Below are 57,671 nucleotides of genomic sequence, written 5' to 3' on the forward strand. Positions count from 1 at the left end.
CCGCGAATCGGAGGCAGTTACAACTGCCACTGACATCCGAAATGGCCGACGTGCTAATGCGCCTTAAGAAACATACGTAATTCCGGGCGACAAGAAAGAGGGCAACTCGTTAACATGGTTATCGGCCCCGCTCAATCCACCATGCTGTTGCAGACCGCTCTTCAGATACTCAAAAACGAAGTGGCAATTACATTACACCGGTTGTCATTCATTAGATTCACTTCGATGCCACCTTCGATGGATGCAGCCAATCTGATCGTGCTCCTACGCAACGCGCCATGGCTGGCGCACGTCCCAAAAAAAACCCGCTTTCGCGGGTTTTTTCACTACGCCATTTGAGGTTGAACGCTCATCGGCTTGAGCGGCAACAACGGTGCATGGGGGTCGGCATTGACCGACTTGCGCCATGCGCCCAGCCACTCAGCATGCCCTTCGCTCCAGACCTGCTCATGCAAGCGAGCCAGCGCCACCGGATCGCTCAGCAGTTGTACACGCTCATTGTTGGTCAGGCCTTCAGGGCCGACCTTCATAGCGTGCCGCACCCGCTCGACCCGCAGCCATTCAATCGGCTCGGCCTGATTGTGACGGGAGGTCGCCAGCGAGCACGCCAGGGCGTTCTGCTGCGGGTCAACCACCGAACGGACGAAGCCGTCGTTCAATGCGTGGTAACGGTTCTCGTGGGTGTACTGGTCGGTGGCCAGCAATGCCTGTGGCGGATTGTATTCCTCAGGAATGAGAAACAGGCTCTCGTCACGGGACTTCAGGCCCAGCCCCACACGGCTGGAGATCACCGAGACCGGGATCGACAGCATCAACGAACCGACGATCGGCACCAGCCACCACAGGAAGCTCGGGTTCAGCCAGATCACCAGCAAGGCCCAGAAGAAGCCCAGCAAGGTCTGCGGACCGTGGCGTTTGACCGCTTCGCTCCACGGCGTGGAGTCGTCGTCACGCTGCGGCGAGTTCCAGGTCGCGGCCCAGCCGAGGAACGCGGCGAGGACGAAACGGGTGTGGAAGATCATCCGCACCGGCGCCAGCAACATGGAGAACAACATCTCCAGCAGCATCGACAGCGTCACCTTGAACTTGCCGCCGAACTCTTTCGCGCCCTTGGCCCAGATCAGGATGATGCTCAACAGCTTCGGCAGGAACAGCAGCACGATCGTCGTCGAGAACAGCGCGATCGCCTTGTCCGGGTGCCATTGTGGCCACAACGGATAGAGCTGGCGCGGTTCGAGGAAGTACTGCGGCTCCATCAGCGTGTTGACCGCCAGCAGCGCCGTCGACAGCACGAGGAAGAAGAACCACAACGGCGCCGACAGGTAGGACATTACACCGGTCAGGAACACCGCGCGGTGTACCGGGTGCATGCCCTTGACCAGGAACAGGCGGAAGTTCATCAGGTTGCCGTGGCACCAGCGACGGTCACGCTTGAGTTCGTCCAGCAGGTTCGGCGGCAGTTCTTCGTAGCTGCCCGGCAAGTCGTAAGCAATCCACACGCCCCAACCGGCACGGCGCATCAGCGCGGCTTCAACGAAGTCGTGGGACAGGATCGCACCGGCGAACGCGCCTTTACCAGGCAGCGGCGCCAGGGCGCAGTGCTCGATGAACGGCTTCATGCGGATGATCGCGTTGTGACCCCAATAGTGCGATTCGCCCAACTGCCAGAAGTGCAGACCGGCGGTGAACAGTGGACCGTACACACGGGTGGCGAACTGCTGCATGCGCGCATACAGGGTGTCCATGCCCGACGCTCGCGGCGCGGTCTGGATGATCCCGGCGTCCGGCGTGGCTTCCATCAAGCGCACCAGACTGGTCAGACACTCGCCACTCATTACGGAGTCCGCGTCGAGTACGACCATGTACTTGTAGTCACCGCCCCAGCGACGGCAGAAGTCGTCGAGGTTGCCGCTTTTACGTTTTACGCGACGACGACGGCGGCGATAGAAGATCTTGCCGAAGCCACCGGCTTCGCGGCAGACGTCCAGCCAGGCCTGTTGCTCGGCAACGCAGATGTCGGCGTCGTTACTGTCACTGAGGACGAAGAAGTCGAAGCGATCCAGATCACCCGTGGCCGCGACCGATTCGAACGTTGCACGCAGACCGGCAAATACACGCGGCACGTCTTCATTGCAGATCGGCATCACCAGCGCCGTGCGCGCGTCTTTCGGAATCGGCTCATTACCGGCGCTTTTACCGGAGATACGGTATTTGTCGTGACCGGTGAGCAACTCAAGGAAGCCCATCAGCGCGGTCCAGAAACCGGCCGAGACCCAGCAAAACAGAATCCCGAACAGGATCAGGATGCTGGTCTGCAAGGCATACGGCAGCACTTGCGTGGCGGTTTGCAGCAACGGCTGGTGCAGGACTTCTTCGAGGTCGACGAAGGACCAGCCTTGGTACGGCATGATGCCTTTCATGTACCAGCCGGCGACGATAGTCTGACCCAGCATCAATACCAGCAAAATGTAGCGACGGATCGAACCGACGGTGCGCCAGCGCGCCGCCGGCAGCACGTTCTCGTCCTTCGGCGGCTTCGGCGGGTTGGTGCGACCGGTCAGGCGACGCCAGCCGCGCACCAGAATGTTGGTGCGCCATGGCTCCGGCACGACTTTGGTCCGACGAATCGGAGGCGTGGCCTTGAGGCAGACCCGACCGCTGGCGTCCAGCGCCAGCATTTCGGCGTCCTGCAATTCTTCGGCGGTGCTCAGGGTCAGGCGCTTGCCGACTGAAGCCTGGGCGGCCTCGGTCGGGGCGTCGAACGTCGAAGACGACAGTCGTTCGTGCAGTTCGCTGAAGGACTGGCAACCCGCGAGTTCCGCGCGCTGCTGGTCGGTCATCGGCAGATGCGCCAGATACTCGGAAAGAGTCTCTGGCTGTACTTGAGAATTACTCATCGGCAGGCAACTGGTAGCTCCAGGTCTCGGTCAGGACTTCTTCAGTCGGCGCCGATTCCGGTGTGGCTGGGGCCGCGTCGGCAGCAGCAGGCTGCTTGGCGTCATTGTTGTTCGCCTTGTCCTTGGCATCTGCAACCGGCTTGGCTTCGGCCTTGTTGGCCTCGGTGGCCTTCGCGTCCTTCTCGACTTTCTCGGCTTGCTTGGCAGCGACTTTGTCGGCCTTGGCAACGGAAGAGGTGGACGCTGGAATCGAAGTTTTCAGGTCGGCAGGCATGATGTTCTGCACCAGGGCCGCACGCATCTCGGTGGACTTGCCGGCGTCCTTGATCTTCATGCGCAGGGTCAGGCGCCAGCCCTTGGTTTCAGGGTTGTAGCGCACGCTGTTCTCGACCAGTTCGGCGTTGTCGCCGACGCTGACCTGGCTGCGCACATCGGTGTCCGGTGGCAATGCCGCCAGGGATGGACCTTCGAAGTCCACCAGGTAGGCAACGCTGCCGTCCGGCTGACGAATCAGGTTGGACTGTTTGACGTCACCGGTGGATTTCAGTGTCTGGCTGACCCAGGCGCTGTCCGGTGCGTGCAACGCGGCTTCGTCCATGGTCCAGTGCATGCGATAGGCGAAGTCCAGCGGCTGGCCTGGCTCAGGCATCGTTTCCGGGCTCCAGAAAGCCACGATATTGTCGTTGGTTTCGTCGGCGGTCGGAATCTCTACCAGATCGACGGAGCCCTTGCCCCAGTCGCCCTTCGGTTCGATCCACGCACTTGGGCGTTTGTCGTAGCGGTCGTCGAGGTCTTCGTAGTGGCTGAAGTCACGGCCACGTTGCAGCAAGCCGAAACCACGCGGGTTCTCGACCGAGAAGTTGCTCACGGCAAGGTGTTTCGGGTTGTTCAGCGGACGCCAGATCCACTCGCCGTTGCCGGCATGGATCGCCAGGCCGCTGGAATCGTGCAGTTCGCGACGGTAGTTCAGGACTTTCGACGGCTGGTTGGCGCCGAACAGGAACATGCTGGTCAGTGGTGCGATGCCCAGTTTGCCGACCTTGTCACGCAGGAACATCTGCGCCTTGACGTCGACAATCGTGTCGCTGCCCGGACGCAGGGTCAGCCGATAGGCGCCGGTCGCACGTGGCGAATCCAGCAGCGCGAAGATCACCAGGTGCTTGTCGCCCGGTTTTGGCTGCTGAATCCAGAACTCGCGAAAACGCGGGAATTCTTCGCCGGACGGTAATGCGGTATCGATCGCCATGCCGCGAGCAGACAAACCGTAGACGTGGCCCTTGCCGACAACGCGGAAGTAACTCGCGCCGAGCATGGTCATGATTTCGTCTTGCTTGTCAGCCTTGTTGACCGGGTACAGCACACGGAAACCGGCGTAGCCCAGTTGTTCCGTGGCTTTAGGATCGAACTTGAGGTCGCCGAAATCGAAACGACTTGGGTCGTACTTGATCTCTTCGACGTTGTTCGCTGTGATTTCGTTGATTTTCACCGGCGTATCGAAGTGCATGCCCTGGTGATAGAACGACAGCTTGAACGGGGTTTTCTGATCAGCCCACTCGGCTTTTTCCGTCAGGAAACGAATTTTCTGATAGTCCGCGAATTTCATCTCGCGGAACTCGGTCGGCAGGTTACTGCGCGGCGCCTCGTACTTCTGACCGGCCAGCTCTTTTGCCTTGACCGACACATCATCCAGATTGAATGCCCAAAGCTGGCCGGCGCTGAGCAGGCAGAGCATTGCCGAGCCCGCTACCAGAGCGCTACGTAACCGTTTGGCAGACAATTTTGGTGCGTTACAGGGACTAACAATCACGAGCAACCCTCGCCGAAAACAGATCAAAAAACCAACGGCCAGTTAAAGGGTCTGCACGGTGCGCGGCATGAAAAAGCCGACCTTGCAGACCACTCTTGCCAAGTTGGCGAGCATTGTTCCGACTCCGCTGGGGCGAAATGATTCCCCAATCGGATCCGTACAAGTCTCTACCTAAGTCAAAATGGACCAACGAACGCTGATCCCCGTAGCGCGCGATTATCTAGTAGGCCGCGTTACAACGCATCAGGGGTAACAAAGTATTTATCGGTAAAAACGCCTGTTTTCAGTCGAAAAGCGCTTAAAAAGATGTTTCAAGCGCTTTCAGGTCTGTAACAGGAAGGTTACCGGGCCATCATTGACCAGGTGCACCTGCATATCCGCGCCGAATCTACCTGATGCCACAGTGCCATGCACCTGTTTCGCTTTGCCTAATAGATAGTCGAACAGCTCCTCACCCAAGGCCGGAGGCGCCGCGGTCGAAAAACTCGGGCGCAACCCGCTTTTGGTGTCGGCGGCCAGGGTGAACTGCGAGACCAGCAGCAACCCGCCGCCTACATCCGCCAGGGACAAATTCATCTTGCCCTCGGCGTCACTGAACACTCGATAGTTAAGCAGCTTATTGAGAAGTTTGTCGGCGCTGGCCCGCGTGTCGTCGGGCTCGACGGCCACCAGCACCAGCAATCCCTGATCGATGGCGCCGACCACCTCCCCCGCTACCTCGACTCGCGCACCGCGCACGCGTTGCAGCAGGCCTTTCATGCTTCGTCGGGAGCCAGGTCGAGCAGACGTCGTGCCATCTGATCAGCGGCGCGCACCAGTGCATCGGTGATGCCCGGTTCGGAAGCGGCATGGCCGGCATCGCGAATGACTTGCAGCTCACTGTTCGGCCAGGCCTGGTGCAGTTCCCAGGCGTTGTCCAGCGGGCAGATCACGTCGTAGCGGCCATGGACGATCACGCCCGGCAAGTGAGCGATCTTGCCCATGTCGCGAATCAACTGGTTCGGTTCCAGGAATGCATTGTTGCTGAAGTAGTGGCATTCGATGCGAGCGATGGACAACGCGCGCTGAGGTTCGGAGAAGCGATCCACCACCAACGGATTCGGGCGCAGGGTCGCCGTGCGACCTTCCCACAGGGACCAGGCCTTGGCCGCGTGCATCTGGGCGATCTGATCGTTGCCCACCAAGCGTTTATGGAACGCTGTCAGCAGGTCGTCGCGCTCTTCCAGCGGAATCGGTGCGATGTAGTCCTGCCAGTAATCCGGGAACAGACGGCTGGCGCCCGCCTGATAGAACCATTCGATTTCCTGCGGACGGCAGAGAAAGATCCCGCGCACAATCAAGCCATGCACACGCTCCGGGTGGGTTTGCGCGTAGGCCAGCGCCAGGGTCGAACCCCACGAGCCGCCGAACAGCACCCACTTGTCGATACCCAGGTGCTGGCGAATCTTCTCGAGGTCGGCGACCAGATCCCAGGTGGTGTTGTTTTCCAGACTGGCGTGAGGGGTCGAACGACCGCAACCGCGCTGATCGAAGGTGACAATCCGGTACAGGTTGGGATCGAAGTAGCAACGACTCTGGGCATCACAACCGGCACCGGGGCCGCCGTGGATGAACACCACCGGCAAACCTTCCGGTGAACCGCTTTCGTCGACATACAGCGTGTGAGTTTCGTCGACGGCCAGATCGTGCCGGGCGTGGGGTTTGATCTGCGGGTACAAAGTCTGCATTGCGCGCTCCGTAAGGGGTCGAGGTCATCCCTGGGGGGACTTCTATTATTCTGCCGTTGGGCATCATAAACCCGATTTACATCAATGAGCATGCCCTTGCAGGGTCAGAGTTTTTCCGCGAGATACCGCAGCAGGGTTTCATACAGCGCATCCACCTCGACGGCCTGCCCCCGCGCCCGCAAACAACCATGGACCAGCCCGTTGCCGTAATACAGCGTCGCGGTCACACCGGCGGCGTTCAACCGTTCGGCGTACAGCACGCCGTCATCGCGCAGCGGGTCGAACTGCGCCACGGCAATCAGTGCCGGGGGCAGTCCGCTGAAATCCGCTGCGAGCAGCGGCATCGCATAGGCGCCCGGTTTTGCCGTGCCGCGCAAATACAACGCGTGATAGCAATCCACATCACTGCTGCTGAGCAATGGCGCATCAACGCATTCACTGCGCGACGCTAACCGTTGATCGCCCCCCAGCCCCGGATAGATCAGCACCTGCGCAGCCGGCAACGGCTCACCCGCGTCGCGCAACGCCAGACATAGCGCCGCAGCAAGATTGCCGCCTGCACTGTCACCGGCCACCAGCGTGCGTTCGGGGTCGATTCGAAACGGACCGGTGCGCAGAGCACGCCAGACGCTGAGACAGTCATCGAACGCCGCCGGAAAAGGATGCTCCGGCGCCAGACGATAATCGACGGCGATCACCAACACGCCCAGTGTCGAGGCCAGCTCGGCGCAAATGAAGTCGTGGGAATCCAGGTCGCCAACCACCCACCCGCCGCCGTGCAGATAAACGATGCACGCAACAGCATCGGTCGACGATGAAGCCGGCGGCTGGTAAGACCGCACCGCCACACCGGCCAACTCGAAATCGACGACATACAGCCCGGCGGGACGTGGCGGGGTGAATGCCCGGCACATCTCGCTGTAAGCCTGGCGCAACCCGTTCAGGCTGATTTCGGTGCTGTTGAAACTCAGGGTTTTGTCGACGAACGCCGACAGCTGTTCTGACAGAGGATAGGTCGTCATCAGTTTTTCAGGCTGGCCTGAACCGTGGCCACGCCGTCCTTGCCATCAAAACTGCTGACACCGGCCAGCCAGCGCTGCAAATCCTCTGGATGGTCACTCAGCCATTTTCTGGCGACGTCCTGGGGCGTCTGGCGCTCCATGATCGGCACCATCAGCTGGCTTTCCTGAGCGGCGGTGAAGGTCAGGTTTTCCAGCAGGCGATTGACGTTCGGGCACCGCTGGGCGTAATCCGGCGCGGTCACGGTGGAGACGGTCGCCGCCCCTTCGTTCGGCCCGTAGACGTCTTCGCTGCCGGTCAGGTAGGCGATCTTCATGTTGATGTTCATCGGGTGCGGGGTCCAGCCGACGAACACCACGAACTCCTTGCGATTCACCGCGCGCTGAACGGCGGCGAGCATGCCGGCCTCACCGGACTCGATCAGCTTGAAGTCCTTGAGGCCGAAGTGATTGGTTTCGATCATGGTCTTGATCGTGGTGTTGGCGCCGCTGCCCGGCTCGATGCCGTAGATCTTGCCGCCGAGCTGGTCTTTGAATTTGGCGATGTCGGCGAAGGTTTTCAAACCCGCAGCCGCCACGTAGTCAGGAACCGCGAGGGTGGCCTGGGCGTCGGCCAGGCTTGGCTTGTCCAGGACCTTCACCTGATTGGCGGCCAGGAACGGCGCGATGTTCTTGTCCATCGCCGGTTTCCAGTAACCGAGGAAGATGTCCAGGCGCTTGTCGCGAATACCGGCGAAGATGATTTGCTGCACGGCGCTGGTCTGCTTGCTTTCGTAGCCGAGGCCATTGAGCAGCACATCGGCCATGCCGCTGGTGGCGATCACATCGGTCCAGTTGACCACACCCATGCGCACGGCTTTACAGGAGGCGTCGTCAGCGGCCATGGCGCCGGCGCTCAACAGAGCGGTGCCGCAGAGGATTGAGAGACAGCGGGTAAACAGTCTTTTCATCGGGATGAGTCTCGTGCGGCAGCGGATTATTGTGAGGCCGGTGTCTTTGTGCACCGTGGCCAGAACATTACGCAGCAGACGAGCGGTAAAAGCGAACTGTGGCGACCGTGTTTTGCACGGAGGCGACAAAAAAGATTGCAGCCTTCGGCAGCTTCTACAGGGAAACGCGAATCCCCCCTGTAGGAGCTGCCGCAGGCTGCGATCTTTTGATCTTCAGCTCTTGTAGTGCTGTTGGCCCCAAGCCAACAACCCTTTCAGCAACTCCTTCAAAACCACCCTCGTCGGCTCCGCCAGATCCGGCCGATAGCGGAACGGCTCAAACTCTTCCATATACGTGCACTGCCCCAACTCCAGTTGCACCGCATGGATGTTCTCGGCCGGATTACCGTAGTGCCGGGTGATGTGCCCGCCCTTGAAGCGCCCGTTCAGCACATGGCTGTAATCCGGATGCCCGGCGCAGATCGCTTCCAGTTGAGTGGCAAGCTGAGGATCACAACTGGCGCCGTTGAAGGTGCCGAGGTTGAAGTCCGGCAGCTTGCCGTCGAACAGATGCGGAATGATCGAGCGGATCGAGTGCGCATCGAACAGCAGCGCATAGCCGAACTCAGCCTTGAGGCGCGCCAGTTCGTTTTGCAGGGTGCTGTGATACGGCGTCCAGACCTTTTCCAGATACGTCGCGCGTTCTTTTTTTGAAGGCTCCAGTCCTTCGCGGAACAATGGAATACCGTCAAACAATGTCGCCGGATACAGGCCGGTGGTGGCGCCCACGTACAAAGGCTTGTCGTCGGACGGCCGGTTCAGGTCGATGACGAACCGCGAGTACTCGGCGGCCAGGGTGCTGGCGCCCAGTTCGGCGGCGAAGTCATAAAGCTGCGGGATGTGCCAGTCGGTGTCCGGCAGGCTTTTCGCGTCGGGGATCAGCCCGGCTTCGACCGCAGGCGTCAGGCGCACACCGGCGTGTGGCATGCTGATCAGCAGCGGCACGCGGCCTTGTTTGAAGTTCAGAACCTTATCCACAACAGATCTCCTACAGACTCGTTTCGACGCCGTGGCGCACGACGCGTTTTTCCAGGTCGCCGCCCAGCCAGTAACACAGGTCGGCCGGTCGATCGATTTGCCAGGCGACGAAGTCCGCAAACTTGCCCGTCTCAAGCGAACCGTGGGTGTCGGCAATGCCCAGAGCAGTGGCGGCATGAATCGTTGCGCCCGCCAGGCTTTCTTCCGGGGTCATGCGGAAACAGGTGCAAGCCATGTTCAGCATCAGGCGCAACGACAGCGCTGGCGAGGTGCCGGGGTTGAGGTCGCTGGCGATGGCGATTTTCACGCCGTGTTTGCGCAGGGCATCCATCGGCGGCAATTGGGTTTCACGCAGGAAGTAGAAAGCACCGGGCAACAGCACGGCGACAGTGCCGGATTCGGCCATGGCAATGGCGTCGTCTTCGGTCATGAATTCCAGGTGATCGGCGGACAATGCGTGGTAACGCGCCGCCAGGCTCGAACCGTGCAACGACGACAATTGCTCGGCGTGCAGCTTCACCGGCAAACCCAGTTCCTGGGCGGTGATGAAGACGCGCTCGACTTGAGCAGGTGAGAACGCCAGGTATTCACAGAATGCATCCACTGCATCCACCAGCCCTTCGGCGGCGAGGGCCGGGAGCATGTCGGTGCAGATGTGATCGATGTAGTCGTCGGCGCGATCCTTGTACTCCGGCGGCAAGGCGTGAGCCGCCAGACAAGTGCTGCGCACGCTGACCGGCAGTTCGGCGCCGAGGCGACGGGCCACGCGCAACATCTTGCGTTCGTTGGCCAGGTCCAGACCGTAGCCGGACTTGATCTCGATGCTGGTGACGCCATCGTGCATCAGGCTTTTCAGGCGCTTGGCGGCGCTGGCGAACAACTCGTCTTCGCTGGCGGCGCGGGTGGCGCGCACGGTGCTGGCGATGCCGCCGCCGGCAGCGGCAATTTCCGCGTAGCTGACGCCTTGCAGACGCTGTTCGAATTCACCGCTACGGTTACCGCCGAACACCGTGTGGGTGTGGCAGTCGATCAGGCCCGGCGTAACCCAGGCCCCGTTCAAATCGTTGACCGCCGGGTACTCGCCCGCCGGCAGTTCAGCGCGCGGGCCGATCCACTCTATGAGCGCACCGGACGTCACGATGGCCGCATCCTCGATGATCGAGTAGACGCCTTGCGCCATGGTTGCGACGTGGCAGTGTTGCCAGAGGGTTTTCATCCCTAGTCTCCACAAAATTCAAAATCTGATCGCGCTCCCACAAGGTATGCATTCCTCTGTAGGAGCTGTCGAGTGCAACGAGGCTGCGATCTTTTAAATGCAAGATCAAAAGATCGCAGCCTACGGCAGCTCCTACAGGGGATCCATTAAAGGCTAGGCAGCAACTTGGCCGGAACCAGTTCAGTCAGGCAACGCGAAGCCAACAGTTCAGTCGCCGCATTGATGTCCGGCGCAAAGAACCGGTCCTTCTCATAAAACGCCACTTCTTTACGCAGGATGGCGCGAGCCTTTTCCAGCTTCGTCGACGTCTTCAGACCGTTGCGCAGGTCCAGCCCCTGCACCGCCGCCAACCATTCCACCGCGAGAATCCCGCGAGTGTTCTCGGCCATTTCCCACAGACGCTTGCCCGCAGCCGGGGCCATCGACACATGGTCTTCCTGGTTGGCGGAGGTCGGCAGGCTGTCCACCGAATGTGGATGGGACAGTGCCTTGTTTTCGCTGGCCAGTGCAGCAGCCGTCACCTGGGCGATCATGAAGCCGGAGTTCACGCCGCCGTTGGCCACCAGGAATGGCGGCAGTTGCGACATGTGCTTGTCCATCATCAGCGAGATGCGGCGCTCGCTCAGGGAGCCGATTTCGGCGATGGCCAACGCCATGTTGTCAGCGGCCATGGCCACCGGCTCGGCGTGGAAGTTGCCGCCGGAAATCACGTCGCCTTCGGCAGCGAAAACCAATGGGTTATCGGAGACCGCGTTGGCCTCGACGGCCAGCACTTCGGCGGCCTGACGGAACTGAGTCAGGCAGGCGCCCATGACTTGCGGCTGGCAGCGCAGGGAATACGGATCTTGTACCTTCTCGCAGTTTTCATGGGAGTCGGACACTTCACTGCGCTCGCCCAGCAGATCGCGGTAAGCGGCAGCAGCGTCGATCTGGCCTTTCTGGCCACGGGCAGCGTGGATGCGTGCGTCGAATGGCGAGCGCGAGCCCAATACCGCTTCAACGGTCAGGCCACCGAGGGCCAAGGCACCGGCGAACAGGTCTTCGCCTTCGAACAGGCCACGCAGGGCAAACGCGGTGGACACTTGCGTGCCGTTGAGCAGCGCCAGGCCTTCTTTCGCGGCCAGGGTCAGCGGCGCCAGACCGGCGACTTTCAGGGCTTCTGTGGCTTCCATCCACTCGCCTTTGTAGCGCGCCTTGCCTTCACCCAGGAGCACCAGCGACATGTGGGCCAGAGGCGCCAGGTCACCCGATGCACCGACCGAACCTTTCAGCGGGATGTGCGGGTATACCTCGGCATTGATCAGGGCGATCAGCGCATCGATCACCACGCGGCGGATGCCGGAGAAACCACGGCTCAGGCTGTTGACCTTGAGCACCATGACCAAGCGCACCAGCTCGTCGCTGATCGGCTGGCCGACACCGGCAGCGTGGGACAGCACCAGCGAACGCTGCAGGTTTTCCAGGTCTTCGCTGGCGATGCGGGTCGAAGCCAGCAGGCCGAAACCGGTGTTGATGCCGTAAGCGGTGCGGTTCTCGGCGAGGATCTGTTCCACGCAGGCGACGCTGGCTTCGATCTGCGCCGAGGCGCTGTTGTCGAGGGTCAGTTTCACCGGTTGCTGATACACCTCACGCAGTTGGGCGAGGGTCAGTTGGCCAGGGATCAAATTAAGCGCAGTCACGTTCATTCTCCTTTTGAGAGTTTTTATTAACTAACCAGACGCTCCGGAGATGTCCGTTGTCCGTCGCTTCCCACCTTTTGGGGGGCTGGCGCCTTGGCACGCTGGCTTATGTAGAAATCAGTTCAGGTTCGGCAGAGTCTTGTGCAGCAAATTCGCTTCTTTCAACACGCCGGCAGCGGCGGCAATGTCCGGCGCCAGCCAACGATCCTGATCGTAAGCCGGAACCCGCTCACGCAGCAGACGCCACGCAGCATCGGTGCCCGCGCCGAAGCGCTGCTCTTTCAAAAATTCAAACGCCTGGGCCGCCAACAGGTACTCGATGGCGAGGATCTGCGTGCAGTTTTCCAGCGCGCGATGCAGCTTGAGTGCGGCGTTGGTGCCCATGCTCAGGTGATCTTCCTGCAGACCCGAAGTCACGAAGTTGTCGAGCACCGCCGGTTGCGCCAATTGGCGGTTTTCCGCACACAGCGAAGCGGCGACGTATTGCACGATCATCATCCCGGAGTTCACCCCCGGATTGGCCACCAAAAATGCCGGCAGGCCGCTGACGTGCGGATTGATCAAGCGGTCCAGACGACGCTCGGCGATGGAGCCGATTTCCGCCATGGCGATCGCCAGCAGGTCCGCCGCCAACGCCACGGATTGACCGTGCGGGTTGGCTTGGGAAACCACGCGGTAATTGTCCGCAGTGCCCAGCACCAGCGGGTTGTCGGTAGCGCCATTGAGCTCGGTTTCGATCTGCTTGATCGCGTGCACCAGTTGATCACGCGCGGCGCCGTGCACCTGCGGGATCGAACGAATGCTCAGCGCGTCCTGGGTACGAATACCTTTGCTCTTCGCAATCACTTCGCTGCCGTCGAGCAAGGCGCGCAGGTTGATCCCGACCTGTTGCATGCCCGGGTGCGGTTTGAGCGCGATGATCTCGGCATCGAACGCGTCAATCTGCCCGCGCTGGGCTTCGAAGCTCATGGCGCCGATCACGTCGGCCCAGTGCAGCAGGCGCGTAGCGTCGGCGATGGCCAGGCAGCTCAGGCCGCTCATGCACGGCGTGCCGTTGACCAGGCACAAACCGTCTTTGGCGCCGAGTTTGACCGGTTGCAGGCCTTCTTCAGCCAGCGCTTGCTGAGCCGATACGATTTGCCCGCGATAGCTGACATTGCCCACGCCCAGCAGCGCGATGCCGATGTGCGCCATGTGGGTCAGGTAACCCACGGAACCCTGGGACGGCACTTGCGGAATGATGCCGCGATTGAGCAGCGCCAGCAGCGCTTCAACCACCTGACGGTGCAGGCCGGATTTGCCGTGGCTGTAGTTGACGACGGCGGCGCACATGATCGCGCGGGTCTGTTCGTCGCTCAGCGGCGCGCCGACGCCACAGGCGTGGCTGAGCAAGGTGTTGCGCGACAACTGGCTGAGTTGTTCGTCCTGCAGCGAGACGTTGCACAAGGCGCCCAGGCCGGTGTTGATGCCGTAGGCGCGTTCGCCGCTGGAGACGATGCGCTGCACGATGGCCTGAGCATTTTCGATGCGCGCCCAGATCGGCGCCGACAGCTCAAGCTGTGCGCCATCGCGGGCCACGGCGACCACGTCTTGCCAAGTGACTTGCGCTTGGGTGATAACGATTTTTTCAGCCTGGGACATCTTCAACCTCATCCAAATATTGATGCAGCTTTACCGGCCCCATCGCTGGCTTGCCAGCGATTGGGCCGAAACAGCCGCCACAAAACCTTTAAACCACCGCCGCCCGACGCTGCACGAACCGGTCGACATACTCATCCGCCGGCGAGTGCAGGATCTCCCGTGGCGTGCCGACCTGGATCAGGCGGCCGTCCTTGAGGATCGCGATGCGGTTGCCGATGCGCACGGCCTCGTCGAGGTCGTGGGTGATGAAGACGATGGTCTTGTGCAGGGTCTTTTGCAGCTCCAGCAACTGGTCCTGCATTTCCGCGCGGATCAGTGGGTCGAGGGCGCTGAACGCTTCGTCCATCAGGATGATGTCAGTGTCCGCCGCCAAGGCGCGAGCCAGGCCCACACGCTGACGCATGCCGCCCGAGAGCTGATGCGGGTATTTGTTTTCGTAGCCCTTGAGGCCCACGGTGTTGATCCAGTGCAGCGCACGTTCGCTGCACATGGCTTTGCTTTCGCCACGCACTTTCAAGCCGTAGGCAACGTTGTCCAGCACGCTCTTGTGCGGCAGCAGGCCGAAGCTCTGGAACACCATGCTGATCTTGCGTCGACGAAATTCGCGCAGGGCTTCCATGTCGTATTGCAGGATGTCCACGCCGTCCACCAGGATCGCGCCGCTGGTCGGGTCGATCAGGCGATTGAAGTGGCGTACCAGCGTCGATTTGCCGGAACCCGACAGGCCCATGATCACAAAGATCTCGCCGCTGCCGATGCTCAGGGACAAATCGTTCACACCGACCACGCAGCCAGTATCGTTCAGCACCTGCTCTTTGGTTTTGCCCTGGCCAACCATGGCCAGCGCTTCCTTGGAACGGTTGCCGAAAATCTTGAAGACGTTTTTGACTTCGATCTTGCTCACGGTTGCGTTGTTCATTTGCTCACCTCATGCCGTGGCCGACCATACGCCTGAGTAATGCGGTCGATCACCACTGCCAGAATCACGATCGCCAGACCGGCTTCGAGGCCGCGTCCGACGTTGAGGGTCTGAATCCCCACCAGCACGTCTTCACCCAGGCCACGGGCACCGATCATCGAGGCAATTACTACCATCGACAGGGCCATCATGGTGGTCTGGTTGATCCCGGCCATGATGCTTGGCAGGGCCAACGGCAGTTGCACGCCGAACAGTTGCTGCCAGCGATTGGCACCAAAGGCGTTGATCGCTTCCATCACTTCACCATCGACCTGGCGAATGCCCAGATCGGTCAGGCGGATCAGCGGCGGTGCGGCGTAGATAACGGTGGCGAAAATCGCCGGAACCTTACCCAGACCGAACAGCATCAGCACCGGGATCAGGTACACGAAACTCGGCATGGTCTGCATGATGTCCAGCAGCGGCATCAGCACCGAACGCAGGCGATTGCTGCGCGCCGAAAGGATGCCCAGCGGAATGCCGATGAGTACCGAAATGACCGTCGCCACCATCATCAGCGCGAGGGTCTGCATCAGCTTGTCCCAGAGGCCGACCGCGCCCACCAGGAATAACAAACCGACGATCACGGCGGTGGTCACGACCTTGCGGGTCGCGTGCCAGGCCACGCCGGCGACGATGGCCAACATCAACCACCACGGTGCCGCACGCAACAGGCTTTCAAGATTGACGATGGCCCACAACAGGGTGTCGGAGATGTGCCGGAACACGTCGCCGTAGTTGGTGACCAGCGAATCGACCCAACCGTTGACCCAGTCGGCGATGGAAAAGGTAAAGCTTTCGGGAAACATAAGAGACTCTCAATCAAGGGGTTGCGATCAAGCATCCGACTGCCGTTGCCGACAGTCGGAGAAGCTCAACCTACAAGGCCGCGTCGATTTTCTTGGCTGCGTCTTCGCTCACCCATGCGTGCCAGACTTCAGGATGTTCCTTCAGGAAGATCTTGGCCAGTTTTGGCGACTCGATCCGCTCCTTGGTCATGCGACCAAGGTTCTGGTTCAGGATGTCGATTGGTACGTTGACCTTTTCCAGCACCGCCACCAGTTCTGGTGCTTCGTCGTGGAACGTCTTGGACAGACCGACCTTGATGGTCACGGTCTTGTTCACGCCTGGCTTCTCTTCGAGTTTCACTACATCGACCTGGCCCATCAGCGGAGTTGGCGACCAGTAGTAGAACAAGATCGGCTCGCCGCGCTTGTAGCTCGACAGCACGGCGGCATCCAGCGCCGGGCCAGTGCCTGGGCGGAAGTTGGTGTAGGTGCTTTCCAGGCCGTAGCTTTTCAGCATTTCGCTGTTGTCGAGCTCACAGGTCCAGCCGGCCGGGCAGTTGTAGAAACGGCCCTTGGATGGCTCTTCGGCGTCCTTGAACACGGCGGAGTATTTGCCCAGGTCAGCAATGTTTTTCAGGTCCGGCGCTTTAGGTTCCAGCTTGCGCTTGGCGTCGCCTTCGATCACGTAACGCGGCACGTACCAGCCTTCGATTGCGCCCACTACCGGTGCGCCAACGCCGACGACTTTGCCGGCCTTCTCAGCCTTGTTCCAGACTTCGCTACGGCCGACCCATTCTTCGGCAAACACTTGAATATCGTTGCTGCCCAGGGCGTTTTCCATGGTGATGGAGTTGCCCGGCAGGCTGTCGGTCTTGCAGTCGTAGCCTTTCTCCAGCACGACTTGCATCACGTCGGTCAGGAGCATGGCGCTTTCCCAGTTCAGGCCGGCGAACTTCACCGGTTTGCCCGACTCGCACCAACCCGCCGCCTGAGTGGCGCCGGCGCTGGCCAGCAGGCCCATGGAAAGCAATGTGGTCAGCAGGGTCTTGTTCGATTTCATTGTATTGACGCTCCTAATCATGAATGGGCTTACGGCAGTCAAGAGGCATCCAGCCCTGTCCACGTCCAGTCAGGCCTGCGCCGCAGCGCGACCGGCCCCGCTTGTTTTTGGTTGTTCAACGCTGTCCTGCTCGACCGGCAGAATCAATTGATCGGGCACGCTGCCGTGCCATTTTTTTGCGCACACGTAATACACGGCGGCAGGCAGTACCAGGCCGATGATCCAGGAAATATCCACATCACCCAGGGCCGCCACCATTGAACCGGTGTAGAACTTGGTGGAAATGAACGGCAACTGCACCAGCACACCGAAAACATAGACGCTGATACCGAGGGCGTTCCAACGGCCGTAGCGACCGTTCGGATCGGCCAGCGCCGGCACGTCATAGCGCTCGCGGGTGATGCAGTAGTAGTCCACCAGATTGATCGCGCTCCAGGGCGTGAAGAACGCCAGCAAGAACAGGATGAAGGACTTGAACGCACCGAGGAACGAGTGCTGACCGAGCAACGCCATCAGGGTCGCGGCACCGACGATGACCAGCACGAAGACCAGACGCTGCAAGCGCGTGACCTTCAGATCACCACGGAAACCGCTGATGATGGTCGCAATGCACATGAAGCTGCCGTAGGAGTTCAGCGTGGAGATGGTGACCTTGCCGAACGCGATGCTGAAGTACAGCAGCGCGGCGGTGGCACCGGTACCGCCCAAACCAACGATATAAGCCACTTCGTGCCCGGCGAACTGCCCATTGGCAGAAGCTGCGGCAAACACGCCGAGGACCATCGCCACCTGTGCGCCAATCACCGAACCTGCGCCAGCGGCGAAAAAGGTTTTCACCGAGGACACCTTGCTCGGCAGGTAACGCGAATAGTCAGCCACGTAAGGGCCGAAGGCGATCTGCCAGGATGCCGCGAGCGACACCGCGAGCAGGAAGCTGCTCCAGCTGAAGTGACGGATTTGCAGGAGTGCGCCAACGTCTGTCTGGCTCATTAGGCGAGCGAACAGGTAAACGAAGGCAATCACACCAATGACACTGGCGATACGGCCGATCCAATGGATCACCCGATAGCCAAGCACCGTGACCAGCACGATGACACTGGCGAAAATAAGGATACCGACGCTGTCGCTGACGCCAAACAACTGGCCCAGTGCCTGGCCGGAAAGTACCGTGCCCGTTGCGGTGAAACCGAGGTACATCAGGCACACCAGCACGATCGGGATGGCCGCGCCATAAACCCCAAACTGCACGCGGCTGGAGATCATCTGTGGCAGGCCAAGCTTTGGCCCTTGCGCGGCATGCAGCGCCATCACGCCACCGCCGAGCAGTTGCCCGATCAGCAGACCGATCAACGACCAGAACACATCACCGCCCAGCACCACGGCCAGGGCCCCGGTGACAATCGCGGTGATTTGCAGGTTGGCACCCATCCACAGGGTGAACTGGCTGAACAGACGACCGTGTCTTTCCGCTTCCGGGATGTAGTCGATCGAGCGCTTCTCGATCAACGGTTTGTTGCCTGCACGCTCGCTGTTAACAGCCATGGTTCAACCTCTGTGGATTGTTATTCTGGGTTGGTGTGATCTTTGTAGGAGCTGTCGAGTGAAACGAGGCTGCGATCTTTTGCCTTCAAAGGATCAAGATCAAAAGATCGCAGCCTTCGGCAGCTCCTACAGGTTTGCATTGGGCCAAGGCCCGCTTTCTTTATTTGCCGGTAATCATCGGCAGGTTCAGCCCTTGTTCCTTGGCGCAGTCGATCGCGATCTGGTAACCGGCATCGGCGTGACGCATGACGCCGGTCGCCGGGTCGTTGTGCAGAACGCGAGCGATACGCTCGGCCGCTTCGTCAGTACCGTCGCAGACGATCACCATGCCCGAGTGCTGGGAGAAGCCCATGCCGACGCCGCCGCCGTGGTGCAGGGAAACCCAGGTCGCGCCGCTTGCAGTGTTCAGCAAGGCGTTGAGCAGTGGCCAGTCGGACACAGCGTCGGAACCGTCCTGCATCGATTCGGTTTCACGGTTCGGGCTGGCGACCGAACCGGAGTCCAGGTGGTCGCGACCGATCACGATTGGCGCCGACAATTCGCCGCTGCGCACCATTTCGTTGAACGCCAGACCGAGCTTGGCGCGCAGACCCAGGCCAACCCAGCAGATACGTGCCGGCAGACCCTGGAAGCTGATGCGCTCGCGAGCCATGTCCAGCCAGTTGTGCAGGTGGGCGTCGTCCGGGATCAGCTCTTTGACTTTGGCGTCGGTCTTGTAGATGTCTTCAGCGTTGCCCGACAGTGCAGCCCAACGGAACGGGCCGATGCCACGGCAGAACAGCGGACGGATGTAAGCCGGTACGAAGCCAGGGAAATCGAATGCGTTTTCCACGCCTTCTTCCTGGGCCATCTGACGGATGTTGTTGCCGTAGTCGAAGGTCGGCACGCCCATTTTCTGGAAGTCCAGCATCGCTTTAACGTGCACGGCCATCGATTGCTTGGCGGCTTTGATTACAGCGGCCGGTTCAGTCTTGGCGCGTTCGCGGTACTGATCCCAGGTCCAGCCGGCCGGCAGGTAGCCGTTGAGCGGGTCGTGGGCGCTGGTCTGGTCGGTGACCATGTCCGGGCGCACCCCGCGCTTGACCAGTTCCGGCAGGATTTCAGCCGCGTTGCCCAGCAGGGCGATGGAGATCGCTTTGCCTTCGGCGGTGTACTTGGCGATGCGGGCCAGCGCGTCGTCGAGGTCAGTGGCTTGCTCGTCGACATAGCGGCTTTTCAGGCGGAAATCGATGCTGACCTGCTGGCATTCGATGTTCAGCGAGCAAGCGCCGGCCAGGGTTGCGGCCAGAGGCTGAGCGCCACCCATGCCGCCCAGGCCAGCAGTCAGCACCCACTTGCCTTTCAGGTCATCGTTGTAGTGTTGGCGGCCGGCTTCGACGAAGGTTTCGTAAGTGCCCTGGACGATGCCCTGGCTGCCGATGTAGATCCAGCTGCCGGCGGTCATCTGGCCGTACATGGCCAGGCCTTTGGCGTCGAGTTCGTTGAAGTGTTCCCAGCTCGCCCAGTGTGGAACCAGGTTGGAGTTGGCGATCAGTACGCGTGGTGCGTTGGTGTGGGTCTTGAACACGCCGACCGGCTTGCCGGATTGCACCAGCAGGGTCTCGTCGTCGTTCAGGTTGGTCAGGCTTTCAACGATCTTGTCGTAGCATTCCCAGTTACGTGCCGCACGACCGATACCACCGTAAACCACCAGTTCTTTAGGGTTCTCGGCGACTTCCGGGTCGAGGTTGTTCATCAGCATGCGCAGCGGCGCTTCGGTCAGCCAGCTCTTGGCGGTCAGCTTGTTACCGCGGGCAGCGCGGATTTCAACGTCACGAAATTTAGTCACGAAAAGAACTCCTCAGCAATCAATCCAAAACCAGCCCAGGCAGTGGGCGAGCAAGCCGATGGGCATCAGTGCACACCGGCGAATCAGTGGACGACGGTTGAGTCTTCGTGACTCATACGCATACGTCTTTACTTGTACATACAAGCATATGCAATCAAGCGGCCAACTTGTTGGATGCGCATTCAAGAAAAATACTGAAACGGCTGGAGAGCGCCTGAAACAAGGGTTCTGACGTAGATGAAATTTTTCGGAGGGATTTTGGGGAGGACGGGAACGTTGTTACTTGAGCGGAGCTTTGCGCCACGCTGGGGCGTTCGGTAACAAAGTGGTGCGCTTTGGGGAACGCTGAAAAGCAAAAGATCGCAGCCTTCGGCAGCTCCTACATTGGAATGCGTACATTCTGTAGGAGCTGCCGAAGGCTGCGATCTTTTAAGGATTTTTGAATCAGCGTGCAGCCAGTTCAATCACACAGCATGCGCCATTGACGGAGACGTCCAGCAGACCGGTGTTACCGCCCAGTTGCAAACAATCATGCCGACCAAGCTGCGAAACACTGTTACCGACTTTCACTTCCAGCGTTTCGCTGACACTAAACACCAACACTGTCCCCGCCGAGCTGAAGAACCGCTGTTCGCCACTCAACCACTGCAACCGCGCGTCATAACGCTGCGGCGCATAAATCAGATTGAAGTCGCGAATCGGACCGCCAAGCAACGCGCAGGAAACCTTGCTCTCACCACTGAAGGCAAATGGGTCCAGCGGTAACAGTGGCCGGGTGCTGTGACCATCCACTGTCAGCGTCATGCCGTCGCCTTGCAACACGGTAATCACCCGCTCGTATCCGGCGAAGGTGGAAAACCCGCCCGACTCACCAATGTCGGCAATCGACAGGCGCCAGCCAAACCCGTCCAGACCGGTGCCGGCGTCGCGGGTGATTTCTTCGGTGCTGCCGCCGCCATTTTTCCACGGCATGCGTGGGTAATCTTTGGCGCGTAAAACTTTCAGACTGCTCATTTATGAAAGCGACCTTCCAGGCGATGACGGGAACCGGGGTGGATCAAGCGAGCGGCTGTCACCGGCTGACGCCCGGACCAGGTGCGGCGACGGATCAGCAGGCACGGCTCGCCCTTTTCAATTTGCAGCAATTTGCATTCGGACGGCTCGGCGAGGATCGCCTCGACCACGTGCTCGCCCTCGGTCAGCGGCGCAACCTGGTTCAGGTAGGCGTATGGCGTTTGCAGGGTGAAATCCTGCTTGAGGTAATCCGGTGCCACCAGCGCGTTGACGAAACGGTCTTCGATTTGCACCGGAATGTCGTTTTCGAAATGCACGATCAGCGAGTGGAATACCTTCTGCCCTTCGCGCATGTCCAGGGCCAGGGCGCGCTCGGAGCCGGCAGCCTCTTCCTCAAGGGTGATGACCTTGCAGGTGTGGCGATGGCCGCGAGAGGCGATTTCGTCGGCGATGTTGTGCACTTCGAACAGGGCGGACTGGCTTTTCGGTTCAGCGACGAACGTGCCGACGCCTTGCATGCGCACCAGCAGGCCATCGGCGGTCATCTCGCGTAGGGCCCGGTTGATGGTCATGCGACTGAAGCCCAGTTGACTGACCAGCTCGCTTTCCGACGGAACGCGGTAGTGCGGCGGCCAGTTTCCACTGTCGATTTGCTGGGTGATCATTTGTTTGACGCGGGCGTACAAGGGCGCCGGACTGTCGCCCATGTTCGCGGCCAACGGAGAGACTGGAGGCGGAGTCGGCACGGTTAATCCTTGTTCGTTTGGATAGGGTTGCTAGCTTGCCGGAGTTTACCGGGCAGGCAAACGTCTGTATATGTATATACAAATAACACACGATGGGGTGCTGAACCATGTCCGCCTTCTTTGCCGAACGCGCGCTGCTGCCTAGTGGATGGGCCAACAATGTACGTCTTGAGGTCAGCGCCGACGGCGTATTGACCCATATCCAGGCCGATTCCCATGCAGATGACGCCGAACGGTTGAGCGGTCCGCTGTTGCCGGGCATGCCGAATCTGCACTCCCACGCCTTCCAGCGGGCCATGGCCGGGCTGGCGGAAGTGGCGGGCAATCCGAACGACAGTTTCTGGACCTGGCGCGACTTGATGTATCGCCTCGTCGGAAAAATCAGCCCGGAACAACTCGGCGTCATCGCCCGTCAGCTGTACATCGAAATGCTCAAGGCCGGTTACACCTCGGTCGCGGAATTTCACTACGTGCACCACGACCTCAATGGTCAACCTTACGCAGACCCCGCCGAACTGGCCCTGCGCATCAGCCAGGCCGCCAGTTCCGCCGGTATCGGGTTGACCTTGCTGCCGGTGCTCTACAGCCACTCCGGCTTCGGTGGCCAGACGCCGAACGAAGGCCAGCGCCGCTTCATCAACTGCACCGAAAACTACCTCAAGCTGCAATCGCGCTTGCAGCCAATCCTCGCGCAGCAACCGGCGCAGGCTCTGGGGCTTTGCTTCCACTCGCTACGCGCGGTCACTCCGCAGCAGATCAGCGAGGTGCTGGCAGCCAGCGATAAACAGTGCCCGGTGCACATCCACATCGCCGAACAGCAAAAAGAAGTCGACGACTGCCTGACCTGGAGCGGTCGCCGTCCGCTGCAATGGCTGTACGAAAATGTCGACGTTGATCAGCGCTGGTGCCTGGTCCACGCGACCCACGCCAACCCGGAAGAAGTCACGCTGATGGCCAAGAGTCGCGCCATCGCCGGTCTGTGCCTGACGACCGAAGCCAACCTGGGTGACGGGATTTTCCCGGCGGTGGACTTCCTCGCTCAGGGCGGGCGCATGGGCATCGGTTCCGACAGCCATGTGTCATTGAGCGTGGTGGAAGAACTGCGTTGGCTGGAATACGGCCAACGTCTACGCGACCAGCGGCGCAACCGTTTGTATGGCGCGGATCAGCCGATGGTCGGACGCACATTGTTTGATGCCGCACTCGATGGCGGCGCGCAGGCGTTGGGTCAGCCGATTGGCGCATTGGAAGTGGGCAAGCGTGCGGATTGGCTGGTGCTGGACGGCAACGATCCATATCTGACAACGGCCAGTGGCGACGGAATTTTGAATCGCTGGTTGTTTGCCGGTGGTGATCGGCAGGTGCGGGATGTGCTGGTGAACGGTCAGTGGGTCGTGCGTGATGGCCGGCATGCTGATGAAGAAGAGAGCAACCGAGCGTTCACCCAGGTCCTGCGCGACTTGCTTGGTTAAACCTTAAAAGCAAAAGATCGCAGCCTTCGGCAGCTCCTACAGAATCACTCGATCCCTGTAGGAGCTGCCGAAGGCTGCGATCTTTTTTTGAGTCTCACCGCTAGTTCGAGGTTTTCGCCATCTGCGTATCCGACGCCCGCCAGATCAGCCGCGTGGTGTCGTAACCCTGCTGACGCGCCTTGCTCAGCAACTCTTCACGCACCACACCGTTGACGGTCGGCGTGCGCGACAGCAACCAAAGGTACTTGCGGCTCGGGTCGCCGACGATGGCCGTCTTGTAGTCATCGCTGACGTACAGCACCCAGTACTCACCCTTCGCAATGCCCGGAATCAGCCGGGAAAACCAGGTATCGAACTCGACCCACAATTTGTCGGTCTTGCCCGGCACCTGTGGATAAGCCGTGCCCTTGACCTCTTCCCATTGCCACTGCGCTGTCAGGCAGCGGTTCAGCACCGCGACGTTACCGTCGGGCAACAGGCTGTAATGAGCTTCGGATTGCGCGCAGTCGCGCTGGAAATACATCGGCAAGCGCGCCAATTCGTACCAGGTGCCCTGGTAGCGCTTGAGGTTGACGCTGTTGGCCGTTTTCGGCGCCAACGGATCCTGGCCAGAACTGGCACAGCCGGCCAATACCAGGCCGGCAAAAAGAATCATCAATAACCGCTTCATTGTTTTTCTCCCGTGGGCGCGTAGCCCCGGTTTACTTCAGGCCTTGGCCGGAAAACATCAGCACTTTGTCACCGGCATACTGCACGCTGATAAAGCTGTTCTTGTCGCCCCAGGTGCAACTGGACATGCCGAGCGCGCCTGAACAATCGGCGGGTTTGCCCAATAAGGTTTCCACGTCGGCCTTGGCCATGCCGGCCGAGAGCTTCGAGTAGTTTTCCTGATTGACCTTGCTGCATGCAGCCAACAACACGCAGAACGAAAGCAGGGCGATGGATCGCAGCGACATGGTGTAACTCCAGGGGCGAAGGGGATTGGCATGGCTGCCAAGCAGAACCTTAGAAGAGAAAACCCCCATCTGGTTCCCTCGCCGACCCGCTATTTGTTGGGCCGCTCGTCTGCCATTTCCCCAAGAATCAGCCACTTTGTTCGGCTATCGGGCATTTCGTCGGTTTTCGTCAAAAGTGTCTAATCTTTGGCGCCGCTCAGTCGACATAAAATGCAACGCGAAGCCACGCCCGTGGCGTTTGCCCCTCTTTGTTGACCAGATCCCCTGCGGTAGCTCATCCAATGACCAGAAACATGAAATTCAGCCACAAGATCTTGTTGGCTGCCGCCCTCGTGGTGGCCGTCGCATTCGCTTGTTTCATCCTGTTCAACGACTATCGCCAGCGCCAGACCCTGCGCAGCAGCACCCAGGCCTCGATGCAGGAACTCGGCAGCCTGACCACCAGCAACATCCAGACCTGGCTGGAAAGCCGCATGCAGTTGCTGCAATCGATGGCCCAGCAAGTCAGCGCCGACGGCAATGCCCCTGCCAGCCTGAAGCGGATCATCGACTTGCCCGCCTACACCGGCAATTTCCAGTTGAGCTACTTCGGTGGCGCGGACGGCGTGATGTTCTCGATCCCGGCGGGCAACCGCGCACCGGACTACGACCCACGCGCCCGTGGCTGGTACAAAGCGGCCAACAACGCGCAACAGACCATTGTTACCGAACCGTACATCGCCGCTTCGTCCGGCAAACTAGTGATCACCGTAGCGACCCCGGTACAGCGTCAGGGTCAGATGATCGGGGTGGCCGGTGCTGACATCGACCTGACCAGCGTCAGCGCGATCATCAACTCGCTGAACTTCGGCGGTCACGGCCATGCCTTCATTGTCAGCGCCGATGGCAAGATCCTGATTCACCCGGACAGCAAACTGGTCCTCAAGAACCTGACCGAGGCCTATTCCAGCGGTGCGCCGAAAGTCAGCCCGGGCATGAAAGAAGTCGAGATCGACGGCAAGCGCCAGTTCATCTCCTTCACCCACGTCAACGGCGTGCCGTCGGCGGATTGGTATGTGGCACTGGTGCTCGACCAGGACACCGCGTTCTCGATGCTCAGCGAATTCCGCACCTCGGCGATCATTGCCATGGTGATTGCGGTGGTGATCATCATTGCGTTGCTGGGCATGCTGATCAACTTGTTGATGCAGCCATTGCTGACCATGGGCCGCGCCATGCATGACATTGCCGAAGGCGAAGGCGATCTGACCAAACGCCTGACCATTCACGGCCACGATGAATTCGGCGCGCTGGGCTTGTCGTTCAACCGTTTCGTCGAGCGTATTCACACCTCCATCATTGAAGTGTCCTCGGCCACCGGCCAGGTCAACGAAGTGGCGCTGCGCGTTGTAGCCGCCTCCAACTCGTCGATGTTCAACTCCGACCAGCAAGCCTCGCGCACCAGCAGCGTGGCCGCCGCAATCAACCAGCTCGGCGCCGCCGCCCAGGAAATCGCGCAGAACGCCGCGCTCGCCTCGCAACACTCCAGCGATGCGCGCAGCCTCGCTGAAGACGGTCAGCAGGTAGTGGATAAAACCATCGCGGCGATGCAACAGCTCTCGGCGAAGATCAGCGATTCGTGCGGCAACATCGAAACGCTCAACAGCAACACGGTCAACATCGGGCAGATTCTGGAAGTGATCACCAGCATCTCCCAGCAGACCAACCTGCTGGCCCTCAATGCCGCCATCGAAGCCGCGCGCGCCGGTGAAGCCGGACGTGGTTTTGCGGTGGTTGCCGATGAAGTGCGCAACCTCGCCCACCGCACCCAGGATTCGGCGCAGCAAGTGCAGAAGATGATCGAAGAACTGCAAGTCGGCGCCCGCGAAGCGGTGAGTACCATGACCGACAGTCAACGCCAGAGCGAAAGCAGCGTGGGCATCGCCAATCAGGCGGGCGAACGCCTGGGCAGCGTGACCCAGCGTATCGGCGAAATCGATGGCATGAACCAGTCGGTGGCGACTGCGACCGAAGAACAAACGGCGGTGGTGGAGTCGATCAACGTCGACATCACCGAGATCAATACGCTAAACCAGGAAGGCGTGGAGAACCTGCAGTCGACGTTGCGTGCGTGTGCGGATCTTGAGCAGCAGGCGGCGCGGCTGAAGCAGTTGGTGGGTAGTTTCAGAATTTAAGCTGCACTCCCCGGCCTCATCGCTGGCAAGCCAGCTCCCACAGGAATCTACGGTGAATACAAATTTTGTGTCCGACCCGATCACTGTGGGAGCGGGCTTGCCCGCGATGACGGCATCAGCCGCAACGAAGATCTAAAACCGTGAACCCGGCTTCGACAGAAACACCAACTCTTCAGCCGTAGACTCCCGCCCCAACACCGCATTGCGATGCGGAAATCGTCCAAACTGCGCAATCACTTTCTGATGCTTCTCGGCGTAATCCAGGTAATCGGCAAACAGAGTCCGATCAGCTTCAGGCTGTTGCGCCACCAGTTCGATGTAGCGCGAGATGCATTCGTTCTGCACGGCCAAGTGCTCGCAGTGCTCCAGCACCAGATAGATGAACACTCGCTGAATCGGCCTTAACTGCCGATCAAAATCCGCAGCAATGCCTTGCGCCACCAGCGCTTGCGCCCTGAGATCGCCGGAAAATGATTTGGGAGAGTCGCGAAAGATCATTCGCGGGAGCTGGTCGAGCAACAGCACCAGTGCCAGCCAACCTTCGGGGCGTTGCGCCCACTCGGTCAATCCGCCGGCCAGTGCCTGCTCGACCTGGTCCCCGAAACGCTCACGCGCTTCGAGGTCCTGGCTGTCGCGCTTGCCGAACCATAACTTGCCCTTGTCAGCCGCGATTGCCTTGGAAGTTTCGGCTGTACCGAACCACCAATCGAGCAACGGCTGCCAGGGCGCGGTCATGGTTTATTCCTTGTGGTAAGCCGTGACGCGTGCAACTTCTTCTTTCGAACCGAGGAACACCGCTACGCGCTGGTGCAGGCCTTCTGGCTGGATGTCGAGGATGCGCTGGTGGCCGTCGGTGGACGCGCCGCCCGCTTGTTCCACCAGGAACGACATCGGGTTGGCTTCGTACATCAGGCGCAGTTTGCCCGGCTTCGATGGCTCGCGGCTGTCACGTGGGTACATGAACAGACCACCACGGGTCAGGATGCGATGCACGTCCGCAACCATCGCGGCAACCCAACGCATGTTGTAGTTCTTTTTCAGCGGGCCTTCATCGCCTGCCAGCAATTCGCCGACGTAGCGCTGCACCGGTGCTTCCCAGTGACGCTGGTTGGAGGCGTTGATGGCAAATTCCTGGGTGGCTTCAGGAATGGTGATGTTTTCGTGGGTCAGTACGAAGCTGCCCATTTCACGGTCCAGGGTGAAGCCTTTCACGCCATCGCCCAAGGTCAGGATCAGCATGGTCTGTGGACCATAGATCGCGTAACCGGCGGCGACTTGCTGGGTGCCTGGCTGCAGGAAGGCCTTTTCATTCAAAGGTTCGTTCTGGCTCAGGTACTCGTTCGGGCAACGCAGTACCGAGAAGATCGTGCCGACCGGGGCGTTGATGTCGATGTTCGACGAACCGTCCAGCGGGTCGAATACCAGCAGGTACGCGCCTTTCGGGTATTTGCCCGGGATCTGGTAGGCGTTGTCCATTTCTTCGGACGCCATACCGGCCAGATGACCGCCCCATTCGTTGGCTTCGAGCAGGATCTCATTGGAGATCACGTCGAGTTTCTTTTGCACTTCGCCTTGAACGTTTTCAGTGCCCATGCTGCCCAGAACGCCGCCGAGGGCGCCTTTGGACACGGCGTGGTTGATCTCCTTGCAAGCACGCGCCACCACTTCGATCAGGAAGCGCAGATCGGCAGGAGTGTTGTTGCTGCGGGTCTGCTCAATCAAATAGCGACTCAAGGTAACGCGGGACATGGAAGGCTCCGGTGGAATGGGGGGCTAAAAACCCGCGCAGTTTAACGCGAGTCGGGGCGCATTTCCTCCTATCAGACGTGATCGGCTGAAGAGAGTTCATGCGCGGGGTTCAGCGTAGTAGGAAATGGGCTGGATGTGAGGCGCCGATAAATGGCAATTTCGATAATCTAATGTCAGTTCCGACGCCATCGCTGGCAAGCCAGCTCCCACAGGGACGCCGCAATACCTGTGGGAGCTGGCTTGCCAGCGATAGGGTGCGAAGCACCTGCTGTCACGGTTTGACCGGCGGCTTGCGCAGCAGACTGAACGCCATCGCCGCCAGGAACAACACGCTAAGCAGCAACACGGCCCACAGGCCGAACCTCTTCCAGTCGGTGCCCACGGCAACCGGTACTGGCGCCGCCGTCGAGGCCGTCACCACCCCGCCATCGACTGAAGCCCTGCCCAGCGTCGTCAGCTTCGCAGCGCTATAGTCCGGAATCAGCGTCGACAACGGTAAGTTCGCCGCCTTGACCGTCGAATTGCCCAGCGCCAGCGTATAAGGCCCCGGACCGCGGGCCAGAAACACCAATTGCGTGGCACGCACCGCGAACTTCAGCGTTGGCGTTTGCGCTCCAAGACCGCCGCCGCGTTCGTCCACGGTCAGCTTCATTTGTTGCACGATTTGCCCCGACAACTGCAATTCGTTCTGCACCACGTCCTGGCCGTTCTGGGTCAGGCGATAGAGCAAACCACTGCTCAACGGCTGCCATGGCAGACTGCTGTCGCGGCGACCCGACAAGGTCACAGGCGCCAGGCTGTTAGGCTGTTCCAACTCGACCCGCACGCGCTCGACGTTCAGGCCCATCGGCAATTGCCAGATGTACTCACCGGCCTTCGCACTGCTGCCGGCCAACGCTTGCGACCAGACCAACGGCAGCGGCAGGTTGCGGGGGCTGGCGCTTTGCAGTTGCGCCGACGTCAGAGTCGGCGCCGATTGCGGCGCTTCCCACAACAAACGCAAGTAACGCGCCGACTGCCCCGGCAGGCTGACTTCATGCTGCTCGACCCGCTCATCGGCAAAGGTCAGCCGCGCCACCTGCCCTTCGCCCCACGATTGCCAATGCTGCAAATCGTCGCTGGCCTCGATGGTAAATCGCTGGAAACCGTCGCGCTCGCTGGTCCAGTCGAGGATCAACTGCTGCAACGGTGCTTTGATTCCGCTGGCGTCGAGCAGCCAGCCTCGTAACTCCTCTTCACCCGCCTCCAGTTGACTGGAGGGCTGCACTTCGACCAGTGTGCCGTTGGCGCTCGATTGCACCCGCACACTCGGGGCGTGCTCGGTGGCATCCGCCGAGTTGTAAAGCGGGAACCATTTGACGTCGGTCAGTGTGCGGTTGTCGTCGGTTTGCGCAGTTTCACGGGCCAGGGCGTAGGCCTGCTGGTCGCCGGCAGCATTGAAGACGCGCACATCGCTGAGGTCGCTCTGCCGTGCATTCAGTTGCACTGCCAGCGGTAATTCGAGGCGATACCACGGGCCTTCGCCACTCACCGACAACGCTACCTGCGTGGCGAAGTCCGCCGGTTTTTCCTGAGCAACGGCTGTCAGCGCCATGCCCATCGCAACAGCGCCCAACCAGCCCAGGTTCAGCTTCTGACTCAAGACGACACTCCTTCGGTTTCCGGGGCCGGTCTTTCAGCTTCCGGCACAGCCTCGACGCGCTTGGGCGGCAACGGGGCGAAGTAGCCCACCACCAGCAGCAACACGCCGACGCCGATAAACGACACTATCCGCGCCAGCCCGCCGCGGTTACTCAATTCGACAAAGAACAATTTGGCCACCACCACACCGATCAGCGCCGCGCCGATCAGCCAGACTTCGCGGCGATGACGCAAATGGCCGCCGATCATCAAGCTCAAGGCCATCAAGGTCCAGACGATCGACAGACCGGCCTGCACCCGCATCGATTCAAGCAGCGCATCGAGTTCGTACGGCACGCCGCTCCAGTGATGAGTCGTGCGCATCACCAGTGCAGTAAAGAACACGAATAGCGAGACGCCAGCGACCAGTTGTGTGGCGGACGCGGCGAAATCCTGACGCAGCTCGACTTGCGACACGGCGCTGCGAGACCAGACGTAAACGCCGAATAGTGCAAACAGCAAACCCAGCTCCAGCGGGTTGATCAGCGGCACGTAGGGCAGCGGCTCGGCCAAGCCGTCACTGAAGACATTGGCCAGCCAGAACCAGCCCAGCATCAACAACGCCAACGGCGCGGCGGCATACACGCGGTATTCGCGCGAATACTCCGATATCGGCCATGGCCAGGCACGCGGCGCGGCCATCAACACCAGATACAGGCTCGGCAAAATCGCCCAACCCAGCCAGCGCCAGGCATTGTATTGCTCGGACAACAGCAGCAAGCCGTATCGCAACTCAAGGGCCAGTACGCCGATCAGCAGCCAGCAACCGAGCACATGGGCGCTGCTGAGCACCCGTGCAGGGAGCATCGGTGCCAAGCGTCGCAGTGAGATGAAATGCACGACGAACACCGCTATCCACGCCAACCAGCCGAAGCTGGCCGCCGGGTGATAGCGCGAATGCCAGGCAGCGAGCAACACCAGCCCGGCCGCCGGGATCAGCACGGTGCAAAGCAGCCCCAGTGATGGCCATTTCAGGCGCAGCGCCAGCACGGTCCACAACGCAACACTCAAGGTCGCGACAGCCAGCAGCAGCGTCGCCTGCAAGGACAACGGGGCAAAGCGCAGCACTTCACTGACCCACGCCAGCGCCCACCAGCCTGCGCCCCACACCAGCAATGCCTGGGACAAGCGTTGCGCACTCAGACCGGCAAGGCTGGCGAGCTGCAAGCGCCACGCCCCGACCAACCCCGCCACACCGAGCACCAACGGCGTCCAGAATTCGCCATGGGCCAATGGACGCAAGCCTTCGTCGAGCATGGGTTCGGCGACCAGGAACAACGCACCACCCAGCCACTGCACCGCGAAAGCTGTGAAGACAAATGTCCGCGAAGGCAGGCGCAAACCGACCAGCAACGTGACCAACCCGGCCACTGCCCAACTGATCGCCGTGCCATGGGCGAAGAAAAACAGCGGCGCCAGCAGGTAGAGGAACGACAGGCCGAGACACGCCAGTACCGGCAAGCCTTTGCGCTCCCACGACGACGTCTGCTCGGGCTGCGCTTTATGCAACTGATAGAAACTGAACAGCAGCGCGATACCCAACATCAGCGCACCCAACGGTGCGCCTTCGAGCAGACTGCTCTGGCCATCGCCCAACTCACTGAGAAACGCCAGCGCCGAGCCCAGTTGCAGCAGCAAGGCAAAGGCCCGGGCCAACGGTCGTTGCTGACGCAGGCCCAGCCACAGGATCCCCGCGCCCTCCACTGCCCATGCGGCGGTGGTCCAGCGCGCATCGAGCCCCAGGGGAATCGCCAGGCTGGTGAAGATCACGCCCAGGGCCAGGCAGGTTTCCGCCAGCAGCAACGTACGACCGGCGAACAGCAAACGGGCCAGGCTCATGTAAATGATGCCCAGCGCCAAGGCACTGAACGCGGCGCCGAACTCCAGATGCTGCACCAATGCGAACTGCAAACCGAAGCCCACCAAGGGCGGACCGAACAGCAGCGTGCCGTCGACGTAGTCACCCTTGCGCGCCGACCAGTGCAGCAGCGCCTCGCGGCCACCATCCTCAGGTACATCGCCCATTTCCAGCAGCTTGCGTCGGGCGAACAACAGACCGATGGCCAGATACATCAGGAAGAACAGAATCAGGAACGGCTCGGTGCTCCACAATAGCTCCGGCGTATAGGACCGTGCACCCCAGGCGAAACCGATGCCGAACGTGCCGACGAAACCGATCACGTTCAGCATTCGCCAAGCCTTGAACCAGGCGATGCCGAGGATGCCGGCGTTGAGCAAGGCGAAATAGCTGAACAACGCCACATGGCTTCCGCTGCCCGTGGAGGCCAGGATGGGCGCGGCGAAGCCACCCAGTGCTGCCACTGAGGCCAGTCCCAAGGAGTCCTGAGTAATGGCGAGAATTGCCGAAAACACCGTCACCGCGACCAGCAGCCCAAACGCCGCCGAAGGATCGATAAGCGGATGCAAGCGCATCGCCGCAAACACCGTCAGGTACAACACCGCGACCCCGGCGCCCTGCAGCATCAACGCGTAATTATTGTTTCGCGATCGCAGCCACCAACCGAGGCCAAGCAGGCCCAGCGCCGCCGCCGCGACACCGGCGTAACGCAACTCGATCGGCACCACCACACCTTCGGTGGCATAGCGCAGCAAGAAGGCCAGGCCGAGGAACAACAACACCACGCCAACCCGCAACACCGTGTTGCCGCCGAACAGCCAGGCGCGGGCGCCGTTGATGGCGCGCTCGATGAAGTTGGGGCCGCTCGGGATGGCAGGTTGTTGCGGCTCGCGGGTGACCGGTTCGGGTTTCCAGGCATCGACGGGCTCGGGAGGCAGTTCCCAGATCAGTTCAGGCGTTTCGATAGGGGACTGCGCGACGATGATCTCAGGTGCCGGAGCGGATTCACTGATAGCAGGTTCACGGGTTTCAGGGGCAGTGAAACCGGGTACTTCCAATACGGCCAAACGCTGCTCCACGCCATGCAACGCAACCTGCGCCCTCTCCAACAAGCGGCGTTGCTCGTCGGCCTGCGAAGCCAATTTGCCGATACGAAAGGCCTGACCGATCGCCAACCCGAGCAAAGCGCCCAGCAGCGCATCGCCGAACGACTCGTCGAGTATCCAGCCCAGCACCAGGCCAATCAGCATCAACATCCATTGCATGGTCGATATCCTTGAGCGCAATCCAGAAAGATTAGCGTAGCCACAGACAAAAGATCGCAGCCTTCGGCAGCTCCTACAAAAGCGCTTTGATACGCGATCCTGTAGGAGCTGCCGAAGGCTGCGATCTTTTGCGGCGCGCCAGTATATCGATCCGACCGAAGACTTACTCCAACGCCTTCCAGATCTCCGTGGCATATTCACGAATCGTCCGGTCCGACGAGAACCAGCCCATCCGCGCCGTGTTCAACACCGCTGAACGCCACCATTGTTGCGAGTCATGCCAGTGGGCTTCGACGCGCATCTGCGCGCTCCAGTAGGAATCGAAATCGGCGCAGACCAGGAACCGGTCGTAGTCCACCAGCGAGTCGATGAAGCCGGCATAGCGGGACGGGTCATCAGGCGAGAACACCCCGCCGCGAATGGCCTGCAACACATCGTTAAGCCGATGGGACGCGGCAATATCCGGCGCCGCGTTGAACTCGTGGTTCTGCTTGCGCGCCTCGACCTGCTGTGCGCTGAGACCAAAAATGAACATGTGCTCGGTGCCGATGCGCTCGCTCATTTCCACGTTGGCGCCGTCCATGGTGCCGATGGTCAGCGCGCCGTTGAGGCCGAATTTCATGTTGCTGGTGCCCGAGGCTTCGAAACCGGCGGTGGAAATCTGCTCGGACAAATCCGCCGCCGGAATGATGCTCTCCGCCAGGCTGACGTTGTAGTTGGGCAGGAACACCACTTTGAGCAAGCCGCGCACGGTCGGGTCGTTGTTCACCACCCGGGCGATGTCGTTGGTCAACTTGATGATCAGCTTGGCCTGGTGATAACTGGCCGCCGCTTTACCGGCGAAGATTTTCACCCGCGGCACCCAGTCGATTTCCGGCTCGGCGCGAATCGCCTGGTACAACGCCACGGTGTGCATCAGGTTGAGCAACTGGCGTTTGTACTCGTGGATCCGCTTCACCTGCACGTCGAACATCGCCGCCGGATTGACCGCAATCCCCAGCCGCTCGTGAATCAGGTAGGCCAAGGCTTTTTTACTGTGCAGCCGCTGTTCGGCAAAAGCTTTGCGGAACGCGGTCTTCTCGGCGAACGGCTCAAGACCGAGTAACCGCTCTTCGGGATTGTCCAACAGTTCCGGACCGAGGGCATCGACCAGCATCGAGGTCAGCTCGGAGTTGGCCTGATAAAGCCAGCGGCGGAAGGTGATGCCGTTGGTCTTGTTGTTGATTCGTTCCGGGTAGAGCTTGTGCAACTCGGAGAACACCGTTTTGCGCATCAACTGCGTGTGCAGTCCAGACACGCCGTTGACGCTGTGGGAGCCGAGAAATGCCAGATTGCCCATGCGCACGCGGCGGCCGTTGTCTTCTTCGATCAGCGACACCGCGCGCAGCACGTCGAAGTCGTGGATGCCTTTGGCGCGCAGCGAGTCGATGTGCTGGGCGTTGATCAGGTAGATGATCTGCATGTGTCGCGGCAGCATGCGTTCCATCAAACCGACCGGCCAGGTTTCCAACGCTTCGGGCAACAGCGTGTGGTTGGTATAGGAAAGCGTATCGACCGTGACCTGCCACGCCGCATCCCACGCCACGTCATACACGTCGACCAACTGACGCATCAGCTCGGCAACGGCAATCGAGGGGTGGGTATCGTTGAGCTGGATCGAGGCGTGATCACCCAGGGTCAGCACCGAGGTGTGCATGTTGCGATGACGACGCAGCAAGTCCTGTAAGGACGCGGCGACGAAGAAGTATTCCTGGCGCAGACGAAGTTCCTGCCCGGCTTCGGTGCTGTCCGCCGGGTAGAGCACGCGGGAAATACTTTCGGCACGGGCGACTTCGGCGACCGCGCCCAAGTGGTCACCGGCGTTGAAGCGTTCCAGGTGCAAATCTTCCATGGCTCGTGCGCGCCACAGACGCAAGGTGTTCACGCTCGCCCCGCGCCAGCCGACCACCGGCGTGTCGTAGGCAATGGCCCGGACCGTTTCCGCCGGGTGCCAGACTTGCTTGGACTTGCCGCTTTCATCGGTGACGGTCTCGACACTGCCACCGAAACCGATCGGATACACCACTTCCGGCCGCTCAAACTCCCAGGGGTTACCGAAATCCAGCCAGTGTTCGGTCTGTTCCTGCTGCCAACCGTCGACGATGGCCTGGCGGAACAGGCCATGTTCGTAGCGAATACCGTAACCGTGACCGGCGATGCCGAGGGTCGACATGCTTTCCAGAAAGCACGCCGCCAGACGCCCCAGGCCACCGTTGCCCAGCGCCGCATCGGGTTCCAACAGACGGATGCGCTCAAGGTCGACGCCGAGCTCGGTCAGGGCCTCGCGGGCTACGTCGAGCAGGCCGAGATTGCTCAGGCTGTCGAAGAGCAATCGGCCGATGAGGAATTCCAGGGAGAGGTAATAAACGCGCTTCTGACCTTTGCGGTAGATCTGCCGCGTATGGTCCATCCAGTGCTCGACCATGTGATCCCGCGCGGCCAGGGCAATGGCTTCGAACCAGTCATGGTCGAAGGCGTGATCCGGGTCTTTGCCCACCGCGTAGGTGAGTTTGGTCAAGACGGCGTCGCGGAATGCGGCCACCTCTGCTTCGCGAACAAGTGGTTCTTGAGTCATCGATAGGACCTCGAGCGAGCTTGGAGTTGTCTGAGCCTAGACGGTCTGACAGGCGGTAGAGGCTCTGGTTCGGCAGTTTTTCCTGTTAGTGCGAATCGGGTCGGCAATACATTGTCATGTGCCTGAATCAATGCAGGGGCCGTGCCGGATTAACGGTGTTGTGAGGCAGCAAAGAAAAAATCTGCAAAAGGTTGTTCAAAAATCCACCAGTCCCGGTATGATCGCGCGCCCTGATGCACACGCTGGTAACAACCGATGATGAAGCCGAACCTGATCGCCGCCGCGGAGATCGACCGCCTCGATACCTGGGCCAAGTACTCCGCCCCGATGTGCGGCTCGTGCATGTCCAGCTGCTGCACCTTGCCGGTCGAGGTCAAGATCAAGGATCTGGTCCGTATCGGCGTGGTCGATGAATTCGAGCTGGGTGACCCGCCGAAGAACATCGCCAAGCGCCTGCAAAAGGAAGGTTTGGTCGAGCGTTTCAACCAGAAGTCAGGAATCTTCACCCTCCAGCGCATGAGCAACAACGATTGCTACTACCTGGATCGTAAGAGCCGTCTGTGCACTATTTATGAAAAGCGCCCGGATACTTGCCGCAACCACCCGAAAATCGGCCCACGGCCGGGGTATTGCGCGTACAAGCCGAAGGAAGTGGAGCGCGAGCGCAATTCTCGGGCGATTGAGCGGTTCTAATTCCTCCTGAAATTTGCGGCGGTGACCGGCCGCCATCGCTGGCAAGCCAGCTCCCACAGTGATTGTTGCCGTCCACAAATTTCATGTACGACTCAAACCCTGTGGGAGCTGGCTTGCCAGCGATGAGGCCAGTACAAGCACCGCACAAATCCCAGACAAACAAAAACGCCCCCGGCCTTTCGACCGGGGGCGTTTTCGTTAAGCCGGGCTAAATCTTATGCCTTGGCTTTCTTGGCAGCGCGGGTACGCTCGCTTTCGTCCAGGATCTTCTTGCGAAGACGGATGGACTTAGGAGTCACTTCACACAGCTCGTCGTCCTGGATGAATTCCAGAGCCTGTTCCAGGGTGAAGCGAACAGGTGGAACCAGAGCGATGGTTTCGTCTTTACCCGAAGCACGCATGTTGTCGAGCTTCTTGCCCTTGGTAGGGTTAACGCCCAGGTCGTTGTCACGGCTGTTCAGACCAACGATCTGACCGTTGTAGATTTCCTGACCGTGTTCAACGAACAGCTTGCCACGTGCCTGGAGGGTTTCCAGGGAGTAGGTCAGTGCCTTGCCGGTTTCAACCGAAACCAGAACGCCGTTCTGACGGCCGGACATGTCGCCCGACTTCATCACGTCGTAACGGTCGAAGATTGAGGTCAGGATGCCAGCGCCGTTGGTCAGGGTCAGGAACTGGTTACGGAAACCGATCAGACCACGAGCAGGGATGTTGTATTCCAGACGTACACGGCCCTTGCCATCCGGCACCATGTTGGTCAGGTCGCCCTTACGCAGGCCCATCTCTTCCATCACCTTGCCCTGGGATTCTTCCGGCAGGTCGATGGTGACGTTTTCGAACGGTTCGTGCTTCACGCCGTCAACCAGACGGATGATCACTTCCGGACGGCCTACAGCCATTTCGAAGCCTTCGCGACGCATGGTTTCGATCAGTACCGAGAGGTGCAGTTCGCCACGGCCGGAAACCTTGAACTTGTCAGCCGAGTCGCCTTCTTCAACGCGCAGTGCAACGTTGTACAGCAGCTCTTTGTCCAGACGTTCCTTGATGTTACGGGAAGTCACGAACTTGCCTTCTTTACCGCAGAATGGCGAGTCGTTTACCTGGAAGGTCATGGAAACGGTTGGCTCGTCGACGGTCAACGGCTTCATCGCTTCAACGGTGTCCGGGTGGCACAGGGTGTCGGAGATGAACAGCGAGTCCATACCGCTGATGCAAACGATGTCGCCTGCAGCAGCTTCTTCAACGTCTACACGGTGCAGACCGTGGTGACCCATCAGCTTCAGGATACGACCGTTACGCTTCTTGCCGTCAGCGCCGATAGCAACAACCGGGGAGTTCGGCTTGATGCGACCACGAGCGATACGGCCAACACCGATAACACCCAGGAAGCTGTTGTAGTCCAGTGCGGAGATCTGCATCTGGAACGGACCGTCACGGTCAACAGCCGGCGCCGGTACGTTGTCGACGATCGACTGGTACAGCGGGGTCATGTCTTCAGCCATTTCGTTGTGGTCCAGACCGGCAATACCGTTCAGGGCCGAGGCGTAGACGACCTTGAAGTCCAGCTGTTCTTCGGTGGCACCCAGGTTGTCGAACAGGTCGAAGATCTGGTCCAGAACCCAGTCCGGACGCGCGCCTGGACGGTCAACCTTGTTGATGCACACGATCGGACGCAGGCCGGCTTCGAAAGCCTTCTTGGTCACGAAACGGGTTTGCGGCATAGGGCCGTCTTGAGCGTCAACCAGCAGCAGAACGGAGTCGACCATCGACATTACGCGTTCAACTTCGCCGCCGAAGTCGGCGTGGCCCGGGGTGTCCACGATGTTGATGTGGTAGCCGTTCCAGTTGATGGCGGTGTTTTTCGCCAGAATGGTAATACCGCGCTCTTTTTCCTGGTCGTTGGAGTCCATCACGCGCTCGTCGTTGAGCTCGTTGCGCTCCAGAGTGCCGGATTGACGCAGGAGTTTATCTACCAGGGTGGTTTTACCATGGTCAACGTGAGCAATGATGGCGATGTTGCGTAGATTTTCGATCACTTGTGTATCTCGATCAGAGGATTCGGTGTGCTGACAAGTCTTGGCAGCGATTACAGTAGAGTCAGGCCTTGCCGTTACAGCTTGACGGCAGAGTCGGGGGGCCGGTGACGCAGGCCACAGGCATACAGCCCCGGGCTCTTAGCTCGGTCGATAAACGCGCACATTGGCATGCCCCTCACTGAGCAAATGGTGGGCATGCAGGCGACTCATCACGCCTTTGTCGCAATACAGCAGGTACTGGCGAGTAGGGTCCAGTTCCTTGAAACGAGCGTTCAGTGCATAAAACGGCATCGTTTGTACCTCGATACCAGCGAGTTCCAGCGGATCATCCTCAGCGGCATCCGGGTGGCGGATGTCGATCACGATCTGACCGGCCAGCGCGTCGCTGACTTCTTCAATCTGAACGTCCTGGCCCAATTCGTCGATCACGCGATCGATCGGCACCAGTTTGGCGTTTTCGAGCGCACGCTCGAGTACCGCCATATCGAATTCTTTCTCTTCATGCTCGACGCGATGGCGCTTGGCTGCGGTCTTCGGATTGACCGAGATGACGCCGCAGTATTCCGGCATGTGCCGGGCGAAATCGGCGGTGCCGATCTCGTTGGCCGTGTCGATGATGTCCTGCTTGTGTGCGACGATCAGTGGGCGCAAGACCAGTTTGTCGGTCACGCAGTCGATCACGCTCAGGTTTGGCAGTGTCTGGCTCGAAACCTGGGAGATCGCTTCACCGGTGACAAGCGCTTCAATCTGCAGTCGATCGGCAATCTGCGAGGAAGCGCGCAACATCATACGCTTCAAAACTACGCCCATATGACTGTTATCGACTTTACCGAGAATTTCTCCCAGCACTTCCTCGAACGGCACACTGACAAATAACACGCGTTGGGAGCTGCCGTACTTCTTCCAGATGAAATGCGCGACTTCCATGACGCCCAGTTCGTGGGCACGTCCGCCCAGATTGAAGAAGCAGAAGTGGGCCATCAGGCCGCGGCGCATGATCTGGTAGGCCGCCACGGTGGAATCGAAACCACCGGACATCAGCACCAGCGTCTGCTCCAGCGCACCCAGCGGATAACCGCCGATACCGTTGTGCTGGCTGTGGATCACAAACAACCGTTGGTCGCGAACTTCGATGCGGACTTCGATTTCCGGCTTTTTCAGGTCAATCCCGGCGGCACCGCACTGACGGCGCAACTGGCTGCCGACATATTTTTCGATATCTATGGAGCTAAATGGGTGCTTGCCGGCGCGTTTGCAACGCACCGAGAAAATTTTCCCGGCCAGCGCATCGCCGTAGTGCTGCTTGCACTTTGCAACGATGTCGTCGAAATCGCCCAGCGGGTATTCGTCGATTTGCAGGAAATGCGCGATGCCCGGCATGCAGCTCAGGCGCTCGCCCATCTCCTTCAGGGCCTTGGCATCACTGACGCGGGTTTCCAGCTCGAGGTTGTCCCACACGCCGTTCACCACCACGGCCGGGTCCAGATCGCGGAGCACGGCACGGATGTTCTTGGCCAATTGGCGGATGAAACGCATCCGTACCGGGCGGCTCTTGATGGTGATCTCGGGGAAGACTTTTACGATTAATTTCATGGAAACAGCGCGCGCAGGGCCTGCCGAAAAAGGGGGGCGCGGATTATAGCGGAAATTGCTCAAGGTTTAACCAGTTAATGTGCAGAAGGTTTTGCGCGCACCAAAACAGGTCATTTTTCGATTTTAACGCCACATTGTAGGGCGAGATTTTCCGCATTCAGGCGCTTTGCACCTTTATAAGCGTGAATTTGGGGCAAAAAACCCATGGTGGGGCACTGGCATGCAATTTGCTCCCTTGTGAGGCAGGTTGCCTTGGCAGAGTATTCGCGCCGGCATCACAAACATTTAAGGGCATCCACTACCAGCCCTAATCCACCCGGAGGACAGTATGTCGAAGTCGGTTCAACTCATCAAAGATCATGACGTCAAGTGGATTGATCTGCGCTTCACGGACACCAAAGGCACTCAGCACCACGTGACCATGCCGGCTCGCGACGCGCTGGATGACGCTTTCTTCGAAGAAGGCAAAATGTTCGACGGTTCCTCCATCGCTGGCTGGAAAGGCATTGAAGCTTCCGACATGATCCTGATGCCGGACGACAGCACTGCCGTTCTCGACCCGTTCACCGAAGAGCCGACCCTGATCCTGGTCTGCGACGTGATCGAGCCTTCGACCATGCAAGGCTACGACCGCGACCCACGTGCGATCGCCAAGCGTGCCGAGGAATACCTGAAGTCGACCGGTATCGGTGACACCGTATTCGTTGGCCCGGAGCCAGAATTCTTCATCTTCGACGAAGTGAAGTTCAAGTCCGACATCTCCGGTTCGATGTTCAAGATCTTCTCCGAACAAGGTTCGTGGATGTCCGACCAGGACGTGGAAGGCGGCAACAAAGGCCACCGTCCAGGCGTCAAAGGCGGCTACTTCCCGGTTCCTCCGTTCGACCACGACCACGAAATCCGTACCTCCATGTGCAACGCCATGGAAGAAATGGGCCTGGTCATCGAAGTTCACCACCACGAAGTGGCAACTGCTGGCCAGAACGAAATCGGCGTGAAGTTCAACACCCTGGTTGCCAAGGCTGACGAAGTTCAAACCCTGAAGTACTGCGTACACAACGTTGCTGATGCATACGGCCGCACCGCGACCTTCATGCCTAAGCCTCTGTACGGCGACAACGGTTCGGGCATGCACGTTCACCTGTCCATCGCCAAAGATGGCAAGAACACCTTCGCAGGCGAAGGCTATGCCGGCCTGTCCGACACCGCTCTGTACTTCATCGGCGGCATCATCAAGCACGGTAAGGCCCTGAACGGCTTCACCAACCCGTCGACCAACTCCTACAAGCGTCTGGTTCCAGGCTTCGAAGCTCCGGTAATGCTGGCCTACTCGGCTCGCAACCGTTCCGCTTCGATCCGTATTCCTTACGTGTCCAGCCCTCGCGCTCGCCGTATCGAAGCCCGCTTCCCGGATCCAGCAGCCAACCCGTACCTGGGCTTCGCTGCACTGCTGATGGCTGGCCTGGACGGCATCCAGAACAAGATTCACCCTGGCGACGCAGCTGACAAAAACCTGTACGACCTGCCGCCTGAAGAGGCGAAAGAGATCCCACAAGTTTGCGGCAGCCTGAAAGAAGCCCTGGAAGAGCTGGACAAAGGTCGTGCGTTCCTGACCAAAGGCGGCGTGTTCTCCGACGACTTCATCGACGCCTACATCGCTCTGAAAAGCGAAGAAGAAATCAAGGTACGTACCTTCGTACACCCACTGGAATACGAGCTGTACTACAGCTGCTGATCCGGTAGCGCCAGCGCAAGCGGCGTGACAAAGTGAGGCCTCCTTCGGGAGGCCTTTTTTATGATCACAAATCAAAAGATCGCAGCCTTCGGCAGCTCCTACATTGTTATGCATCTGTAGGAGCTGCCGAAGGCTGCGATCTTTTGATCTTCTGTACCCAAACATGAACAAGCTGGGCCAACCGCCGCCCCTGACCTATGCTGCAACCCAATGCTTTCGTTTGCGGTTGATTTTATGGGTCGTGCTTTTCTCTTCATCCTGATGCTGATCGCCCTGCCCGCCGCAGCGCAGATCTACAAGTACACGGACGCCGATGGCAACACCGCGTACAGCAATCAACCGCCGGATGGTGTGAAGGCCCAACCGGTCGAGTTGCCACCGCTCAACAGCGTGGAGCCGCAAACCCCTCCAGCAGCACCCACGCAACCCAATACCAACGAACAACCCCAGAACGCCTACGAGGTACTGGTACTGACCGGCCTGCCCACCACCGGAGCCCTGCGCGCCAACAACGGCACCTTCACCGTCAACGTGTTAATCAAGCCGCGCCTGCAAGGGCCGCATCTGCTCAGACTGGTACTTGACGAACAACCCTACGGCCAGCCGAGTAATGTTCCGATCCTGCAACTGGTGAACATCGACCGCGGCATGCATAGCCTCGCCGTGCAGGTGATCGACGGCGAAACCGTGGTCCAGCAAAGCCCCAGCGTGAGCTTTACCGTGCAACGGGTGCACAAGCCTTGAAGTGTTGGCTGCTGATCGCCTGCCTTATCGCCTTACCCGCATCGGCGGAGGTTTTTACTTACATCGATGCACAGGGCAATCGGGTTTTCACCGATCAACCCAATACCGGCAACGCCAAACGCGTGCCGCTGGCAACCGGCAATCGCATGGCCGCACCAGGTACGTCAGCGGCGATGGCCACAAAGAAGGCCGAGAAAAAACCACTGTTCCACTACGACATGCTGCGCATTCTTGTGCCGGAGCCTGACGCCACCGTGCGCAGCACCGCCGGAGAAATCATCGTCAGCGTCACCAGCGAACCGGGCCTGCAGCGAGGTCATCGCTATCGATTGCTGCTTGATGGCCAACCCACTGCCGAGCCTGGACCGAGTCCGGTATTTCCGCTGAGCAATGTCGACCGAGGCACTCATCAACTGTCAGTGGAAATCCTCGACGAACAGGGCCGGACCGTCGAACGCACCGCCAACCAACCATTCCACATGCAACGCATGTCCCTCGCGCAAAAACGCAAGATCAAACCCTGCTCCCTCGACGACTACGGCCAACGGCCGGAATGCCCGCTCAGCGATAAACCCGCCGAAGAAAAAAATCCATTCCTGCGGTTCTTCTAACCTCGTTCAGCTTTGCGCACTATATTGGTGCGATTGGTTGCACCGTGCGCCGATTGCATCCCATTTTGGTTCGAAAGTACCCGTAAAAGCTGAAAGAGCGCCACGCAATCGAGCGTCAAACGCCCGTTTCAGGGTTGAGCGCTTCTTTTCGGAGCCTTGGTTTGGTTTTTGCATTTTCCTCGCGTCAGCGCTTTTTTCTTGCGCATGCTCCGCCCTAAAAGAGGTCCCGATGACCATTAGCGACGCACTCCACCGTTTGCTACTCGACAACCTCACCACCGCGACCATCCTGCTCGATGCCGAATTGCGCCTCGAGTACATGAACCCGGCGGCGGAGATGCTCCTGGCCATCAGCGGCCAGCGCAGCCATGGTCAGTTCATCAGCGAGTTGTTCACCGAATCCACCGAGGCGCTGAATTCCTTGCGCCAGGCGGTCCAGCAGGCGCATCCGTTTACCAAGCGCGAAGCGATGCTCACCGCCCTCACCGGCCAGACCCTGACGGTTGATTACGCGGTCACGCCAATCCTCAGCAACGGCGACACGCTGCTGCTGCTTGAAGTCCATCCCCGGGATCGCTTGCTGCGGATCACCAAGGAAGAAGCGCAGCTCTCGAAACAGGAAACCAGCAAAATGCTGGTGCGCGGTCTCGCTCACGAAATCAAGAATCCGCTGGGCGGCATTCGCGGCGCGGCGCAGTTGCTGGCCCGTGAACTGCCGGAAGAAAGCCTGCGTGACTACACCAACGTGATCATCGAAGAGGCCGACCGCCTGCGCAATCTGGTCGACCGCATGCTGGGCTCCAACAAGCTGCCGTCGCTGGCCATGTGCAATGTCCATGAAGTGCTGGAACGTGTTTGCCACTTGGTTGAAGCGGAAAGCCAGGGCTGCATCACTTTGGTGCGCGACTACGACCCAAGCATTCCCGACGTCCTGATCGATCGCGAACAAATGATCCAGGCCGTCCTCAACATCGTGCGCAACGCGATGCAGGCCATCAGCAGCCAGAACGAGCTGCGCCTGGGTCGCATCAGCCTGCGCACCCGCGCCATGCGCCAGTTCACCATCGGCCACGTGCGCCATCGCCTGGTGACCAAGATCGAAATCATCGACAACGGTCCGGGCATTCCTGCGGAACTCCAGGAAACCATTTTCTTTCCCATGGTCAGCGGTCGTCCGGACGGTACCGGGCTGGGCCTGGCCATTACCCAGAACATCATCAGCCAGCACCAGGGCCTGATCGAGTGTGACAGCCACCCCGGCCACACCACGTTCTCGATCTTTCTGCCACTGGAACAAGGAGCCACATCGACATGAGCCGTAGTGAAACCGTGTGGATCGTCGATGACGACCGTTCTATCCGTTGGGTCCTGGAAAAAGCCTTGCAACAGGAAGGCATGACCACGCAAAGCTTCGACAGCGCCGATGGCGTGATGAGCCGCCTGGCGCGCCAGCAGCCGGACGTGATCATCTCCGACATCCGCATGCCCGGTGCCAGCGGCCTTGACCTTCTGGCGCGGATTCGCGAACAGCACCCACGGCTGCCAGTGATCATCATGACGGCGCACTCCGATCTGGACAGCGCTGTCGCGTCCTACCAGGGCGGCGCTTTCGAGTACCTGCCCAAGCCATTCGATGTCGATGAAGCCGTCTCTCTGGTCAAACGCGCCAACCAGCACGCCCAGGAACAACAAGGCCTGGAAGTCGCCCCGACCCTGACCCGCACCCCGGAAATCATCGGCGAAGCACCGGCGATGCAGGAAGTGTTTCGCGCCATCGGGCGCTTGAGTCACTCCAACATTACCGTGCTGATCAACGGCGAATCCGGTACCGGTAAAGAACTGGTTGCCCACGCCCTGCACCGCCACAGCCCTCGCGCGGCTTCGCCGTTCATCGCGCTGAACATGGCGGCGATCCCCAAAGACCTGATGGAATCCGAGCTGTTCGGTCACGAGAAAGGCGCGTTCACCGGGGCAGCGAACCTGCGTCGCGGGCGGTTTGAACAGGCCGATGGCGGCACGTTGTTCCTCGATGAAATTGGCGACATGCCGGCTGACACCCAGACTCGCTTGCTGCGAGTCCTGGCCGATGGCGAGTTCTACCGTGTTGGCGGTCATGTCCCGGTGAAGGTTGATGTGCGAATCATCGCTGCGACCCACCAGAACCTGGAAACACTGGTGCATGCCGGAAAATTCCGTGAGGACTTGTTCCACCGCCTCAACGTGATCCGCATCCACATCCCGCGCCTGTCGGACCGTCGCGAAGACATCCCGACCCTTGCCAAGCACTTCCTCAGCCGCGCCGCGCAGGAGCTGGCCGTCGAGCCAAAGCTGCTGAAAAGCGAAACCGAGGAATACCTGAAAAACCTGCCTTGGCCGGGCAACGTGCGTCAGCTGGAGAACACTTGCCGCTGGATCACGGTGATGGCTTCGGGTCGCGAGGTGCATATCGGTGACCTGCCACCTGAACTGCTGAGCCTGCCACAGGATTCGGCGCCGGTGACCAACTGGGAGCAGGCGCTGCGTCAATGGGCCGACCAGGCACTGGCTCGCGGTCAGTCGAGCTTGCTGGACAGCGCCGTGCCGACCTTCGAGCGGATCATGATCGAAACCGCGCTCAAGCACACCGCCGGTCGCCGCCGCGATGCTGCCGTGTTGTTGGGCTGGGGGCGTAATACCCTGACTCGCAAGATCAAGGAATTAGGGATGAAGGTTGATGGCGGGGATGATGATGAGGGGGATGAGGGCTAACTTCGGCTTTCGAATTTAGTCGTTAGCGAAAAGATCGCAACCTTCGGCAGCTCCTACAGGTGTACGCAGAACCTCGTAGGAGCTGCCGAAGGCTGCGATCTTTTTTTGGCCGAAAATCACAATCCATGCACCGACTGAATGCACCGTGAACCGCAATCGCGCACGACAACTGATCTGAAATCCCGCCTGAGTTCGCAATCGAACCCTTACCGAAAAAACACGAAAGCCCCGGATTACGGGGCTTTCGACGTATTTCCGCGCCTTTCTGTTTTAGCTTGTTAAAAACTGGCACGCCCCCTGCAATAGTCTCATCAGTGATTCAGTTCACTACCCAGTTTCGGGGACCTTGGTACAGGCAGGCCGGGGATTCCCCTCTTTACACCGGGCTCACACCGCACAACGCGACGAGCCCACCCAGTTTTGGGGTCCTTGGTACAGGCAGGCCGGGATTCCTTCTTTACACCGGGTTCACGACGCAATGCGCGAACCCTCCCGTTTTGGGGACCTTGGTACAGGCAGGCCGGGGATTCCCTCTTTTATTGCTCCCGGAGATGGATCTCCAGCCGCCAGCGGTCATCGACCTCGCTACCGGACCACTCGCCCTGCAGCGGCCGAGCCGCCACCACCGTCAGCAACAATCCCCCATCACTCGAACGCACCCGCCAATTCACGCCTTTATCGTTGAGCTTGAGCTGGCCTTGCTGCGCCTTGCCCTCAGCCTCGAACAGCAACGCGACGCTGCCGTCGACGATCTCGCCGTAGGTCTTGGGTTCGTTGTTGAACCACACCACCAGGCCGTCGTTTGTCACCTCGACTTGTTGCAACTCAGTCGGGTCGGGGGTGGTCAGGCGACCGATCATCAGCCCCAGCATCACCCCGACAATGGCCAGCGACATCATCACGCGCGGGAATAGTTTCGAACGAGCGTCGGCTTGCGGCGTAGAATGCCGCTCATCTTTACCTTCGGAGCCGTGCATGTTTCACGTCATCCTTTTCCAACCAGAAATTCCGCCGAATACCGGCAACGTTATCAGGCTGTGCGCCAACAGTGGCTGCCACCTGCATTTGATCGAACCGCTAGGCTTCGAGATGGACGACAAGCGGCTGCGCCGGGCCGGCCTCGATTACCACGAGTATGCCACCCTGCAGCGCCACGCGGACTTGGCCAGTTGCCTGGAAAGCCTCGGTCATCCTCGCGTGTTTGCCTTCACCACCAAGGGCTCGCGGCCGTTCCACGATGCGAGTTTCGTGGAGGGTGATGCCTTCCTGTTCGGCCCGGAAAGCCGTGGCCTGCCAGCCGAAGTGCTCGACGCCCTTCCCGGCGACCAACGCCTGCGCCTGCCGATGCGTGAGGGCTGCCGCAGCCTGAATCTGTCGAACACCGTGGCGGTGGCCGTGTACGAGGCCTGGCGTCAAAACGACTTCAAGTAACACCGCCCGCTCTGTAGGAGCTGCCGAAGGCTGCGATCTTTTGATTTTGATTCTTTAAGATCAAAAGATCGCAGCCTTCGGCAGCTCCTACCTGGAGGTTTCGTTTGCCCCATGAAAAAAGCGCCTTTAACGGCGCTTTTTTCATGGGGCAAACGAAGCTCTTATTGTACGGTCGGAGTCTCGCCCGCAGCCTGCATACGTTGCAGCTCTTGCGCGTACAGCGCGTCGAAGTTCACCGGAGCCAGCATCAGTGCCGGGAACGAACCACGGGTCACCAGGCTGTCCAGCGCTTCGCGAGCGTACGGGAACAGGATGTTCGGGCAGAAGGCGCCCAGGGTGTGGCTCATCGAAGCGTCGTCCAGGTTCTTGATCAGGAAGATACCGGCCTGTTGCACTTCGGCGATGAACGCCACTTCGTCACCGTTTTTCACGGTAACCGACAGGGTCAGCACGACTTCGTGGAAGTCATTTTCCAACGCCTTTTGACGGGTGTTCAGGTCCAGACCGACGCTCGGCTCCCACTGCTGGCGGAAGATCGCCGGGCTTTTCGGGGCTTCGAAGGACAGGTCACGTACGTAGATGCGCTGCAAGGAGAATTGCGGTGCGGTTTCTTCTTCGCTAGCTGCAGTGTTCTGTTGGTCAGTCATCTCAGATCCTTTCTGATCTTGGGCTTTTTATAGGGTATGGAATTCAGGCCTTGAGCAGCGCGTCGAGCTTACCCGCGCGCTCCAAGGCAAACAAATCATCACAACCGCCAACGTGGGTGCTGCCGATCCAGATTTGCGGCACGGAGGTACGTCCGGCCTTCTGAGCCATTGCGGCGCGCACCTGCGGCTTGCCATCGACCTTGATCTCTTCGAAGGCCACGCCTTTGTTCTCGAGCAGGTATTTGGCTCGGGAGCAATAAGGGCAGTAATCGCTGGAGTAGACGACGACGTTGCTCATATCACTTCACCAGCGGCAGATTGTCGGCTTTCCAGCTGGAAACGCCACCGGACAGCTTGGCAGCGGTGAAGCCGGCCTTCACCAGTTCGCGAGCGTGGGTGCCGGCGGTCTGGCCCATCGCGTCGACCAGGATGATGGTCTTGGCCTTGTGCTTTTCCAGCTCGCCTACGCGGGCAGTCAGTTTGTCGTGAGGAATGTTCAACGCGCCAACAATGTGACCGGCGGCAAAGTCTTTGGCCGGACGAATGTCGATCACCACGCCCGCGTCTTTATTGACCAGGCCGGTCAGTTCACCGGTGCTCAGGCTACGGCCGCCGCCTTGCATCTGATACGCGATCAGTGCGGCCAGCAGTACGACGAAGATACCGACGAGAATGTAGTGGTTAGTGGCAAATTCAATCAGGTGAGCAACCATCGAAGGAGGTTCCAGGGCGTTAAAATGTCGGCCAGTATACACAGCCACTATGGTGGGCCAAACCCCGTCCGGCGGTGACGTGGCCGGAACTTCGCTTTAAACTGCGACTCCCTTTTTCCATTACCCCTTTTTACCTCAGCCACGAGTGGATTCCATGACTACCACGCCTAAACCTTTGGTCCTGATGATTCTCGACGGCTTCGGTCACAGTGAAAGCCAGGAAGCCAACGCCATCTACGCGGCCAAGAAGCCTGTGCTCGACCGTTTGTGGGCCACCGTGCCCAACGGCCTGATCTCGGGCAGCGGCATGGACGTCGGTCTGCCGGACGGCCAGATGGGCAACTCCGAAGTCGGCCACATGAACCTCGGCGCCGGCCGCGTGGTGTACCAGGACTTCACTCGCGTGACCAAATCGATCCGCGACGGTGAGTTCTTCGAGAATCCGACCATCTGCGCAGCCGTGGATAAAGCCGTCGCCGCCGGCAAAGCCGTGCACTTCATGGGCCTGCTGTCCGATGGCGGCGTGCACAGTCACCAGGATCACCTGGTCGCCATGGCTGAACTCGCCTTCAAGCGCGGCGCCCAGAACATCTACCTGCACGCTTTCCTCGACGGTCGCGACACGCCGCCGAAAAGCGCTCAGTCGTCGATCGAACTGCTCGATGCCACGTTCCAGGCGCTGGGCAAAGGCCGCATTGCCAGCATCATTGGCCGCTACTTCGCCATGGACCGCGACAACCGTTGGGATCGCGTGTCCCAGGCTTACAACCTGATTGTCGACGGCAACGGCGAATTCAACGCAGCCACCGCCCAGGAAGGTCTGCAAGCTGCTTATGAGCGTGGCGAGAGCGACGAATTCGTCAAAGCCACCTCCATCGGCGAACCGGTGAAAGTCGAAGACGGCGATGCCGTGATTTTCATGAACTTCCGCGCCGACCGCGCTCGCGAGCTGACCCGCGTGTTCGTCGAAGACGATTTCAAGGAATTCGAGCGTGCCCGCCAGCCAAAACTGGCCGGCTACGTCATGCTGACCCAATACGCCGCCAGCATTCCTGCGCCATCGGCCTTCGCTGCCGGCAGCCTGGAAAACGTGCTGGGCGATTACCTGGCGAAAAACGGCAAGACCCAACTGCGCATCGCTGAAACCGAGAAGTACGCCCACGTGACCTTCTTCTTCTCCGGCGGCCGCGAAGAACCGTTCCCGGGCGAAGAGCGCATCCTGATCCCGTCGCCGAAAGTCGCCACGTATGACTTGCAGCCGGAAATGAGCGCGCCGGAAGTCACCGACCGCATCGTCGACGCCATTGAAAACCAGCGCTACGACGTGATCGTGGTCAACTACGCCAACGGCGACATGGTCGGTCACAGCGGCGTGTTCGAGGCAGCAGTCAAAGCCGTTGAGTGCCTGGACACCTGCGTCGGCCGTATCGTCGAGGCACTGGAAAAGGTTGGCGGCGAAGCCCTGATCACCGCTGACCACGGCAACGTCGAGCAAATGTCCGACGCCTCCACCGGCCAGGCGCACACCGCGCATACCACCGAACCGGTGCCGTTCATTTATGTCGGCAAGCGTGACCTCAAGGTCCGCGAAGGCGGCGTGCTGGCCGACGTGGCGCCAACCATGCTGAAACTGTTGGGCCTGGAAAAACCGGCGGAAATGAGCGGGACTTCGATTCTCGTCTAACCACCGAAAAACCCTGTGGGAGCGGGCTTGCTCGCGATAGCGATCTGACAGCCAACTTCAATGTTGAATGCCAGGCCGCCATCGCTGGCAAGCCAGCTCCCACAGTGGTTTGTGGTGGTTTTGAAGACTAATTGCAGGTGTATTCCGGCCCAGTTATCACACAGTCCCAATTGGGCGTTTTTTTTGCAGCGTGGGGCGGGCATACTAGGCCGTCCCTTTCCCTGGTGTCGCCCGCCTCTATGCTTCGCGTCCTGATCGCCCTTGCCCTGACCTGCCTGCTCCAACCGGCCTTCGCTGACGAGCGCGCGCAAACCCAACAACAGTTGGACGCCACGCGTCAGGACATTGCCGAGCTGAAGAAACTGCTGGGCAAGTTGCAGGAAGAAAAATCCGGCATCCAAAAAGATCTCAAAGGCACCGAGACCGAAATGGGCAAGCTCGAGAAGCAGGTCGAAGCCCTGCAAAAAGAGCTGAAGAAGAGCGAATCCGAGCTGCAGCGTCTCGATGCGGAGAAAAAAAAACTCCAGAGCGCGCGCACTGAACAGCAACGACTGATTGCCATCCAGGCCCGCGCCGCCTACCAGAACGGCCGTCAGGAATACCTGAAGCTGCTGCTCAACCAGCAGAATCCCGAGAAATTCGCTCGCACCCTCACCTATTACGACTACCTGAGCCAGGCCCGTCTGGAGCAGCTGAAGAATTTCAACGAAACCCTGCGCCAACTGGCCAATGTCGAAAAAGACATCGGCTTGCAGCAGGCGCAATTGCTGGTACAGAAAAGCAGCCTCGACACCCAGCGCGACGAACTCGACAAAGTCCGCCAGGAACGCCAGCAAGTCCTGGCCAAGCTCAGTGATGACGTAAAAGCCCGCGACCAGAAGCTGGCAGCCCGCGAGCAGGATCAGGCAGACCTGTCTAAAGTCCTTAAAACCATTGAGGAAACCCTGGCCCGCCAGGCTCGTGAGGCAGAAGAAGCGCGACAGAAAGCGCTGATTGCCCAGCAGGAAGCCGAAAAAAAGCATTTACGTGAGGCCCAGGCTCAAGCAGATGAGACTGACGCCCCACGCAAACCGGTTAAATCAACACCTGGCGCACTGGTTTCCAGCTCCGGCGAAACCTTTGGCGGCCCGTTTGCGTCAACTCGCGGCAAACTTCCATGGCCAGTCGATGGTCGACTGCTGGCACGCTTCGGTGAAAGCCGTGGCGACGATGCACGGACCAAGTGGGACGGCGTGATGATCAGCGCGTCGGCCGGCAGCGCAGTGCATGCGGTGCATGGCGGTCGCGTGGTGTTCGCCGACTGGTTGCGCGGCGCCGGGTTGCTGGTGATTCTCGACCACGGCAACGGTTTTTTGAGTCTTTATGGTCACAACCAGACGCTGCTCAAGTCTGCGGGTGACGTGGTAAAAGCCGGCGAGTCCATCTCCACTGTCGGTAACAGTGGCGGACAGGACACGCCGGCATTGTATTTCGCGATTCGTCAGCAGGGTCACCCGAGTGATCCGGCACAATGGTGTCGCGCGCAAGGATAAGCGCGCCATCCAATTCAGGAGTTAGTTCGACATGCTGCATTTGTCCCGCCTTACCTCGCTGGCCCTGACGATCGCCCTGGTGATCGGCGCGCCTCTGGCGTTTGCCGCTCAACCGGCCCCGGCGGTTGCGCCTGCGGGCACTGCTGCGACCACCAAGGCGCCATTGCCGCTGGAAGAGTTGCGCACCTTTGCCGAGGTCATGGACCGGATCAAGGCCGCCTATGTCGAACCGGTAGACGACAAGACCCTACTGGAAAACGCGATCAAGGGCATGCTCAGCAACCTTGATCCGCACTCCGCTTACCTGGGGCCTGAAGACTTCGCTGAATTGCAGGAAAGCACCAGCGGTGAGTTCGGCGGCCTGGGCATCGAAGTCGGCGCCGAAGACGGCTTCATCAAGGTGGTCTCGCCAATCGATGACACCCCGGCCTCCAAGGCGGGCATTCAGGCGGGCGACTTCATCGTCAAGATCAACGGCCAGCCGACTCGCGGCCAGAGCATGACCGAAGCCGTGGACAAGATGCGCGGCAAGATCGGCCAGAAAATCACCCTGACCCTGGTTCGCGACGGCGGCACGCCGTTCGACGTGACCCTGGCCCGCGCCATCATTCAAGTGAAGAGCGTGAAGAGCCAGTTGCTGGAGGCCGGCTACGGCTACATCCGCATCACCCAGTTCCAGGTCAAGACCGGCGAAGAAGTTTCCAAGGCCCTGGCCAAGCTGCGCAAGGACAACGGCAAGAAGCTCAACGGCGTCATTCTCGACCTGCGCAACAACCCGGGCGGCGTGCTGCAATCGGCGGTGGAAGTGGTCGACCACTTCATCACCAAAGGCCTGATCGTCTACACCAAGGGCCGGATCGCCAACTCCGAATTGCGCTTCTCCGCCACCGGCAAGGACGAAAGCGAAGCCGTTCCAATGGTCGTCTTGATCAACGGCGGCAGCGCCTCGGCGTCGGAAATTGTTGCCGGCGCCTTGCAGGATCAGAAACGTGCCGTGGTCATGGGCACCACCAGTTTCGGCAAAGGCTCGGTGCAAACCGTGCTGCCGCTGAACAACGACCGCGCACTGAAGATCACCACTGCGCTGTACTACACGCCGAACGGCCGCTCGATCCAGGCCCAGGGCATCGTGCCGGACATCGAAGTGCGCAAGGCCAAGATCACCAACGAGCAGGACGGCGACTACTTCAAGGAAGCCGATCTGCAAGGTCACCTGGGCAATGGCAATGGCGGTGCCGACAAGCCGAGCGGTTCCGGCGGCAAAGCCAAGGCAATGCCACAGGACGACGATTACCAACTGGCCCAGGCTCTGAGCCTGCTCAAAGGGCTGAGCATCACGTCCGGCCGTTAAGATGTTTCTACGGCTAGCCTTGAGTCTGTTGTGCTGTCTGGCGGGTGTGGCTCACGCTGCCCCCGCCGCAACCCCGCCGCAAAAGGCGTATCTGACGCTGATCATCGATGACCTGGGGCAGAGCCTGCCCCGGGATCGCCGTGTACTCGCCCTACCCGGCCCGGTGACTGCGGCGATCATGCCGGACACACCCCACGCCACCGAGTTCGCCCGCGAAGCCCATCGCGCCGGCAAGATCGTCATCCTGCATATGCCCATGGACCCGGCCACCGGACCGTTCGCCTGGCATCCCGAGCTTTCCATCGAAGAGCTTGAGAAACGCCTCAACGCCGCATTCAAAATGGTCCCCTACACCGCCGGCATCAACAACCACATGGGCAGCCGCATGACCGCGCAACCCGCCGCCATGGCCTGGTTGATGGCAGACTTGCAGCGTCGCCACAAGTTCTTCGTCGACAGCCGCACCAGCGCGCAGACCGTGGCCGCGCAGCAAGCGCAGAAGATCGATCTGGCGAGTGTTTCGCGTGATGTGTTTCTCGATGACGAGCGCACTGAAGCGGCCATCTTCACGCAGCTGCAAACGGCGATAAACCTGGCGCACAAACAAGGTTCAGCGGTGATGATCGGGCATCCGTATCCGCAAACACTGGCGGTGCTGGAGCGTGAGCTACCTAAACTGAAGGCTCAAGGGATTGAGTGGATTGATATCAAGCAGATGATCAGCGTGCGCAGCAATCGGGCGACAGCGGCGCATGGCAAGGATGGCCTGTACCGATAAAAAACCTGTGGGAGCGAGCTTGCTCGCGATGGCTGTGGAACAGTCAATGGAGATATTGAATGTTATGCCGTCATCGCGAGCAAGCTCGCTCCCACACTGGTTTTGCGCCGTCGTGATCTCTAGAGATACTTCGCCATGATGTCATCCACCACGCCTTCCTTGCGCAGCTGATCCAGTGCAGCTTGCAGCTTGGCCACCGTTTCGTCCGGTACATCTTTGTTCAGTGCCAGGTAAAGTTCGGCACTGTTGAAGCGCAGCACAGTCTTGAGCCCGCTCACACCTTCCTGACGCGCCAGATAGCGACCGGCCGGATCACCAGTGGCCCACAGATCGATCTGGCCGCTGACCAGCTTCTTCGCGTTGTCCTGATCGCGCAGCACAACCACCGGTTTCAAACCTTGCTTGGCCAGCGTCGTGGCGATGGCGTCGCCCTTGTACGCGCCGATCTTGTACTTTCGCGCGTCATCCAGGGTTTCGAGGGTGATTTTGCTGTCGGCCTTGGCCAGCATGATCCAGTCGTCCGGACCGATCGGCCCGACCCACTTGAACAGCCGCTCGCGGTCCGGCAAACGCGCCATCACGAAAGCACCGTAACCGGGGTTTTCCAGGGCGAGTTTGTAGACCCGCTCCCACGGGAAGCGCAACGTCAGGCTGTAGGTAATGTCGGCACGTTTGAAGATTTCGCGGACGATGTCGGTGGCGATGCCATCGATGTTCTCGCCCTGGGCAAAGTTCTTGCCGTTCTTCGCCATGTTGTACGGCGGGAAGTTTTCCGTCAGCAACACCATGTCGGTGTCGGGACGGTCTGCGGCGTGCGCTGCGCTGACGAACAACAGAGAAGCACTGGCGAGGGCAAGAAGAAGGCGTTTAAGCATGTCTGGCTACCGAAATCCATGGCGTACCCAAGAGTGCCCTGAGCCCGCCATGATGTCCACTGGCCTGTATCGGTTTGTTTAACGCATCACGATTCCGCGATGGGCCATGTAAGCCTTGGCTTCCTGCACGGTGAATTCGCCGAAGTGGAAAATACTCGCCGCCAACACCGCACTGGCGTGACCTTCGAGAATGCCATCGGCCAAATGTTGCAGGTTGCCGACGCCACCGGATGCGATCACCGGAATACCCAGCGCATCGCTGATAGCGCGGGTGACGCCGAGGTCGAAACCGTTTTTCATGCCGTCCTGATCCATGCTGGTCAGCAGGATCTCGCCAGCACCGAGGCCTTCCATCTTCTTCGCCCACTCGACCGCGTCGAGTCCGGTCGGCTTGCGGCCGCCGTGAGTGAAGATCTCCCAGCGCGGAGTTTCGCCCGGACCGGAAACCTTCTTCGCGTCGATGGCAACGACGATGCATTGCGAGCCGAAATGCTGCGCCGCTTCGCCGACGAACTCCGGGTTGAACACGGCAGCAGTATTGATCGACACCTTGTCGGCACCGGCATTTAGCAGATTGCGGATGTCTTGCACGGTGCGCACGCCACCGCCCACGGTCAGCGGGATGAACACCTGGCTGGCCATGCGCTCGACGGTATGCAGCGTGGTGTCGCGACCGTCGACGCTGGCGGTGATGTCGAGAAAGGTAATCTCGTCGGCACCCTGCTCGTCGTAGCGACGGGCGATTTCCACCGGGTCACCGGCGTCGCGGATGTTTTCGAATTTCACACCCTTGACCACCCGGCCGTTGTCCACGTCCAGGCAAGGGATGATGCGTTTGGCCAGCGCCATGGTCAGTCCTCAGCCTTTGTACGAATCGCAGAAAGCTTGCGCTTCAGCGACGTCGAGGGTGCCTTCGTAGATCGCCCGGCCGGTGATCGCGCCGATGATGCCTGGCGCCTTGGCGTCGAGCAGCGACTTGATGTCGCCGAGGTTGTGAATGCCGCCGGAAGCAATGACCGGGATCTTCGTCGCAGCAGCCAGTGCGGCAGTGAACGGTACGTTGCAGCCCTGCATCATGCCGTCTTTGGCGATGTCGGTATAAACGATCGCGGACACGCCGTCGGCTTCGAACTGCTTGGCCAGATCGATCACCTGTACGGTGCTGATTTCAGCCCAACCGTCGGTGGCGACGAAACCGTCCTTGGCGTCCAGACCCACGATGACTTTGCCCGGGAATGCGCGGCAGGCTTCGGCGACGAAAGCCGGATCTTTCACGGCTTTGGTGCCGATGATCACGTAGCTCACGCCCGCTTTCACGTAGTGCTCGATGGTTTCCAGCGAACGGATACCGCCGCCGATCTGGATCGGCAGGTTCGGGTAGCGCTTGGCGATCGCGGTAACGACTTCGCCGTTGACCGGTTGGCCTTCGAACGCGCCGTTCAAGTCGACCAGATGCAGACGACGGCAACCGCCCTCCACCCACTTGGCAGCCATGCTCACCGGGTCATCGGAGAACACTGTGGAATCTTCCATGCGGCCCTGGCGCAGACGAACACAGGCACCGTCTTTGAGATCGATAGCGGGAATAATCAGCATCTGGCAAACCTTTAAATTCGATTTTTCAGCATTGCTCGGAAATCAGTTTTTCTCGAGCGCCCACAGGTCGCTTTCGATGCTTTCGAACCTCTCTTTGAGGTGCGTCTGCACATCGAAAATCGCCCTGTTGTAATAGTGCGGAGCAATTTCACGGGTAAACAGCTCAAGAATTTCAGCCGCCTCGAACGAGCCGAGGTCGAGTTCAAAGCGGTCTTCCATGAAACGCTTGATCTTGCGATTGGCCTCGCTCTCCTGCTCCGGAGTGAGGGTCAGAATCGGCGGCTTGGATTTCTTGACGGCCATTTACCAGCGACCGTCCCACGCAGCGAAGTTCTGCAGCAATTGCAGGCCATGGGTATGGCTTTTCTCCGGGTGGAACTGCACGGCGAAACGCGAGCCATCGGCCAGCGCTGCGGCGAAATCGACACCGTAGTGACCGCCACCGACCACCTGGCGCGCATTGGCGGCGGCGATGTAGTAGCTGTGCACGAAGTAGAAACGCGCCATGTCCGGAATGTCGTGCCACAGCGGGTGACTCACCTTCTGCTGCACTTCGTTCCAGCCCATGTGCGGGACTTTCAGGTGTTCGCCGTCTTCGTGCAGGTCTTTGCCGAAAAAATTCACCGCGCCCGGGAACAGGCCGATGCAGTCCACACCGTCGTTCTCTTCGCTGGTGTCGAGCAAGGCTTGCATGCCGACGCAGATGCCGAGGAACGGACGGTCCTGGCTGACTTCACGCACCAGCGAATCGAAACCGAGGCGACGAATCTCCGCCATGCAGTCGCGAATCGCACCGACGCCGGGGAAAACCACCCGGTCGGCTTCGCGAATCACATTCGCATCGCTGGTGATCAACACCTTGCCGGCACCGACGTGCTCGAGGGCCTTGGCCACCGAGTGCAGGTTGCCCATGCCGTAATCGATAACCGCGACTGTCTGCATTACAGAACGCCCTTGGTCGACGGCATTTGCCCGGCCATGCGGTCATCGAGCTCCACGGCCATGCGCAGTGCGCGGCCGAAAGCCTTGAACACGGTTTCGATCTGGTGGTGGGTGTTGTGCCCACGCAGGTTGTCGATGTGCAGGGTGACGTTGGCGTGGTTGACGAAGCCCTGGAAGAACTCCTGGAACAGATCCACGTCGAAACCGCCAACGGTGGCGCGGGTATACGGAACGTGCATCTGCAGGCCAGGACGGCCGGAGAAGTCGATCACGACACGCGACAGCGCTTCATCGAGCGGCACATA

General features: G+C 60.0%; 50 protein-coding genes and 1 pseudogene (2 of these 51 running past the window's edge). 15 read left to right on the forward strand and 36 right to left on the reverse strand.

From position 1 onward, the window contains the following. On the forward strand, positions 1-67 hold the 3' end of the coding sequence (locus tag ACM110_RS08170) for an RHS repeat-associated core domain-containing protein (RefSeq protein ID WP_416127376.1). The gene continues 959 nt to the left of window position 1, outside the view; the window shows 67 of its 1,026 coding nt (coding positions 960-1,026); its start codon lies off the left edge, out of view; its stop codon occupies positions 65-67. A 259-nt stretch (positions 68-326) separates the two neighbouring features. On the opposite strand, the gene mdoH is transcribed toward ACM110_RS08170, so the two are convergent. The 17 genes from mdoH to hutC all read right to left on the reverse strand — a co-directional run bounded on the left by mdoH (position 327) and on the right by hutC (position 21,850). Beyond that, a complete protein-coding gene (gene mdoH / locus ACM110_RS08175; RefSeq protein ID WP_416127377.1) occupies positions 327-2,897 on the reverse strand; it encodes a glucans biosynthesis glucosyltransferase MdoH in 2,571 nt (856 codons plus the stop codon). Next, a complete protein-coding gene (locus ACM110_RS08180) occupies positions 2,890-4,704 on the reverse strand; it encodes a glucan biosynthesis protein (RefSeq protein ID WP_416127378.1) in 1,815 nt (604 codons plus the stop codon). Before ACM110_RS08180 ends, mdoH begins: the two co-directional genes overlap by 8 nt. A 321-nt stretch (positions 4,705-5,025) precedes the next feature. Beyond that, positions 5,026-5,463, reverse strand: a complete 438-nt coding sequence (dtd, locus tag ACM110_RS08185; RefSeq protein WP_056852236.1) for a D-aminoacyl-tRNA deacylase — start codon at positions 5,461-5,463, stop codon at positions 5,026-5,028. Beyond that, positions 5,460-6,431 carry a prolyl aminopeptidase gene (gene pip / locus ACM110_RS08190; protein ID WP_338584279.1) on the reverse strand — a complete coding sequence of 324 codons (972 nt, stop codon included), beginning with the start codon at positions 6,429-6,431 and terminating at the stop codon, positions 5,460-5,462. The genes dtd and pip overlap by 4 nt, the downstream gene beginning before the upstream one ends. A 104-nt stretch (positions 6,432-6,535) precedes the next feature. Next, the gene (locus ACM110_RS08195) at positions 6,536-7,453 is read right to left on the reverse strand and encodes an alpha/beta hydrolase (RefSeq protein ID WP_416127379.1); all 918 of its coding nucleotides are present in this window, start codon (positions 7,451-7,453) and stop codon (positions 6,536-6,538) included. Beyond that, complete coding sequence (locus tag ACM110_RS08200; protein ID WP_416127380.1) at positions 7,453-8,400, reverse strand: choline ABC transporter substrate-binding protein; 948 nt, start codon at positions 8,398-8,400, stop codon at positions 7,453-7,455. The genes ACM110_RS08195 and ACM110_RS08200 overlap by 1 nt, the downstream gene beginning before the upstream one ends. 213 nt (positions 8,401-8,613) lie before the next feature. After that, positions 8,614-9,417, reverse strand: coding sequence for an N-formylglutamate deformylase (gene hutG, locus ACM110_RS08205; RefSeq protein WP_416127381.1), 804 nt, complete (start codon positions 9,415-9,417; stop codon positions 8,614-8,616). A gap of 10 nt (positions 9,418-9,427) precedes the next feature. Then, the gene (hutI, locus tag ACM110_RS08210; protein ID WP_416127382.1) at positions 9,428-10,633 is read right to left on the reverse strand and encodes an imidazolonepropionase; all 1,206 of its coding nucleotides are present in this window, start codon (positions 10,631-10,633) and stop codon (positions 9,428-9,430) included. A 146-nt stretch (positions 10,634-10,779) separates the two neighbouring features. After that, the gene (gene hutH / locus ACM110_RS08215) at positions 10,780-12,318 is read right to left on the reverse strand and encodes a histidine ammonia-lyase (RefSeq protein WP_416127383.1); all 1,539 of its coding nucleotides are present in this window, start codon (positions 12,316-12,318) and stop codon (positions 10,780-10,782) included. Positions 12,319-12,429: 111 nt separating this feature from the next. Then, positions 12,430-13,953, reverse strand: coding sequence for a histidine ammonia-lyase (gene hutH, locus ACM110_RS08220; RefSeq protein ID WP_416127384.1), 1,524 nt, complete (start codon positions 13,951-13,953; stop codon positions 12,430-12,432). Between the two features lie 88 nt (positions 13,954-14,041). After that, complete coding sequence (locus tag ACM110_RS08225; protein ID WP_338584272.1) at positions 14,042-14,872, reverse strand: glycine betaine/L-proline ABC transporter ATP-binding protein; 831 nt, start codon at positions 14,870-14,872, stop codon at positions 14,042-14,044. Beyond that, entirely contained in the window at positions 14,869-15,720 is an 852-nt protein-coding gene (locus ACM110_RS08230; RefSeq protein ID WP_338584271.1) for a proline/glycine betaine ABC transporter permease, read from the reverse strand. The genes ACM110_RS08225 and ACM110_RS08230 overlap by 4 nt, the downstream gene beginning before the upstream one ends. 70 nt (positions 15,721-15,790) lie before the next feature. Next, a complete protein-coding gene (locus ACM110_RS08235; RefSeq protein ID WP_338584270.1) occupies positions 15,791-16,759 on the reverse strand; it encodes an ABC transporter substrate-binding protein in 969 nt (322 codons plus the stop codon). A 69-nt stretch (positions 16,760-16,828) separates the two neighbouring features. Next, positions 16,829-18,301, reverse strand: coding sequence for a purine-cytosine permease family protein (locus ACM110_RS08240; protein ID WP_416127385.1), 1,473 nt, complete (start codon positions 18,299-18,301; stop codon positions 16,829-16,831). A gap of 160 nt (positions 18,302-18,461) precedes the next feature. Further along, entirely contained in the window at positions 18,462-20,129 is a 1,668-nt protein-coding gene (gene hutU, locus ACM110_RS08245; RefSeq protein ID WP_416127386.1) for a urocanate hydratase, read from the reverse strand. A 444-nt stretch (positions 20,130-20,573) separates the two neighbouring features. Continuing rightward, positions 20,574-21,143, reverse strand: coding sequence for a HutD family protein (locus ACM110_RS08250; RefSeq protein WP_416127387.1), 570 nt, complete (start codon positions 21,141-21,143; stop codon positions 20,574-20,576). Further along, on the reverse strand, positions 21,140-21,850 hold the full coding sequence (gene hutC, locus ACM110_RS08255; RefSeq protein WP_162135916.1) for a histidine utilization repressor: 711 nt from the start codon (positions 21,848-21,850) through the stop codon (positions 21,140-21,142). Before hutC ends, ACM110_RS08250 begins: the two co-directional genes overlap by 4 nt. Positions 21,851-21,996: 146 nt before the next feature. Between hutC and ACM110_RS08260 the strand changes: the two genes are divergently transcribed. Further along, complete coding sequence (locus ACM110_RS08260; protein WP_416127388.1) at positions 21,997-23,361, forward strand: formimidoylglutamate deiminase; 1,365 nt, start codon at positions 21,997-21,999, stop codon at positions 23,359-23,361. A gap of 100 nt (positions 23,362-23,461) precedes the next feature. On the opposite strand, the gene ACM110_RS08265 is transcribed toward ACM110_RS08260, so the two are convergent. Together ACM110_RS08265 and ACM110_RS08270 are read right to left on the reverse strand one after the other, a co-directional pair. Continuing rightward, complete coding sequence (locus ACM110_RS08265) at positions 23,462-24,031, reverse strand: lipocalin family protein (protein ID WP_338584265.1); 570 nt, start codon at positions 24,029-24,031, stop codon at positions 23,462-23,464. Between the two features lie 31 nt (positions 24,032-24,062). After that, positions 24,063-24,317 carry a hypothetical protein gene (locus tag ACM110_RS08270; protein ID WP_090328096.1) on the reverse strand — a complete coding sequence of 85 codons (255 nt, stop codon included), beginning with the start codon at positions 24,315-24,317 and terminating at the stop codon, positions 24,063-24,065. Positions 24,318-24,610: 293 nt separating this feature from the next. Between ACM110_RS08270 and ACM110_RS08275 the strand changes: the two are divergent. Continuing rightward, a pseudogene (locus tag ACM110_RS08275) lies at positions 24,611-25,633 on the forward strand (cache domain-containing protein); the annotation flags it as partial. Positions 25,634-25,726: 93 nt separating this feature from the next. Next, entirely contained in the window at positions 25,727-26,491 is a 765-nt protein-coding gene (locus ACM110_RS08280) for a methyl-accepting chemotaxis protein (RefSeq protein ID WP_416127517.1), read from the forward strand. Positions 26,492-26,623: 132 nt separating this feature from the next. Here the strand turns inward: ACM110_RS08280 and ACM110_RS08285 are convergent, their stop codons facing one another. The 5 genes from ACM110_RS08285 to ACM110_RS08305 all read right to left on the reverse strand — a co-directional run bounded on the left by ACM110_RS08285 (position 26,624) and on the right by ACM110_RS08305 (position 35,657). Beyond that, the gene (locus ACM110_RS08285; RefSeq protein WP_416127389.1) at positions 26,624-27,226 is read right to left on the reverse strand and encodes a DUF924 family protein; all 603 of its coding nucleotides are present in this window, start codon (positions 27,224-27,226) and stop codon (positions 26,624-26,626) included. 3 nt (positions 27,227-27,229) lie between these two features. Continuing rightward, entirely contained in the window at positions 27,230-28,240 is a 1,011-nt protein-coding gene (locus ACM110_RS08290) for a class 1 fructose-bisphosphatase (protein WP_015093094.1), read from the reverse strand. Positions 28,241-28,511: 271 nt separating this feature from the next. Beyond that, entirely contained in the window at positions 28,512-29,882 is a 1,371-nt protein-coding gene (locus ACM110_RS08295; RefSeq protein WP_416127390.1) for a DUF3999 domain-containing protein, read from the reverse strand. After that, on the reverse strand, positions 29,879-33,043 hold the full coding sequence (locus ACM110_RS08300; RefSeq protein WP_416127391.1) for a DUF2339 domain-containing protein: 3,165 nt from the start codon (positions 33,041-33,043) through the stop codon (positions 29,879-29,881). The genes ACM110_RS08295 and ACM110_RS08300 overlap by 4 nt, the downstream gene beginning before the upstream one ends. 163 nt (positions 33,044-33,206) lie before the next feature. Next, entirely contained in the window at positions 33,207-35,657 is a 2,451-nt protein-coding gene (locus ACM110_RS08305; protein ID WP_338584258.1) for a glycogen/starch/alpha-glucan phosphorylase, read from the reverse strand. A 255-nt stretch (positions 35,658-35,912) separates the two neighbouring features. Between ACM110_RS08305 and ACM110_RS08310 the strand changes: the two genes are divergently transcribed. Beyond that, complete coding sequence (locus ACM110_RS08310) at positions 35,913-36,350, forward strand: YkgJ family cysteine cluster protein (protein ID WP_416127392.1); 438 nt, start codon at positions 35,913-35,915, stop codon at positions 36,348-36,350. A 215-nt stretch (positions 36,351-36,565) separates the two neighbouring features. On the opposite strand, the gene typA is transcribed toward ACM110_RS08310, so the two are convergent. Next, positions 36,566-38,386, reverse strand: a complete 1,821-nt coding sequence (gene typA / locus ACM110_RS08315) for a translational GTPase TypA (protein WP_046815270.1) — start codon at positions 38,384-38,386, stop codon at positions 36,566-36,568. A gap of 138 nt (positions 38,387-38,524) precedes the next feature. Beyond that, complete coding sequence (gene thiI / locus ACM110_RS08320) at positions 38,525-39,979, reverse strand: tRNA uracil 4-sulfurtransferase ThiI (protein WP_416127393.1); 1,455 nt, start codon at positions 39,977-39,979, stop codon at positions 38,525-38,527. Between the two features lie 328 nt (positions 39,980-40,307). Between thiI and glnA the strand changes: the two genes are divergently transcribed. The 5 genes from glnA to ntrC all read left to right on the forward strand — a co-directional run bounded on the left by glnA (position 40,308) and on the right by ntrC (position 45,817). Further along, complete coding sequence (gene glnA, locus ACM110_RS08325; protein WP_338584255.1) at positions 40,308-41,714, forward strand: glutamate--ammonia ligase; 1,407 nt, start codon at positions 40,308-40,310, stop codon at positions 41,712-41,714. A gap of 234 nt (positions 41,715-41,948) precedes the next feature. After that, the gene (locus ACM110_RS08330; RefSeq protein ID WP_416127394.1) at positions 41,949-42,458 is read left to right on the forward strand and encodes a DUF4124 domain-containing protein; all 510 of its coding nucleotides are present in this window, start codon (positions 41,949-41,951) and stop codon (positions 42,456-42,458) included. Further along, a complete protein-coding gene (locus ACM110_RS08335) occupies positions 42,455-43,069 on the forward strand; it encodes a DUF4124 domain-containing protein (protein ID WP_416127395.1) in 615 nt (204 codons plus the stop codon). The genes ACM110_RS08330 and ACM110_RS08335 overlap by 4 nt, the downstream gene beginning before the upstream one ends. A gap of 229 nt (positions 43,070-43,298) precedes the next feature. Next, positions 43,299-44,384, forward strand: coding sequence for a nitrogen regulation protein NR(II) (gene glnL / locus ACM110_RS08340; protein WP_056852211.1), 1,086 nt, complete (start codon positions 43,299-43,301; stop codon positions 44,382-44,384). Next, positions 44,381-45,817, forward strand: coding sequence for a nitrogen regulation protein NR(I) (ntrC, locus tag ACM110_RS08345; RefSeq protein ID WP_338584252.1), 1,437 nt, complete (start codon positions 44,381-44,383; stop codon positions 45,815-45,817). Before glnL ends, ntrC begins: the two co-directional genes overlap by 4 nt. 536 nt (positions 45,818-46,353) lie before the next feature. Here the strand turns inward: ntrC and ACM110_RS08350 are convergent. Next, positions 46,354-46,794 (reverse strand): hypothetical protein, encoded by a 441-nt coding sequence (locus tag ACM110_RS08350; protein WP_416127396.1) that lies wholly within the window; start codon positions 46,792-46,794, stop codon positions 46,354-46,356. Here ACM110_RS08350 and ACM110_RS08355 point away from each other — a divergent pair. After that, positions 46,793-47,248 carry a tRNA (cytidine(34)-2'-O)-methyltransferase gene (locus tag ACM110_RS08355; RefSeq protein ID WP_416127397.1) on the forward strand — a complete coding sequence of 152 codons (456 nt, stop codon included), beginning with the start codon at positions 46,793-46,795 and terminating at the stop codon, positions 47,246-47,248. The genes ACM110_RS08350 and ACM110_RS08355 overlap by 2 nt on opposite strands. Positions 47,249-47,409: 161 nt before the next feature. On the opposite strand, the gene secB is transcribed toward ACM110_RS08355, so the two are convergent. The 3 genes from secB to ACM110_RS08370 are packed head-to-tail and all read right to left on the reverse strand — an operon-like array spanning position 47,410 to position 48,608. After that, complete coding sequence (gene secB, locus ACM110_RS08360) at positions 47,410-47,895, reverse strand: protein-export chaperone SecB (RefSeq protein WP_034148553.1); 486 nt, start codon at positions 47,893-47,895, stop codon at positions 47,410-47,412. Positions 47,896-47,938: 43 nt separating this feature from the next. After that, positions 47,939-48,193 carry a glutaredoxin 3 gene (grxC, locus tag ACM110_RS08365; protein ID WP_008058538.1) on the reverse strand — a complete coding sequence of 85 codons (255 nt, stop codon included), beginning with the start codon at positions 48,191-48,193 and terminating at the stop codon, positions 47,939-47,941. A gap of 1 nt (position 48,194) precedes the next feature. After that, positions 48,195-48,608 carry a rhodanese-like domain-containing protein gene (locus ACM110_RS08370; protein ID WP_338584249.1) on the reverse strand — a complete coding sequence of 138 codons (414 nt, stop codon included), beginning with the start codon at positions 48,606-48,608 and terminating at the stop codon, positions 48,195-48,197. A 154-nt stretch (positions 48,609-48,762) separates the two neighbouring features. Between ACM110_RS08370 and gpmI the strand changes: the two genes are divergently transcribed. The 4 genes from gpmI (at position 48,763) to ACM110_RS08390 (ending at position 53,953) form a co-directional block, all read left to right on the forward strand. Next, positions 48,763-50,292 carry a 2,3-bisphosphoglycerate-independent phosphoglycerate mutase gene (gene gpmI, locus ACM110_RS08375; RefSeq protein WP_416127398.1) on the forward strand — a complete coding sequence of 510 codons (1,530 nt, stop codon included), beginning with the start codon at positions 48,763-48,765 and terminating at the stop codon, positions 50,290-50,292. A gap of 239 nt (positions 50,293-50,531) precedes the next feature. Continuing rightward, positions 50,532-51,824: a murein hydrolase activator EnvC family protein gene (locus ACM110_RS08380; protein WP_416127399.1), complete on the forward strand. Its 1,293-nt coding sequence runs from the start codon at positions 50,532-50,534 to the stop codon at positions 51,822-51,824. Positions 51,825-51,855: 31 nt separating this feature from the next. Then, complete coding sequence (locus ACM110_RS08385) at positions 51,856-53,175, forward strand: S41 family peptidase (protein WP_416127400.1); 1,320 nt, start codon at positions 51,856-51,858, stop codon at positions 53,173-53,175. 1 nt (position 53,176) lies between these two features. Then, positions 53,177-53,953 (forward strand): divergent polysaccharide deacetylase family protein, encoded by a 777-nt coding sequence (locus ACM110_RS08390; protein ID WP_416127401.1) that lies wholly within the window; start codon positions 53,177-53,179, stop codon positions 53,951-53,953. Positions 53,954-54,072: 119 nt separating this feature from the next. Here ACM110_RS08390 and ACM110_RS08395 read toward each other — a convergent pair whose 3' ends face one another. From ACM110_RS08395 to hisB, 6 genes are all read right to left on the reverse strand, one after another. Then, on the reverse strand, positions 54,073-54,828 hold the full coding sequence (locus ACM110_RS08395; protein WP_416127402.1) for a substrate-binding periplasmic protein: 756 nt from the start codon (positions 54,826-54,828) through the stop codon (positions 54,073-54,075). 78 nt (positions 54,829-54,906) lie between these two features. Further along, complete coding sequence (gene hisF / locus ACM110_RS08400; RefSeq protein ID WP_416127403.1) at positions 54,907-55,677, reverse strand: imidazole glycerol phosphate synthase subunit HisF; 771 nt, start codon at positions 55,675-55,677, stop codon at positions 54,907-54,909. A gap of 9 nt (positions 55,678-55,686) precedes the next feature. Then, positions 55,687-56,424, reverse strand: coding sequence for a 1-(5-phosphoribosyl)-5-[(5-phosphoribosylamino)methylideneamino]imidazole-4-carboxamide isomerase (gene hisA / locus ACM110_RS08405; RefSeq protein WP_008041005.1), 738 nt, complete (start codon positions 56,422-56,424; stop codon positions 55,687-55,689). Positions 56,425-56,466: 42 nt separating this feature from the next. Next, positions 56,467-56,727 (reverse strand): DUF2164 domain-containing protein, encoded by a 261-nt coding sequence (locus ACM110_RS08410; protein ID WP_416127404.1) that lies wholly within the window; start codon positions 56,725-56,727, stop codon positions 56,467-56,469. Beyond that, positions 56,728-57,366, reverse strand: coding sequence for an imidazole glycerol phosphate synthase subunit HisH (gene hisH, locus ACM110_RS08415; protein ID WP_416127405.1), 639 nt, complete (start codon positions 57,364-57,366; stop codon positions 56,728-56,730). Further along, positions 57,366-57,671, reverse strand: the 3' portion of a protein-coding gene (gene hisB / locus ACM110_RS08420; RefSeq protein WP_007939452.1) for an imidazoleglycerol-phosphate dehydratase HisB. The gene runs 288 nt beyond the window's last position; the window shows 306 of its 594 coding nt (coding positions 289-594); its start codon lies off the right edge, out of view — the gene reads right to left on this strand; its stop codon occupies positions 57,366-57,368. Before hisB ends, hisH begins: the two co-directional genes overlap by 1 nt.

Origin of the sequence: Pseudomonas sp. NFX98 (genome assembly GCF_047784845.1) — a bacterium.
Lineage (GTDB): Bacteria > Pseudomonadota > Gammaproteobacteria > Pseudomonadales > Pseudomonadaceae > Aquipseudomonas.

What these genes read in the sequence shown, in the direction of transcription:
- ACM110_RS08250 (WP_416127387.1), bottom strand. Translation starts at nt 21,143, where the DNA reads ATGAGCAGTCTGAAAGTTTTACGCGCCAAAGATTACCCACGCATGCCG.
- hisF (WP_416127403.1), bottom strand. Translation starts at nt 55,677, where the DNA reads ATGGCGCTGGCCAAACGCATCATCCCTTGCCTGGACGTGGACAACGGC.
- ACM110_RS08395 (WP_416127402.1), bottom strand. Translation starts at nt 54,828, where the DNA reads ATGCTTAAACGCCTTCTTCTTGCCCTCGCCAGTGCTTCTCTGTTGTTC.
- hutC (WP_162135916.1), bottom strand. Translation starts at nt 21,850, where the DNA reads ATGGGCGACAGTCCGGCGCCCTTGTACGCCCGCGTCAAACAAATGATC.
- ACM110_RS08280 (WP_416127517.1), top strand. Translation starts at nt 25,727, where the DNA reads ATGTTCAACTCCGACCAGCAAGCCTCGCGCACCAGCAGCGTGGCCGCC.
- ACM110_RS08300 (WP_416127391.1), bottom strand. Translation starts at nt 33,043, where the DNA reads ATGCAATGGATGTTGATGCTGATTGGCCTGGTGCTGGGCTGGATACTC.
- mdoH (WP_416127377.1), bottom strand. Translation starts at nt 2,897, where the DNA reads ATGAGTAATTCTCAAGTACAGCCAGAGACTCTTTCCGAGTATCTGGCG.
- thiI (WP_416127393.1), bottom strand. Translation starts at nt 39,979, where the DNA reads ATGAAATTAATCGTAAAAGTCTTCCCCGAGATCACCATCAAGAGCCGC.
- ACM110_RS08270 (WP_090328096.1), bottom strand. Translation starts at nt 24,317, where the DNA reads ATGTCGCTGCGATCCATCGCCCTGCTTTCGTTCTGCGTGTTGTTGGCT.
- ACM110_RS08235 (WP_338584270.1), bottom strand. Translation starts at nt 16,759, where the DNA reads ATGAAATCGAACAAGACCCTGCTGACCACATTGCTTTCCATGGGCCTG.
- hutI (WP_416127382.1), bottom strand. Translation starts at nt 10,633, where the DNA reads ATGAAAACCCTCTGGCAACACTGCCACGTCGCAACCATGGCGCAAGGC.
- ACM110_RS08265 (WP_338584265.1), bottom strand. Translation starts at nt 24,031, where the DNA reads ATGAAGCGGTTATTGATGATTCTTTTTGCCGGCCTGGTATTGGCCGGC.
- ACM110_RS08350 (WP_416127396.1), bottom strand. Translation starts at nt 46,794, where the DNA reads ATGCACGGCTCCGAAGGTAAAGATGAGCGGCATTCTACGCCGCAAGCC.
- ACM110_RS08200 (WP_416127380.1), bottom strand. Translation starts at nt 8,400, where the DNA reads ATGAAAAGACTGTTTACCCGCTGTCTCTCAATCCTCTGCGGCACCGCT.
- ACM110_RS08225 (WP_338584272.1), bottom strand. Translation starts at nt 14,872, where the DNA reads ATGAACAACGCAACCGTGAGCAAGATCGAAGTCAAAAACGTCTTCAAG.
- hisA (WP_008041005.1), bottom strand. Translation starts at nt 56,424, where the DNA reads ATGCTGATTATTCCCGCTATCGATCTCAAAGACGGTGCCTGTGTTCGT.
- hutH (WP_416127383.1), bottom strand. Translation starts at nt 12,318, where the DNA reads ATGAACGTGACTGCGCTTAATTTGATCCCTGGCCAACTGACCCTCGCC.
- ACM110_RS08385 (WP_416127400.1), top strand. Translation starts at nt 51,856, where the DNA reads ATGCTGCATTTGTCCCGCCTTACCTCGCTGGCCCTGACGATCGCCCTG.
- ntrC (WP_338584252.1), top strand. Translation starts at nt 44,381, where the DNA reads ATGAGCCGTAGTGAAACCGTGTGGATCGTCGATGACGACCGTTCTATC.
- ACM110_RS08380 (WP_416127399.1), top strand. Translation starts at nt 50,532, where the DNA reads ATGCTTCGCGTCCTGATCGCCCTTGCCCTGACCTGCCTGCTCCAACCG.
- ACM110_RS08240 (WP_416127385.1), bottom strand. Translation starts at nt 18,301, where the DNA reads ATGGCTGTTAACAGCGAGCGTGCAGGCAACAAACCGTTGATCGAGAAG.
- ACM110_RS08230 (WP_338584271.1), bottom strand. Translation starts at nt 15,720, where the DNA reads ATGTTTCCCGAAAGCTTTACCTTTTCCATCGCCGACTGGGTCAACGGT.
- secB (WP_034148553.1), bottom strand. Translation starts at nt 47,895, where the DNA reads ATGACTGACCAACAGAACACTGCAGCTAGCGAAGAAGAAACCGCACCG.
- ACM110_RS08390 (WP_416127401.1), top strand. Translation starts at nt 53,177, where the DNA reads ATGTTTCTACGGCTAGCCTTGAGTCTGTTGTGCTGTCTGGCGGGTGTG.
- ACM110_RS08355 (WP_416127397.1), top strand. Translation starts at nt 46,793, where the DNA reads ATGTTTCACGTCATCCTTTTCCAACCAGAAATTCCGCCGAATACCGGC.
- gpmI (WP_416127398.1), top strand. Translation starts at nt 48,763, where the DNA reads ATGACTACCACGCCTAAACCTTTGGTCCTGATGATTCTCGACGGCTTC.
- hisH (WP_416127405.1), bottom strand. Translation starts at nt 57,366, where the DNA reads ATGCAGACAGTCGCGGTTATCGATTACGGCATGGGCAACCTGCACTCG.
- ACM110_RS08330 (WP_416127394.1), top strand. Translation starts at nt 41,949, where the DNA reads ATGGGTCGTGCTTTTCTCTTCATCCTGATGCTGATCGCCCTGCCCGCC.
- ACM110_RS08195 (WP_416127379.1), bottom strand. Translation starts at nt 7,453, where the DNA reads ATGACGACCTATCCTCTGTCAGAACAGCTGTCGGCGTTCGTCGACAAA.
- ACM110_RS08410 (WP_416127404.1), bottom strand. Translation starts at nt 56,727, where the DNA reads ATGGCCGTCAAGAAATCCAAGCCGCCGATTCTGACCCTCACTCCGGAG.
- pip (WP_338584279.1), bottom strand. Translation starts at nt 6,431, where the DNA reads ATGCAGACTTTGTACCCGCAGATCAAACCCCACGCCCGGCACGATCTG.
- ACM110_RS08370 (WP_338584249.1), bottom strand. Translation starts at nt 48,608, where the DNA reads ATGGTTGCTCACCTGATTGAATTTGCCACTAACCACTACATTCTCGTC.
- ACM110_RS08260 (WP_416127388.1), top strand. Translation starts at nt 21,997, where the DNA reads ATGTCCGCCTTCTTTGCCGAACGCGCGCTGCTGCCTAGTGGATGGGCC.
- ACM110_RS08305 (WP_338584258.1), bottom strand. Translation starts at nt 35,657, where the DNA reads ATGACTCAAGAACCACTTGTTCGCGAAGCAGAGGTGGCCGCATTCCGC.
- grxC (WP_008058538.1), bottom strand. Translation starts at nt 48,193, where the DNA reads ATGAGCAACGTCGTCGTCTACTCCAGCGATTACTGCCCTTATTGCTCC.
- glnL (WP_056852211.1), top strand. Translation starts at nt 43,299, where the DNA reads ATGACCATTAGCGACGCACTCCACCGTTTGCTACTCGACAACCTCACC.
- glnA (WP_338584255.1), top strand. Translation starts at nt 40,308, where the DNA reads ATGTCGAAGTCGGTTCAACTCATCAAAGATCATGACGTCAAGTGGATT.
- ACM110_RS08310 (WP_416127392.1), top strand. Translation starts at nt 35,913, where the DNA reads ATGATGAAGCCGAACCTGATCGCCGCCGCGGAGATCGACCGCCTCGAT.
- ACM110_RS08285 (WP_416127389.1), bottom strand. Translation starts at nt 27,226, where the DNA reads ATGACCGCGCCCTGGCAGCCGTTGCTCGATTGGTGGTTCGGTACAGCC.
- ACM110_RS08290 (WP_015093094.1), bottom strand. Translation starts at nt 28,240, where the DNA reads ATGTCCCGCGTTACCTTGAGTCGCTATTTGATTGAGCAGACCCGCAGC.
- dtd (WP_056852236.1), bottom strand. Translation starts at nt 5,463, where the DNA reads ATGAAAGGCCTGCTGCAACGCGTGCGCGGTGCGCGAGTCGAGGTAGCG.
- hutH (WP_416127384.1), bottom strand. Translation starts at nt 13,953, where the DNA reads ATGTCCCAGGCTGAAAAAATCGTTATCACCCAAGCGCAAGTCACTTGG.